Origin of the sequence: Trichocoleus desertorum AS-A10 (assembly GCF_039962155.1) — a bacterium.
In the GTDB taxonomy this organism is placed as follows: Bacteria; Cyanobacteriota; Cyanobacteriia; order FACHB-46; family FACHB-46; genus Trichocoleus.
On sequence record NZ_JAMPKN010000002.1, the window covers coordinates 1 to 57493 of the forward strand.

A 57493-nucleotide genomic window follows, 5' to 3' on the forward strand; every position below is an offset into this window, starting at 1 on the left:
GCACCGGAAAACCTTGTGCTACTCCAAATCAGTTGAGATGTTGAAGTGTTCACTTCGGTTGCTGCTGCATTATTTGAAGTATCGAACAATTCCTCTCTCAGCTTAAATCATTATCTATTCAGCAACGCCCCTAATCTTTATTCTTACAACTATTGTTTTTCATAAAATCTTCACGAAATCGCCCATTCGCAGGGTGCAAGCTTAGAGAATCATTCAGGAATATAGGGAAGTGGAAGTGAAGCTAAGTTTTTGCCCGCCGTTCCCTGGGTTCTCGTTTAATCAAATCATGTTGAATTTAAGCAGTGCCACTGATAACAGTTTGAGGACCGATAGCGTTGAATTTTTTGTTCGCAACGCGCTCTCCTCCGGAGTTCTCTCACCTGCTGCTGAAACTCAAATTCATCGTTTGGTGGAGCGAGGCGGCCTGAGCGATCGCGATCGGTCTTTGGTAGCTATTCTGCGCGATGCGATCGCCGACGGTTGCATTCATCGAGAAAACGCTAGTGGTTTAGCAGGACTCAGATTTTAGGCGCAGCCATTCGCTGCCGCTGTTCCAGGTTTTCCCTTTAAGTAATAGCTAAGCTCAAACGGAAGGATTAGGCTTCTGATCACTGTGCCACTTCCAGACACAGCCAGAAATCAAATTAGTCACAATATGAGCTGCTAGAGGCACAAGCAAATTGCCTGTAATGAGGGCACTAAGTCCTAATACCGCCCCAATGGCCATAGCCCAGAGCATGTAGGGCCAATTTTTAAGACTGCTGAGGTGCAGTGCCCCAAAACATAAGCTAGAAAGAGCCAAACCTGTCAGGTCAAATCCCAACGCGGGTAGCATCACACCACGAAACAGCAGTTCCTCGCTTAGTCCAGGCAAAAGGCCCAACCAAACCAAATCAGGCCAAGCCAAAGGCCTAATCACGAGGTCTAGATAAAGATTTGCACTTTGGCGATAAGCAGGCCAAAGGCGATAAATGATGGCGCTGGTTGCAGAAATTCCTAAGCCAAGTCCTATCCCCCAGAAGGGAGCATTTCCCATCCAATTCAGTGGTAGCAGAGAAACCCCACCCACTCGCTGCCAAATTTTGGCAACCATCAACAAAAATAAAGCTGTGACGCCCATCGCAATTAAAACTTGGACGCGGGTTAGAGTTTCGGTTTCGGGAGTTTGAGGGAGCTGATTTGCCACAAAACTAGGGAAAGGCTAAGTTACAACTCAACTACTACACCAACAGGGGCTAGAAATAGTCGGTCCGTTACAGCTTAACGAAAACCTAAATTCAGTTACACCTGTTTCAGACTAGATTTCAGACCAAGTGACGAATGGGTGCAACGTGAGGCTGAAGCACAGTCGGACTAATTCCAGTTCGATGCGCTACCAACACGCCAAGAGCCTCTAAGTAAGAGTTCACTTGAATGGCTTTGATGCCCAACCGAGATGGCGGCACCCGCATTTTAGTTTGATTCTCGCGCACCGTAATAATTTGAGCTTGAGAGTGGCTGAAACTTAACACAGCGCTACCGCCACAGGCTGTTTCAGGAATAACGACTGCGTCCACGCGATCGCACCAGATCTCACTTCCATCCTTGATGTGGGGAGAACGCTGAGTTGTAAATTGCGGCGCTCGGCTGAGTCCTGCCAACACACAGGGTAAAAAGGTGTAGCCCAACTCTTCCGCAGCAGAACGGGGAGAAATTTCTGAATCTAGCGGTAGCGGTGCCAAAGCAGGCGCATGAGCACAGGGAATTTGAAAGGTTCGGACTACCAAGTGACTAATCACCGCTTCTGCACCTGCCAAGGGATCAACGCCTTGCCCATGACGGTACTGTTGCAGCGCTTCGCTATCGACATCATCCGGAAACCGAGCCACGACTGCGATCGCCTCAGCTCGTGCCTGCGTAATCAGTCGTTCAACCGCTCGTAGCAAACTATCCGGGTTCTGAATTGTGCCCCAGGTAGCTCCCGAATCCGCAGTGCGTAACTCCACCCCTAAAGGAGCATCAGTCACGACATAATCAGTTAAGTTCAAACCTAAGGTAGCGCGAGTCGCATCGGCTGCCTGTAGCTGCCGCACTCGCAACTCTGGTTCAATGCCTTGATCAAGAACCAAACCGACTCGGTTTTGATGCACCGATCGCAAGCCCCATTGTCCTGCGGCAAACTGATCAAGTCCGTACCCCTCGACATACAGTGCATTGGGTAAAGGCCAATAAAGCTGAGCGCCATTGAGCACGTTGGGGTGGGTAATCAAGCAATCCGCAACTTGGGCGATCGCTCGGGCTACAGGTAGAGCATCGCCTGCATAACCCCCGATCGCCGCTCCAATCCCGGTCGGAACAATTAATAAAACAGTGTAGGGACGCTGAATCAAGCCGTGGTTACAGTCTCAGACGTAGCTGCATCAGAGGTTACGATCGCATCAATATAGGCTTTTTGTTGCTCTACATCTACATCGGTAACTGCCCAACGCAAGGGTTGACCTCGCTTTTGCAGTTCTACCTCAATCGCTTGATGCATCGCTACTGGGCACTCTTGCAGATCGATTTCAGCCGTAATAAAGTGGGTCGTCATAGTTGCTGATTCCAACGCTGTATTAGTTTATGCCACATTTCCGCTGAGTACGGTTAACTTTGGAGAAGTTAGCAACTGGCTACTTCTAACCTGAAGCAATCTTTATATCTCAGAATAAGGAATTATTTGCGCTCTTGGAATTGCCCAAATTGCAGATGATATACAACGTCTTCTTTCTCAGTTTCAATCTTGAGGTCAGAGCGAGGATAAGCTACGCATAAAAGTGCATAACCTTGTTGCTGTAACTCCTGACTAATTCCCATGCCATCACCCTGCTCAACGTTACCTTCTGTAATCTGTGCAGCACAGGTAGTGCAGACTCCGGCATTGCAAGAACTAGGCAGTTCCACGCCTGCTTCGGTAGCCACCTCCAGAACGGTGCGATCGGCTGGCACTTCTAAAACATGGCTGTTGCCCTGATGCTGAATTTGAACTTTGTAGATTTGGGACATAATAACCAGAATGAAGGGCGACAACCCCAAGACAACAGCTTTTTCTTTGCTCTTTTTTATTGTTTCACGAGATGCGTCACCCAGAAACACAAGCTCAAGCAACAAAAAATGCGCCTGAAATAGCTCAGACGCATGCTCAATCTTTAGCTCAAGTGAATTTTTTAGTGTTTAGCCAAGAGCTTCAGCTCCACCAACCACCTCTAGAATTTCTTGAGTGATCGCAGCCTGACGCGCTTTGTTGTAGGACAAAGTCAAACCACTAATCAACTCACTAGCGTTTTCACTAGCATTGTTCATGGCCGTCATTCGAGCTGCCAGTTCACTAGCCGCCGACTCTTGCAAAGCCCGTAGCAACTGATTGTTTAGATAGAGGGGCAAGAGAGCATCTAAGATTTGTACTGGATCTTGCTCGAAGATCATGTCGCGAGGCAGCGCTCTGGCTTCAGCGCTAACTCTGGAGCGTTCTACTTGGAACTGTCCACCGCGACTGGTCAATCGGAAGATCTCATCATCGGGTGTCTCTAAACCCTGAGGATCAAGAGGCAACAGCGTCTGAATCACAGGCCGAGAGCTAATCAAAGACACAAAGCGGGTGTAAACCAACTCAATGCGATCGACAGTCTCTGAGAGAAACAGCGACAGGATCTCGTCTGCAATTTCCGAAGCTTCTTGAGCTGTGGGTACTTGCTCTAAACCTGTGTAGCTAGCACTGATGGGTTGGTCCCGGCGCTGAAAGTACTGCGAGGATTTGCGGCCAACCATGATGAACTTGTAATCTAGGCCTTCTGCTTTCAGCTCTTTGGCCCGATTTTCAGCCCGACGGATCACGTTGGAGTTATAAGCTCCACAGAGACCGCGATCGCCCGAAATCACTAACAGACCCACAGTACGGACTTCGCGCTTTCTCAGCAGGGGTAGGTCTACATCTTCAAACCGTAGACGAGTTTGCAAACCGTACAGCACCTGTGCCAAGCGATCGGCAAAGGGACGGGTTGCGATTACCTGCTCTTGAGCTCGACGCACTTTAGCAGCAGCCACGAGGCGCATTGCTTCCGTGATTTTTTTGGTATTTTTGACCGACTGGATGCGATCGCGAATGACTTTGAGATTTGCCATAGTTATTTCCCTCCATTAGCGATCAGCGATTAGCCATGAGCTATTAGTGTTTGAAGACTAAGCCACCACTGGCTAACCGCTAATGGCTCATCTCCTACGCAGCTGCCATAAATGCTTGCTTCGATTCAGCGATCGCTTCCTTCAAGATTTGCTCCGCTTCAGCGTTCAGCGTCTTTTGGTTGCGAATGATTTCAGCATACTGAGGCTTGCTGGTTCTGAGATATTCCCGCAGGCTCTTCACGTAGCTGGTGACTTTATCAACAGGTACATCATCTAGATGACCGTTAATCCCTGCATAAATCAGAGCAACTTGCTCGTTCACAGGAATGGGGGAATTTTGCGGCTGCTTCAGCAGTTCACGCAAACGCTGTCCTCTGGACAACTGGTCTTGAGTTGCTTTATCCAAGTCAGATGCAAACTGAGCAAATGCTTCTAGGTCAGCAAACTGAGCTAGTTCCAGCTTCACCTTACCAGCCACTTGCTTCATGGCTTTGATTTGAGCCGCAGAACCCACACGAGATACCGAAATACCTGCGTTTACAGCGGGGCGTAAGCCTGCGTTGAACAAGTCAGAAGACAAGAAGATCTGACCATCGGTAATCGAGATTACGTTGGTAGGAATGTAAGCAGATACGTCACCTGCTTGGGTTTCGATGATGGGCAGCGCGGTCATGCTACCTTCACCTAACTCAGGGCTGAGCTTAGCTGCACGCTCTAGCAAGCGGGAGTGTAAGTAGAATACGTCTCCGGGGTAAGCTTCCCGTCCGGGTGGGCGACGCAGCAGCAAGGACATTTGGCGATACGCTTGAGCATGCTTGGACAAGTCATCGTAGACCACCAAGGTTGCTTTGCCTTTGTACATAAAGTACTCAGCCAAGGTCGCTCCGGTGTAGGGAGCCAGCCACTGGAGTGTAGCAGGGTCGTTCGCGTTTGCAGCAACCACGATGGTGTAGTCGAGAGCGCCACGCTCACGCAGCACGTTCACCACGTTGGCAACGGTAGAAGCTTTCTGACCGATCGCAACGTAGACGCAGATTACATCTTCGCCTTTCTGGTTCAAGATGGTGTCAAGGGCAACCGCAGTCTTACCTGTTTGGCGGTCACCAATGATCAACTCCCGCTGGCCCCGACCGATGGGAATCATCGCATCGATCGCGGTAATCCCAGTTTGCATCGGCTCATACACAGATTTCCGCTCAATGATGCCAGGTGCAGGAGACTCTAGCAAACGAGTTTCGCTGGTCTGGATATCACCTTTGCCATCAAGGGGGCGAGCCAGAGCATCGACGACGCGACCGATCATCGCATCACCCACTGGGATCTGAGCAATTTTCCCAGTAGAAGTAACAGAACTACCTTCTTGAATATCGCGGCCATCGCTCATCAGCACGGCACCGACGTTATCTTCTTCCAGGTTGAAGGCGATGCCGACACTCCCGTCTTGGAACTCTAGCAACTCGCTTGCCATTACCTGTTCTAGACCGTAGATCCGGGCAATGCCGTCTCCAACCTGCAATACTGTACCAACGTTGGAGACTTTAACTTCTTGGTCGTACTGCTCAATCTGCTGCCGAATAATATTGCTAATTTCGTCAGGTCTGATGCTTACCATGAGAATTGCTCTTTTACTAAGGATGAGGGATGAAGGATAGGTCGTTGTTTGAGCCTAGGCGGCACTACTCAAACGGAGAGAAATACGTCGTAGCTGACCCCGGATACTTGCATCAACCACTTGTGAACCCACCTTAATGATGACGCCACCGATTAGGTCTGGGTCAATCTTGGTTGCAAGCTCTACTTGGCGAGCATTGGTCATCGCTGTCACTTTCTCTCGCACAGAGCGCTGCTGCTCTTCATTGAGTTCTACAGTAGAAATCACTTCAGCCAGAACGGTTTGATTTTGCTTACGCAACAAAGCCTGGTACTGCTTACAAATGCCCTCAATGAAGAGAATGCGGCCTCGATCAACTAACAGGCTGAGGAAGTTGCGAGTGTAAGGATGCAATTGATCGCCAGTCACCTGCTGTAAAACTGACTTTTTCACGTCAGCCTTGGTCAAAGGATTCGCCAGAAAATTACGCAGGTCTTCCGAGCTGTTCAGCAGCTCTAGTAAAGCGCTAACGTCTTCACCCACGCGGTCAACAATGTTGTTGGATTGGGCAACTGACATTAGAGCCTGAGCATAGGGCTCGACGATTTGACCCACTACAATGCTGTCTCTCATGAGTTGCCTCCTAACAGCGCAATGCTGCGATCAATCAACTGTTGTTGGGCACCGTCGTTCAAGTAGTTACCAATCTGAGATTCAACCCGCTGCACGGCCAAAGCTGCTGCTCGTTGGCGCAGTTCGGCGATCGCCCGCTCTTGCTCAGTATTGGTTTCTTGAGCTGCGGTTGCCTTCATCCGCTCCACATCTTTTGCTGCTTGAGCCAGAATTTCTTCCTTGGCGGCTTGAGCATTTTGCTCCGCTGTCGCCCGGATGCGTTCTGCCTCAGCTTGCGCTTGAGCTAGCTTTTGCTGTTGTCCTGCCAGAGCGGACGCAGCTTCGCGCTGGCGTTTCTCTGCATCCTTAATCGCTGTCTCAATTGCTGAGCGACGCTCTGTTAGGATACCGCCCAAGAACTTCCGCCCGAAGTAGAACAGCACAAAAATAATGATGGCGAGGTTGATTAGGTTGGTTTCTAAAATATCAAAATTTAAGCCAAACCCACCTTCCTCGGCTGCTTCTGCCAACCCGGAGGCAGTTGCACTACCTGCCGTTGCTAGTAATAAAAAGGTCCCCATGATACTCATCCATAACTGCGCTGCTCATGCCAAAGTCTGGTTGCTAACCAGAGCTACAAACCACGACTAAAGCTGCCGCGATTCCCCGATTCCATCTCCCAACTCTTGAGCCAGCTCTACTTGACCAACTGAGGGCCGAGTAGTTTTTCTAAAATCTGGCGACTGAGAGCATCAACCTGTTGCTCTAACGATTGCATCGCTACTTGCTTTTGCTGATCAAGCTCTTGCTGAGCCTGTTCTCGTTGAGCTTGGGCTTCTTGTTGTGCTGCTGCAACCTTCTGAGCCGCAACTTTTTGAGCATCGGCTTGGGCCTCAGCAATAATCGATTGAGCCTTCCGACGGGCTTCCCCTAGCTCTTGCTCATACTGCTTGGCGAGGTGCTCAGCTTTGGCCAAGCGTTCTTTGGCCTCCGCTTGGTTGGTACGAATATACTCGTTCCGACCGTCAATCGCGTTACTCAGAGGCTTGTAAAAAATCGCGTTTAAGACGGTGGCTAGAGCCAGAAACTGCAACGCCATCAAGGGCAGCGTGGCATCGAGATCGAATAACCCACCCTGTTTAGCAGTTTCCGCAGCCAGTAAAATTGTCGAATGCATCATAATTACGTGTTTCCCGTTGCCAAGCAGGGTCAAGCTTGAATTGGGCTAGAACTAGAAAATAGTTAGGTGTAGAGATGCGATCGCTGACCACATCTCTACGGGGTCAGTAACCAAAAGCCTTAAGCGAAGGGGTTAGCGAATAATAGAACGAGAGCAACTACTAGACCGTAGATGGTGAGCGCTTCCATGAACGCCAAGCTGAGCAGGAGAGTACCGCGAATTTTACCTTCTGCTTCGGGCTGACGAGCAATACCTTCTACTGCCTGACCTGCAGCATTACCTTGACCGATACCAGGGCCAATTGCAGCTAGACCAACAGCTAGAGCAGCAGCCAAAACAGAAGCAGCAGAAACTAATGGATCCATGATGAGTGTCCTTATCTTGAATGCAGAAATAACAGGTGTACGTTAACTAGCAGATACGTGATTTTCACGCTGCCCTAAATCACCGATCGCAACTACTTAAACCAAGCAATTTCTGCGATAGTACCGGGCTATAGATAGGCGTAATAGGCTACGCCTCAACTGAGGGATTTAAGCGTGTCCCCCATGCTCTTCACCACCATGCCCATGCTCTTCCACAGCTTCACCAATGTAAGCGGCGGCTAGGGTTGCAAAAATCAACGCCTGAATCGCACTGGTAAACAGACCCAGCACCATCACTGGCAACGGCACGAACAGAGGAACTAAGAGTACGAGAACTCCTACTACTAGTTCATCAGCCAGAATGTTGCCAAAGAGACGGAAGCTTAGGGAGAGCGGCCTGGTGAAATCTTCCAAAATCTTGAAAGGCAACATGATGGGTACAGGCTCAACATAGTGAGCAAAGTAACCCAAGCCCTTCTTGCTAATCCCTGCGTAGAAATATGCCAAGGAGGTCAGCAAGGCAAATGCCACTGTGGTGTTGATGTCAGCAGTCGGTGCGCCCAACTCACCCTCTGATAGCTTAATCAGCTTCCAAGGAACAAGTGCACCCGACCAGTTTGACAGGAAGATAAAGAGAAATAATGTGCCAACAAACGGCACCCAGCGGCGATAGTCTTTCTCACCAATTTGAGTCTTAGCAATATCGCGAATGTATTCCAAAGCATATTCCATCAGGTTTTGCAGTCCTGACGGCACTCTTTGGACATTACGGGTTGCTGCTAAGGAAAACAGAACGAGAAGTCCAATCACAAACCAGGAGGTAATAAATACCTGCCCGTGCAACTTGAGGTTGCCGAGGTGCCAGTAAAGATGTCGTCCTACTTCCAACTCAGCTAGGCGGAAGGAGTTAAAGGCATCAAAATACAGCATGTCCATTCAGGAGGTTCCCCAGAGATTAGAGTGGAGAATTCTAAGAATCGCCCAACCTACTTGGGGTCAGGGATGAATGTAATTCGCAGCACGTAAACGAGGAGCGCCACTTTATAGGTCATAAATCCCAAAAAGATTGGGATAATTTGCAGTTGATTTAGCTGAGTTGCTATTACAATCAACCCAATAAAAAGAGCGAGCCGGGTGTTGCCCACACGCTTCTTGCTATTGCCAAGCTGCTCAACGTTTTTAGCCAACAGTCTTAAGTAAACCACACCTGTGCACGCCCCAATCAAATAGTTGAGGGCAATGTTCAGAGAATAAAAAAAACAGACAAAACCGAAGATCACTGCCGTTGCAACCAGTGTTATGACTAGCAGTTCTTGCTGTAGCCGATAGTACTCCTGCATGGAGGCGTTAGGTTCTGTCGCTGGAGAATCGCTAGGTTGCAAATCTCCGCTTACAGGTGTTGGTTCCAGCGTTGGGTCTGACAAGGTCACAAAACTCTGAAACGAGTCCAGATATTTAACTTGACTGGGATCAGCCAGGACAGATCATATCACGGGGTGGTAACAATACTTAATGCTGAAAATCGAGCACTAAGATGAGGAATTCTGAAATAATCTGTCCTGACTGGCGCTCATTCGAGCCGAAATGGCAAAATGCTTATGACTGCGCTATCGATTGACCTGGAGTGAGCAAAATTAACTGCTGCTCAACCAGCGATCGCACTTGGTCCACTTTTAAAGTTAGCTCGGCCAAAATCTCTTGAACGGTGCGCTGCTGGCTTGTGTTGGCATCGCAAGCTTGAATAAATTCAAACTCTGCTGCCGATAAATTCGTAATTTGATAGTCGTAGTTAAACAAGCATTGGCTGGGCCAGCCGTCCATACAGGGGCTACGTTCTGGAATGGCAGCTAGTAGAGCGGCATCCTGTGACCAATCGGCTTCCGGTAGGGGGGGGCGCGCCAAGAAAAATTCGTAGTGGGTGACTGATTCAGGATCGAGCAGTTCGATCAGGCGATATTTCTCGCGATCGCTCAGTCCCTTAGCTCGTTCAACCAAGTCTGGCGCTTTGCCGAGTAATCGCTCTAGCTGCCATTGCCGAGGATTGGAGAAGCCCAAAAACTCTAAGCCAGAAGCGTCAATCAGCTCAAACAAAGTTTCGATGTTGTAGTCCACCTCTTGCGGATGCACGTACATATCCGCAAAGCATTCATCCTTCTGGTTTTCTAAAGACCAGCGCTCTTGTTCTCGCTTCACCAGCCGATTGTTTTCAGGTAGTGCTGCAAAAATTTGTCGCCCCACCTGCACGCCATCTTTGTAATCACCTTGGCGATCGCCTTGCAGCAGCGCGATCGCTTTTTGCATTAGTTGAATTTCCCAACGTCCCAATTCAGCGTAGACGAATATATGCATCAAACCGCCGGGAGCGAGTTTAGGAGCCAATGCTTGAATGCCACGAATCGGGTCAGGCAAATGGTGCAGCACGCCCACACAGTTGATCAGGTCAAATTCTCCCGGAACTTGAGCCACGTCATAAATGCTGAGGTGATGAAATTCCACGCGATCGGCTCCAGATCGCTGACAGCGTTCTTTGGCAACGGCCAGCGTTCCAGCACTAAGATCAATCCCTACGACTTGAGCCTGCGGATTTAAGTGCACCAAATATTCAGTACCAACCCCAGACCCACACCCTGCGTCTAAAATTCGCACATTTTGCTTTTGAGGTTTTTGCCCAGTACAAAAGTTGTAGGCTGCCACCCAGTTCCAGCGCCAGTTGTAGCCCGGAGGTGGTTCATCCAGCAGTGGTTCTGGGGGAAATGGGTAAGTATCGTAGAGTTTGGCAACCGCAGCGCTAACCGTTTGAGAATCTGACATGATGAGCAAAATCGCAGCAAGATTGAGTTTAGCGAATGTCTTGGCGTTGTTACAGGGGTGAGGAGCTAGAGGTGAGTAGTCAGAAGTCAAGAGCCAGAATTTTAGAAGTTAGAAGTTGAGAGCCAAAAAAGCTAAAAAACAAAAACCAGTTTTTCTAACTCCTGACTCCTAACTCTCGCCTCCTATATATCTCTCTGTTGAGTAAAGAAACATTAAGTTTACCCTTCTAATTGCTGAGATAGCTGTTTTCAATTCAGTTGCGATCGCCTCCCATATTTCCAAAATCGCAAAAGGGTTGAATGCCTTATGGGGTCAGAGGAATTTGTCACGAGTGACTAAAACCAAAGTAACAAAACTTATCTTTTTTCTCAGGTGTCTTACCTAGATCTCGTATGATCGCACCGTAAACCTATCAACAGGACTCTACACACTTTTTAATAAAGCCCTGTGGAGCGTCCGAAACGTTTTAATCTAAAAACTGAGCTGGTTGACCCTAGGCAGTCGTTTTATTAACTTTTTCCAGAAGCCTTGTTCTTTTGTTGAATGAACCTCGTAGAGAATCGGCTTGTGGATGGTTGCCAAGTGGCACTCTGGTCAGGTTCAACGCATTAATGATCTGAAGGGAGCTTTTGAAATCCAATGAGTGTTAAGGCAAGTGGTGGAAGCTCGGTTGCGCGCCCGCAACTTTATCAAACCGTACCAGTTGCAACAATTTCGCAAGCTGAACAGCAAGACCGCTTTTTAGGCACGACCGAGTTGGGCGAGCTAACAAGCTATTTCAACTCTGGACTCAAACGCCTCGAAATTGCAGAAACGTTAACTCAAAATTCAGAAATTATCGTTTCTCGCGCCGCCAACCGCATTTTCGTCGGTGGTTCACCGATGGCTTACCTGGAGAAGCCTAGGGAAACCGCGATGGCGACTGCTGGCGGCATGGAAGTTGGTGATGTTCGAGAAGCTATGAAGCTGGGTACCGCGACTTATGTATCTAGCGGTGGTGGCTTCTTAGAGGGATTGCGATCGCTATTTAGCGCTTCTGGTGGTGGCCCAGCCCCAGCAAACTTTAGGCCCATTAACGTCGCCCGTTATGGCCCTAGCAACATGCAAAAATCTCTCAGAGACTTGAGCTGGTTCCTACGCTATGTGACCTACGCGATCGTCGCTGGCGACCCCAACATCATTGCAGTCAACACCCGTGGCTTGCGAGAAATCATCGAGAATGCTTGCTCTGGTGAAGCAACCATTGTGGCGTTGCAAGAAATGCGCCAAGCAGCCCTGGGTTACTTTCGCAAAGATGAGAACGGAACCAATGTTGTCAGTCAGTACTTCGATGTCTTAATCAACGAATTTAAGGCTCCTAGCCCCTCTGACAAAATCCGTCAACGCCAATCTGGTGATTTGCAAGGGCTACAACTGCCCCAGATCTACTTCAATGCTGCTGAGCGTAGACCCAAGTATGCAATGAAGCCGGGTCTTTCTGCTTCTGAGAAACAAGAAATTGTTAAAGCAGCATATCGGCAAGTTTTTGAGCGTGATATTACCCGCGCTTACTCGTTATCCATTTCTGACCTAGAGTCCAAGGTTAAGAATGGCGACATTTCTATGAAGGAATTTGTTCGCCGCTTGGGTAAATCACCTCTATATCGCAAAAACTTTTTTGAACCCTATATCAATAGCCGCGCTCTAGAACTAGCATTCCGTCACTTCCTCGGTCGGGGTCCTAGCAGTCGCGAAGAAGTACAGAATTACTTCTCTATCGTTTCCAAGGGTGGTTTGTCGGCTCTCGTCGATGCCTTAGTAGACTCTCAGGAGTACTCTGACTACTTTGGGGAAGAAACCGTACCCTACCTACGCGGTTTGGGTCAGGAAGCTCAAGAGTGTCGTAACTGGGGACCCCAGCAAGACCTGTTTAACTACAGCGCTCCCTTCCGCAAGGTACCTCAGTTCCTTACCACCTTTGCAGGGTACGATCGCCCACTACCTGACCAACACCCTTACGGCTCTGGTAACGATCCCCTCGAAATCCAATTTGGTGCCATCTTCCCGAAAGAGACTCGCAACCCCAGCGCGAGTCCCGCTCCTTTCGGCAAAGATACTCGCCGGATTCTGATTAACCGGGGTCCTGGCATCAATAACCAACTCAGCAACCCAGCCGCAAGAGGAATTGCCCCTGGAACTTTAGGGCCCAAGGTATTCAAGCTGGATCAACTGCCCAGCTTTAGTGGCAAGCGCTACGACAAAAACGCCAGCATCAAGTTTGCTGAAAGCTCCACTCAGAAAGTCATTCGCGCTGCTTACTTACAAGTCTTTGGTCGCGATGTGTACGAAGGCCAACGCATCAAAGTCTCGGAAATCAAGCTGGAAAATGGCGAGATTACAGTCCGGGAGTTCATCCGTCAGTTAGCGAAGTCTGATCTCTTCCGCAAACTGTACTGGACCTCTCTCTACGTCACCAAGGCGATCGAGTACATTCATCGCCGCTTGCTAGGTCGTCCTACTTACGGTCGTCAAGAAACCAACAAGTACTTCGATATCTGCGCCAAGAAAGGTTTCTATGCTCTGGTTGATGCCATTCTCGACAGCCCAGAGTACAGCGAAGCTTTTGGGGAAGATACCATTCCTTACGAGCGCTATGTTACCCCTGGTGGCTTAGCTCTTCGTTCTGTGCGGGTTGGCAGCATTGGTGAAACTGGCGCGCGAGTTCAGACTGATGAAGCGCCAAGATTTGTGGAACTGGGCGAAGTTAAGCAAGTCCGGACAGAACCCGATCTGCAATTCCGCATTAACCAAGGGGTCAACAAGCAACGCGAACAGACGAAAGTCTTTAAGCTCACCACCACCACGGATAAAACAGCTCTACCCGTTCTTATTCGTGCCGCTTATCGGCAAATCTTCGAGCGTGACATCGAGCCGTACATTCTACAGAACGAATTCACCGCTCTAGAAAGCAAACTTGGTAATGGCGAGATCAACCTTAAGGAATTTATTGAAGCCTTAGGTGGTTCCAGACTGTATATCAAAGAGTTCTACACTCCCTACCCCAACACCAAGGTAATCGAGTTAGGAACGAAGCACTTCTTAGGCCGCGCTCCTAAGGACCAAGCCGAAATTCGGAAGTATAACCAGCTCTTGGCATCTGAAGGAATTCGGGGCTTTGTTGGGGCAATGGTCAACAGCGCTGAGTATGGACAGCTCTTTGGTGAAGACACGGTGCCCTACCGCCGCTTCCCCACTTTGCCTGCTGCTAACTTCCCCAACACTGAAAAGCTCTACAACCAACTCACGAAGCAAAACGATGACTTGGTTGTACCCAGCTTTGAGCCAGTCAAGTCCCGCATGGACATCACCAAGATGCCGTTGATGTCTAAGAGCATGGCTGATTTGGCGGCCAAAGCTCGTCAGATGGACAAAACTCAGCCTCTATTCCTGGAGCTGGGTCGCTCCTTTACTAATGGATCGGGCCAATCTGTAGAAGTAGGCGTGGGTACGTCTCGCCGCAAACCCGCCCGGATTTACCGCATGAATCCTGGTATGGACCAAACGGAAACAGCCAACGTCATTAATGCCATCTACTGCCAAGTGTTGGATGTCTTTAGCGGCCAAGTTCCGGCAGAATTCCGTCGTTCTGAGTTAGAAAGCAAACTGCGGAACAGCGAAATTCCTGTGCGGGAGTTTGTTCGAGCTTTAGCTAGCTCTGACATCTACCGTCGTCGTTTCTACACGCCCTATCCCAATACGAAGGTGATTGAGTTCCTCTTCCGTCACATCCTGGGACGCGCCCCAGCGACTCAAGCGGAGATTCGTCAGTACAACAAGTTGTTGGCTGATCAAGGTCTCAAGGGTGCGGTAGAAGCAATGGTAGATAGCCCAGAATACGCACGTTACTTCGGCGAGGACGTAGTTCCCTACAAGCGCTTCCCGACTCTGCCCGCTGGTAACTACCTGGGTAGCATCAAGGCGGATGCTGATTTGGTGAAGCAATCCTGGTCTGATTTATCTCCTTCCTACCTAGGCGGGCGTTCTCGCAACGTTTAGTCGCTCTAGCGAGTCGGTAGGTACACTCCGGGGATTTTTCTAACCTACTCACATATAAATGGGTAGGTTAGAAGCTCTCATTTACTGAATAACGACTCATAAATCTACCTAGCGGGCATTGGCGATTTCTCGATCCCAATGGCTCGCTATTTCTGCTGTGTATCTGTGAGAGATGATTGATAGGCTGCGTAATATTCCTAAGGGGAAAGCTGAGGGTAATATTACAAACTATTACGAACAACCTTAGAATGTGAACCTGATGCCGCAAAATATTTGCGGAAGGCAGATTGTTGAGTTGCAAAAATTTGCTGATTGCCAAATCCTGCTAGGGCAACTTTGCAAGTAAGCACTCAGCCGTCTTGAATTACAAATGCCAGTTTAGACACGTCTGGTTACTTTTTCTTTTGGAGGAATCCATCAATGAGTATTGTCACGAAATCCATCGTGAATGCTGATGCTGAAGCTCGCTACCTCAGCCCTGGCGAACTAGATCGGATCAAGAGCTTTGTGACCTCTGGTGAGCGTCGTCTCCGCATCGCTCAAGTTTTGACCGATTCTCGTGAGCGCATTGTTAAGCAAGCTGGCGACCAACTGTTCCAAAAGCGCCCTGATGTTGTTTCTCCTGGTGGAAACGCTTACGGCGAAGAGCTGACCGCTACCTGCCTGCGTGACCTCGACTACTACCTCCGTCTAGTAACCTACGGAATCGTTTCTGGCGATGTGACCCCCATCGAAGAAATCGGTATCGTTGGTGTTCGTGAGATGTACAAGTCTCTGGGTACTCCCGTGGATGGCGTTGCTGAAGGTATCCGCGGCCTGAAGAACGTTGCTACTTCTCTGTTGTCTGGTGAAGACGCTGCTGAAGCTGGCTCCTACTTCGACTACGTGATCGGTGCAATGCAGTAAGGTTTTGACCTTGCCTACGCACAGTCAAATACTTTTCGAGATTACGTGATTTAAGGAAGCAAAACCATGCAAGACGCAATTACTGCTGTTATTAACTCTTCTGACGTTCAAGGTAAGTACCTAGACACCGCTTCTTTGGAAAAGCTCAAGGGCTACTTCCAATCTGGTGAACTGCGCGTTCGTGCAGCTACCACCATCAGCGCTAACGCAGCTGCAATCGTGAAGGAAGCTGTTGCTAAGTCCTTGTTGTACTCTGATATCACCCGTCCCGGTGGTAACATGTACACCACTCGTCGCTATGCTGCTTGCATCCGCGACCTCGACTACTACCTCCGCTATGCAACCTACGCAATGCTAGCTGGCGATCCTTCCATCCTTGATGAGCGCGTGCTCAATGGCTTGAAGGAAACCTACAACTCCTTGGGTGTACCCATCGCTGCTACTGTACAAGCTATCCAAGCAATCAAAGAAGTGACTGCTAGCTTGGTTGGTGCAGATGCTGGTAAGGAAATGGGTGTTTACCTCGACTACATCTCCTCTGGCTTGAGCTAATCGCTAGATTCTGAGTGCTGAGTGCTGAGTTAGCTTTAATTCAAACTCAAAGCTCAATCCCTTCTGTAAGGTCTGGGAAGTCTAGAGTGAGTGCTAGCTTGTTAAAGACTTGTCTAACTCATAAGTAGATTGGTTTTAGCGGTCTAGTATTGACTCTTGACTCCCAGCCTTCAGCATATTTAGAGGATTTTTGGGGTCTTGCGATCGCTCCTCTATATCGAGAAGCTTTGATTTTTATTCGCTATTACATTCGTGATTTAAGCGATCGCATCACGTTTTAGCTGCTATAGCGCCTCTAGCAACGTCGCAACTGACTCAGTAAGCATTCTTCGGACCTCAGCAGACTCTTAGATGCCACCTTCACAGCGACACTTTGGTTGCTCAGAAGTTGGTGCTACATCTCTAAGATTCTGAACTTGAAATTCTTTGATCTCCAAACTTTAACTCTGCACACTAGTCAGGAGAAATAACCCATGCGCATGTTTAAGGTTACGGCTTGTGTTCCTAGCCAAACCCGGATTCGCACCCAGCGGGAACTACAGAACACCTATTTCACGAAGCTAGTTCCCTACGAGAACTGGTTTCGTGAGCAGCAACGCATCATGAAAATGGGCGGCAAGATCGTTAAAGTTGAGTTGGCAACTGGCAGACCCGGAACCAACACTGGCCTCCTCTAAATCATTCAGCAACGCCTACCAAGGCTCTCACTCTTTATCGACTTGGAATACAAGCCTTGAGGCCGTGATGGCCTCTTTTTTATTGCCTATATTTCTTCTACTGCCTGCGCTACTCTTAACAGATACTCTTTGATTGCACACCACGGCTGCTGTGAATCTTCGCTATCTAATCCCATTTTTTGACACGTCTGCACAGAGTTGGAGCTTAGAGGCTCGTCTCCTGCGGTGGCTAACTTTCCTATGGTTGATGGTTGGGCTAGCAGCTTTATTTTCTGCTTCTTACCCGGTTGCAGATGCAGATTTTGGCGATGGGCTTTACTACTTTAAACGCCAGATTCTATGGATTTTAGTTGGCTTGGTAGGATTTAACCTACTAGTGCATTCTCCACTGCGCTATGCCCTGGGTATGGCACATTGGTTTGTTGTGTTGATATTGGGTCTCATTTTTGCGACTTTGGTGCCGGGTTTAGGCACAACTGTGAATGGTGCAACGCGTTGGCTGGCCTTGGGGCCTGTACCAATACAACCATCAGAGTTAATGAAGCCATTCTTGGTTCTGCAAAGTGCTCGGTTGTTTGGGCAATGGAACCGTTTTAGCCCAACTTACCGATGGAGCTGGCTAGCTGTTTTTGCTGCTATATTGGCGGGCATTTTGTTGCAACCTAATTTGAGCACGACAGCGCTGTGTGGCATTACCCTTTGGTTAATCGCGATGGCAGCGGGCATTCCCTACGCTTACCTGGGAGGGACTGCGTTAGGAGGACTGCTTTTAGCCACACTGAGTATCAGCATTAAAGAGTATCAACGGCGACGAGTCATTTCTTTCTTGAATCCTTGGGCAGACCCTGCTCAGGATGGTTATCAGTTGATTCAAAGTTTACTGGCCGTTGGTTCTGGGGGAGTTTGGGGAACAGGCTTTGGGCTGTCGCAGCAGAAACTCTTTTACTTGCCGATTCAGTACACAGATTTTATTTTTGCAGTGTTTGCTGAGGAATTTGGCTTTATGGGTAGCTTGCTGTTGTTGTTGCTTCTGGCAATCTACGGCACTTTAGGTCTGTTTGTTGCCCTGAAAGCCCGCAAGATTGTCCATCAACTGGTTGCGATCGGAGCGGTGATTTTAATGGTGGGGCAATCCCTCTTAAACATTGGGGTGGCAACGGGCGCTCTACCCACGACAGGATTACCGTTTCCGCTATTCAGCTATGGCGGTAGTTCTATGATCGCTAGCCTACTAGCGGCGGGGTTATTAATTCGAGTAGCGCGTGAAAGTAGTGAAGCCGAAGTTGTCTCGCTGCCAGAACAGCGACTTTCGGCTAGAAGCTAATTGAACAGTGCATTGAGCCATCACTCACATAATCTCTGGCCTTTAGCTCAAGGAAACCTCGATAATAAGATCATGAGGATAGCGTTTGAGCGAACTGAGCCAGCTTCAGCATGATTGAATTATTGCGGACCCAACTGTACCAACTAGAACAATTTGCCAACCGTCTCGTTTCGACGCAGTTGACCCATCTGACGGTGACGAGTGTTGTAGTCATTTTTCTGGCTGGGCTCTTGACTAGTTTGACTCCCTGCATGCTGTCAATGCTGCCGATTACCATTGGGTACATCGGAGGTTACGAAGCCAAAAGCCGTTGGCAGGCAGCTCTGCAATCGACTTGGTTTTCCCTAGGATTAGCTACCACGTTGGCAGGTTTGGGCATTGCCGCAACCGCTCTCGGTCAAGTTTATGGCCAAATTGGTCTTGGCTTACCTATTGTTGTCAGTGCGATCGCCATCATTATGGGGCTGAATCTCCTAGAAGCCCTGCCGCTCCAACTACCTTCATTTGATGGTTTTGAGCTAATTCCTTCCGATTTACCAGCCGGTGTCCGCGCCTATCTCTTGGGCTTAACTTTTGGTTTGGTGGCTTCTCCTTGTAGCACTCCAGTCCTCGCTACTTTACTAGGATGGGTCTCTACCACCCACAATCCTGTGATGGGGGGAGTGCTGCTTTTGGCTTATACAGTAGGTTACTCAGCTCCGCTAATTTTGGCAGGTACTTTCACGGCTTCAATCAAAAAGTTACTAGAACTTCGCCGCTGGTCTAGTTGGATTACGCCTGCTAGTGGAGCCTTGCTAGTTGGATTTGGAGTTTTTTCGCTGCTATTCCGTTTTCTGCCCACCGCAACCTTCTAGAAATGACTACAGACAACACATTTCTATCCAAAATTTTGAATTTAAGGACTGGTCCTCAACGCTTTTTTCAAAAAGAATTGCTGCCGCTGCTAGCAGATTTGCGATTGGCCATTGTGCTGCTTTTAGCGATCGCGGTGGCGAGTATCTCCGGTACTGTAATTGAGCAAGGTCAATCGATCGCTTTTTATCAAGCGAACTATCCCGAAGACCCAGCTTTGTTTGGCTTTCTCTCTTGGAAAGTGCTGTTAGCGGTAGGGTTGGATCATGTCTACCGGACTTGGTGGTTTTTGGCGATCCTTATTTTGTTTGGGGGCAGTCTGACCGCTTGTACGTTTACTCGCCAATTTCCGGCGCTAAAAGCGGCACGACAATGGAAATTTTATGAGCAGCCCCGCCAGTTTCAAAAGTTAGCGCTCAGCGCGGAGTTGGAAATAGGCTCCTTAGAAGCTTTAGTTCCTCTTTTAGAAAGGCAACGCTACAAAGTTTTTCAAGAGGGAGAAAAGCTGTATGCCCGCAAAGGCTTAGTGGGACGCGTCGGGCCGATTGTGGTGCATGCCAGCATGTTACTGATCTTGGGGGGGGCTATTTGGGGAGCTATGACTGGCTTTATGGCTCAAGAAATGATTCCCAGTGGAGCCACGTTTAAGATTCAAAACATTGTGGATGCGGGGCCTTGGGCGGGGGCACAGGTGCCGAAAGATTGGTCAGTTCGGGTGAATCGTTTTTGGATTGACTATACGCCTGAGGGCGCGATTGATCAGTTTTATTCAGACTTGTCGGTGCTGGATAGTCAAGGACAGGAAATTAAGCGTAAGACGATTCATGTGAACGAGCCATTGCGGCACAAAGGCGTGACTTTGTATCAGGCGGATTGGGCGATCGCGGCTGCTCAAGTCCGACTCAACAAAAGTCCTGTGTTTCGCTTACCTATGGGACAGCTAGAAACAGGCGGTGCAGGCCGAATCTGGGGAACCTGGGTGCCTACTAAACCAGATCTAAGCGCTGGCGTGTCCCTTGTAGCTAAAGATTTACAAGGCATGCTGCTGATCTACGACATTCAAGGCAAGCTTGTTGCCACTGTACGTTCAGGGATGGCGGTCGATGTGAATGGCGTCACGCTGTCTGTGGTGGATTTAATTGGCAGTACAGGTTTGCAAATCAAGGCTGACCCAGGGATACCGGCGGTCTACGCTGGGTTTGGGCTCTTAATGTTGAGCGTCATGATGAGCTATGTCTCTCACTCGCAAGTTTGGGCTTTGCAGAAAGAGGGACGCTTCTATGTCGGTGGCAGAACTAATCGGGCGCAAGTTGCCTTTGAGCGGGAGTTGCTAGAAATTCTCGATCGCCTGAGTCAACCTACCTCTTCACCTGCTAAGCCTGCGATCGCTGCTGAAGCTCTTACGCCATCGGCCCGCTAGAAATTCGGGCATTGGTTGATATGCGGTAGGGGCAACCCTTGTGGTTGCCCTCATTGTCTAACTTTAATGATCCTTTTGGTGATGCACTTCCACTACGGTGTGGACATTACCGCGGGGATTAAAGTCACCTTTAACTCTGATCTCTAGAGGGTCAGCAGCGGCGACGAAATCATCCAAAATTTGGTTGATCGATTCTTCGTGGGAAACATAGCGATCGCGATAGCTATTGATGTACAGCTTCAGCGCTTTTAGCTCTACCACGCGCTGATCAGGTACATAGGTAATGTGAATCGTAGCGAAATCAGGATATCCCGAAAACGGACACTTGCAGGTAAATTCTGGCAAGGTGATGCTGACATCATAACGTCGTCCCAGCCGAGGATTGGGAAAAGTGATCAGTTGTCCTTCAGCGATTTGCCGTTCTCCGTACTTCACCTGAGACACAGATTCAGCGATCGCATCAGGCTCAAATACCATATTTGGAGAGGCTGGAGAGTGATTCATAGTCATGCAAAGACAAACGTTGACGAATGGATGGATCTGAGTTTGCGGGCTGAATTTGCAGATTTGTAGCGAATTCCTTGACGAATCGCTGTTAGATTGCTCTAATTTCATCTATTCTGGGGCATAGATCAATCGACTAATTGACCGATGCTGCCCTGTAGGATTTCAGCTCAACCCTATGACATCCCATCTCAATACTAAGCCACCAATGCGCAACGTTACGGCCTCTAGTTACACTGGGCAAGCTACAGCTAATGGTTATGCTCCCTCGGTGCCTATTTCGGTATACCGCGAGTTGGCTGCCGAGCTGCAAGCCACCCGCGCCATGCTCGATTCCCTCAACAATCAGAATCAAAATTTAGCTAAGCAAAATCAACAACTACGGACAGAAGTTGACAAAGTTGTTCAGTCCGCTTTGCAGTTACAAAAGGTAGCGGGTTCCCAGCAACCTCTCAGCCGCAGTGTTGTGGCTGAAGTAGCGTATGCAAGACCCGATATTGTGGTTGAGCCGAGTTATTTCACCCCTGAACCTGCTCGATCCATGCCCCGGAGTTTTAATCCTCGGCCAGAGCCAGCCGAACCGACGGTGGTTTCAGAAAAGCTATTTACTGAGCAAGCAGAAACACGGCCTCGTCGCAGTCCCCAAGGAGAGCAATCACCTGAGTTAGGTGGTTTTTGGTTAGCAGCAGTCATCTTTCTGATTGTTGTCTCAGCATTTGGGGCAGGCTTCTTGATTGTGCGTCCTTTTTTACCTAGCCGTTAAATAGATGGTGGTAGGCAGCTATGTATTGCAGCCGATTCAATTCGCCTCAGTGATAAATAGGTCTGACTAATTCTCTAGTTAGACGATAAAATTTGTTGACCACGTCAAGTCTTATAAAGTACAGCCAAGTACTGCGATTGCCCGCTCAAAGAAATGTATTTTTTGCTACAAAAGTCTGGGTTTGAGCGGTGATAGAAAGTGTCATGCTGGTTAATTGGTAGAAAAACGGTCTGAGGAGTTAAGCACTTGAAAAAAGTTGAAGCTATTATTCGGCCCTTTAAGCTGGACGAAGTCAAAATTGCTTTAGTGAATGCTGGCATTGTTGGCATGACTGTCTCTGAAGTCCGAGGCTTTGGACGCCAGAAGGGGCAAACTGAGCGCTATCGCGGTTCCGAGTACACGGTTGAGTTTTTGCAAAAGCTCAAAGTGGAAATTGTGATTGAGGACGACCAGGTTGACATGGTGGTCGAGAAGATCATCACCGCTGCTCGGACGGGTGAAATTGGGGACGGCAAAATCTTTATTTCGCCAGTGGAACAAATCATCCGCATTCGGACTGGGGAAAAGAACCTCGAAGCAATCTGAGCAGGGCTGGCAATCGGCTTCCTCAGGGCATTAAAGTTTAAGGTTCACCTACTGAGGTGAGCCTTATTTTTGTCTCTTCCTCTTCTCTAACACTTGGAAACAGCCTATCGCTCTTGGCAACTCAGTCTGCTTTCAGCGATCGCAGTTGTGGAATTAAAGCTGCGATGGCTTGACCGCGATGGCTCAGCGATCGCTTCACCTCTGGGGTCATTTGCGCAAAGGTGAGGTGCTTTTCTGGCACGTAGAACACCGGATCATAGCCAAATCCACCCGTACCACGAGGGGCATGCAGAATTTCTCCCCGACAAAGTCCTTCTGATTGCAGGGCGATCGAACCATCTGGGCGGGCGACGACGACGACACAGACAAACTGAGCTTGGCGATTGAGTTCACTGCCGAGTTCAATCAGCAACCGCTCTATTCGCTCTGAGTCGGTTTTGCCATAGCGGGCGGAGTAAACGCCGGGTGCACCTTCTAGAGCTTCTACTTCTAAACCGGAGTCATCCGCGATCGCCCATTCTCCCGTAGCTTGAGCAATTTGCGCTGCTTTCAGAGAAGCGTTGGCGAGAAAGGTGTCCCCAGTTTCTTCCACGTCGAGTTCGGCTGGTTTAAGCTGCAAATCCCAATTGGAACCAGCCAGATATTCTTGCATTTCCCGCAGCTTGCCAGGATTGCCAGTAGCAACAATCAGGGGTCTCATGATAATAAGTCAGGCAGAAACAACAATTCTCCCCTTCCCTAATAGGGAAGGGGTTGGGGGTTAGGTCATTAAAAGGAGTTGGCCCAGTTCTTAGCCCAAGCAAGAGTTTCATGAACTTGGGTGAGGGTTGCGGCTTCGCAGTAGAGGCGGAGCACAGGTTCGGTGCCGCTAAAGCGAATCATGAGCCACCGCTGATCAGGTAAGCGAAATTTGTAGCCGTCGGCAGTATTGCAATCAATCACGGCTTGTCCGGCAATTTCAGTCAAGGGATGATTTTGTAGCTGCTCTAGCAACTGTGATCGCACAGCCATACTCGCCAAGGGCAGATCAATGCGATCGTAAGCAGAGATGAAGTTAGTTTTTTCCTGTAACTGGCGGTAAAAATCTGCCAAATCCAACCCAGACTGAGCGATCGCCTCTAGAACGTACAGAGCAGAGAGGAGGGCATCTCGTTCGGGGATGTGATGTCCATAGCCGATACCACCCGATTCTTCGCCGCCCAGCAACACTTGTGCTTCCATCATGCGGTCGGCAATGTATTTGTAGCCCACCGCTGTTTCAAATACAGGTAGGTTGTACAGAGCCGCTACTTTGGGGATGAGGTCGGAGCCGCTGACTGTTTTGACGATTTCACCTTTGAAGCCCCGACGAGCAGTCAGATGATCAATCAAAATCGGAATCAGCACTTGAGAGCTAAGGAAGTTGCCTTGGCCATCAACCGCAGCAATGCGATCGCTATCTCCATCAAAAACCAATCCAACCGCCAGATTGGAATTAGCAGCTCGGTGGGTTTTGATTTGTTGAAAAAGCTTGTCGAGGTAGCGAGGTAATGGTTCGGGTGCGCCGCCTTCAAAGAGTGGATCGCGATCGCTGTTGAGTTCGTGAATCGGCATGCCTAAAATCTGGGCCAAGCCACCCGCTGCGGCTCCATGCATCACGTCCGCAAAAACAGTTAGGTTGCCTTGGGCGATCGCATTTTGAATCAGAGCAATATCGACTTTTTGGCGAATCGCTTCGCAGTAGCTCGGCCAAGGATCAAAGCTTTGGATGGTGCCAGGCGAATTAGTAGTTACAGCGGGTGGCGTTGCTAGCAAGGCTTCAATTTGCTTAGTGACTTCTGGAGATACTGAGCCTCCAAACGCTCCTTTGACTTTTAGGCCAGAGTAGCTACCCGGATTGTGGCTGGCTGTTATCACTAAGGCTCCCAGAGCATTTTCTTGCTTGGCGGCCCAACTAAAGGCAGGCGTAGGTGCGTAGGTACTGGTTAGCAAGACATCGAAGCCTGCGGCTTGCACTGCTTCAGCAGTCGTACGGGCAAACTCTTCCGATAAGAAGCGGCGATCGTGCCCCACAATAATCGTGCGGCTACCTGTCGCCCCATACACTTGAGCCAGAACTTGAGCTGCAATCGGTGCCACCAATGCTAAACGCTCAAATGTAAAGTCTGCGGCAATTACACCTCGCCAACCATCTGTACCAAATTTAATTGAGTCGGTTGCTGGCACAGAGGAAGGGTGAACCATGCTCAAATTCGCCTCCAAAGACACTCTCGCGATCGCTGTTTCTTTAAACTGCTCAACTCTAGCATTTGCACTTACGGATGTCTAAAGTACGATGGCGCGATCGCGACCTTGACGCTTCGCCTCATACAAAGCTCGGTCAGCCCGTTGCACCGTATCCCAGGCATCTTGATCGCTAGCTGGATCTTGCTGAGCCACGCCAAAACTAGCACTAATTTCCAACGGTCCAATCGTGGTCTCGAAGGGGGTTGAGCGAATCGCCAGCCGCAACCGCTCAGCGACTTCAAATGCCCTGTCTAGCGTCACATCCATTAGCAGAATGACAAACTCTTCACCACCGTACCGATAAGCGGATGTGCCAAACCGTAGCTGTTTTTGCAGTCGTTGGGCCAAGCTGTACAGCACCTCATCCCCCACCAAGTGACCATAAGAGTCGTTGATCAGCTTGAAATAGTCAATATCACACACAATCACACTGAAGGGCGGCTGCAAGTTCCACTGGGCAGGAGCACTGAGTTGAGCCAGCTCCCGCTCTAGCGATCGCCGATTTAGCAATTGCGTCAACTCATCATGGATAACTTCCAGTTGTAAGGAATTATTTTGCAAGCGTAGAGTTTCCTGCTTAAACCAAAGGCTTTGATAGTGCTGGGCATTGGTCAAAGCTACCGCAGCCTGGTCTGCTACCTGTCGAATCGTCTGGAGTTCATCTAGCTCGTAAACTCGTTCCTTTTCGTAAGACAACAGCAGGACTGCGCCAAAAAACTCATCTTGGACAAACAACGGCACAATTAAAGCAGCAAAAGCTTGAATTTCACGCAACCAATTTAATAGCGGGTCAGACTCCTGTTGGCTTAGTTCTAACTCCAAATAGGAAGCTGCGCCTTGGAGAAACATCTCAACTGTGTCCTGCCAGAGATCACGAGCGATATGGCGATTCTCTAGCGGCTGAAAGCAGCGCTCTGGATGGTCCCAAGCAGCCAAGATATGGACTGGATCGCCTCGCAGATCTACTAAAATGCAGCGATCGCTGTTCAACCCTTGGCCCAACTCTGCCACAATGCATTCCACAATTTCATTGGGGTTGAGGCTGGAGTTCAGCAACCGCACAATTCGACCGACTAGGGCTGCCTGTTGCCGCGATTGTTCGAGACGTTCCCGCCAGTGCAGCGCATTCAGCGCCAATACTACCTGGCTACAAATCACTTCTAGCGTTTCAACTTCCTCGACCATCCAAGCTTGAGCGGCTGCAACTGTAGGCTGAGGCGTAGGTACTTTAGGGTTAAAGTAAGAGCGCAGAAATGGCTTACGCCTTGTCTCTAGATTGGGTAAATGTGTAGCAGCTTGCGGTAGGTGGCGCTGCAATTGCAGGACAAAGCGGAGGCGATTGCCATTCCAAGCAGGCACAATCAAGGTTTCCCCAAACAGTCTAGCGGCGTGTGAGAGGTGCTGTTGGTCTAACAACCATTGAGGTGACTTGGATAGATAGCAAATCTGAATTTTCGACTCCTGGGCTGGCGGAGCAGTTAAAATCAATCCGGGAGTCTCGGCTAGAGTGGGAATTAAGCTCAGCTCCTGTTTCAAGCTTTGCAAAGCTCGATCCGTGCCATAAACTTGAATGCCCTCAGCCACTTCAGGGTCAAACCCCGTCCAGAGTAGGCACTCAACTTGATGCTCAGCGGCGATCGCTTCTACAATCTGTTGTAATAGGGAGTTTGCTGAGGCGAGATTAATGACTGCTGCTTCTACCAAAGGGTAGATGGATTTCCAATTAGGCTGCCTGAATCTTGATTGAAGCATTTGAGGATCACTAACTTGTACCGTTGCAGCACCCATAAACTTCTATCTTAAGAACTGGAACCCGTTCTTAGGAACTAGCTTAAGGATTGGAATATCTAAAAAAAATTCTTGATTAAAGCCTAAAAAGTAATTACTTTTAGATCCTTATAAATTCCCAAAACTTAAGCAAAAGCGATAGAATTTTTTCCATAGGGCAGACTCTTTAGCTTTCCGGTTATCCTATTTAGCGATTGGTTTTAGATCTCGGGTGCGTCTAATTTGCCGATGAACTAGCTAGACTGGATAAAGGCAAGCTCTTTGTAAGAGTGAATCTGTTCTTTATGCATCTCCACCAGCATCTCCACTAGACATCGCTTCAATTTACTTAAGTAAAAATACAGAGATCTAGCACAAGCAGCGATTGCCTCTTGTGATTTTTAACACCACAGACCTCTTCTGTCCCAAGACAGATGTAGGACGAAAATTTATTTTGATTAGATTGATCTAATTTTAATAATTTGAGCAACCAATACGCTATTTCAGCGTCTATTGCTTTGTTTAGAAGAACTAGTAAAACATTTAATTCCTTAAAAGCCTGCTTTTAGTCAAATTTATTCATTCGTTATTTACAAGACCTAAAGCCGCAAAAGCAGTTGAGAATTTATGTCCTCTGAAGTCAATAGCTCTCCTCTTCATTCACATTGTCAAGCATTTTCTCTGGAGAATAATGGGACACATCCGGCTGAAGGTGAGCTATTGGAGCTAGAACTATATAAACGTCAGCGCCATCAAAACTTAACGCAACAACTACAGCAGCAAGTTCAACTCTCTAAGCTGATTAATCAAATTAGTAATGAAATTCGCAGCACTTTAGATTTAGAAGAAATCTTAAATTCTGCTTGTCGTTTACTAGGCCAAGCCCTGAAATGTAGCAGAGCTAGTATTTTAGTTGTGGAGCCAAATGAGGAAGATAGTCTGACAACGATGGGAGAGTATAACCAAGGCGACTATCCCTCTCAACTCGGCAGCAAAGTCCCCTTCAGAGATAATCCTCACTTACAGGCCTTGATTGCCCAGCCTAGAGCCTTAGCAGTCACTCGCTTTTTAGAGTTTCCGGGCTTAACCGAGCAAATTAGGGAAGTGGCTCAGGGCTTACAAATTCGCTCCATGATGGCTTTGGCAACTCGTTACCAAGGCAAGGTCAACGGCATTATTGGGCTGCATCAGTGCGATCGCGAACGGGAATGGACACCTTGGGAAATGGAACTGCTAGAGGGCGTTGGCAGTCAGTTGGCGATCGCCATCAATCAAGCGTGGCTATATAGTGAAACCCGGCGACAGGTTGAGCAGGAATCTCTCCTGCGCTTAGTCACGAATCAAATTCGCAGCACTTTGGACTTACAGACCATCTTGCAGACAGTAGTGCGAGAAGTGCGGCACTTACTCGACACCGATCGGGTGGTAATCTACCAGTTTTTGGATGCCAACTGGCAAGGCGAAGTCGTTGTAGAGGAAGTCATTAGCCCTTGGATATCGGCATTGGGCCAACTGAGCCAAGACAACTGCTTCTCAGCCAAGTATGCCCAGCAATATCAGGGAGGCCGCGTTCGTGCTATCCACAACATTTTTCAAGCTGGTTTAGACCCTTGCCATGTCAGATTTTTGGAGCGATTACAGGTCAAGGCCAATTTGATTGTTCCCATTGTTATTCGCTCAAAGTTATGGGGGCTCTTAATTGCGCAGGAATGTGGCGCACCTAGGGTTTGGCAAGCTTGGGAAACCGAATTATTACAGAAATTAGCCGACCAAGTCGCGATCGCGATTCAGCAAGCTCAACTGTATACTCAAGTACAAACAGCCGCAGCTCAGTCGCAAGCTCAGGCTGAGACGCTCAAAGCGACGTTAGAAGAACTGCAAACCACACAAATGCAGTTGCTTCAGAGTGAAAAGCTATCTAGCTTGGGACAAATGGTGGCGGGAGTTGCTCATGAAATTAACAACGCCATCACTTTTATTCATGCCAATCTGCCCTATGCCCAACGCTATACTACTGCCTTAAATCAAGCGATCGCCCTTTACGAAGACTGTTGCCCCAATCCTCCAGAAGCGATCGCAGAGTTAATTGCTGAGCAAGAGCTTGGCTATGTGCGGGAGGACTTCCCCAAGCTCATTAGTTCTATGGAGGAAGGTACCAAGCGCATTCGAGAGATTGTTTTAACTCTGCGTAATTTTTCCAGATTAGATGAAGCAGAGCGTAAGTCTGTTGACCTGCATGAAGGCATTGAAAGCACTCTGCTAATCTTGCAGCATCGGGTTAAAACAGGCGTCAAAATTGACAAGCTCTATGGCGAGCTTCCCTCGGTAGAGTGCCATGCAGGACAAATTAATCAGGTCTTTCTCAATCTCTTGGCCAATGCTTTAGATGCCGCTGGGGAAAAAGCAAATATCACCATTCAGACTTGGCATGAAGGCGATCGCGTGGTTGTCTCAATTCGAGATGACGGACCAGGAATTCCTCTAGAGTTACAGGAGCGCATCTTTGACCCCTTCTTCACGACTAAAGAAGTGGGTAAAGGAACAGGATTAGGACTATCAATTTGCTATCAAATTGTGGTTAAAGGGCACAAGGGCCGTCTGCAATGTTGCAGTCAACCTGGAGCGGGTGCCGAATTTCGAATAGTATTACCTGTTTCTGCTTGCCAGCCTACGGCTACTGACTAGCCTTAACTACCTTGGAGTTAAAGCTGGCTAAAGAAAAAATTGTCCAACGTGAAAGGGGCATCAGATTCAAACAGGATGCTCGCAATTCCTGAGGTTTTTAATTGCAGCGGCTGTTGGGGGAGGGGCGCTAGTTCCGCTTGGCCATCGGCCCACAAGTATCGGTAAGAGCCAATACTCACACGCTCCAAGACGACACCGTTACTATCTAGAGCCGTAAGGGTAACTGGGCGAGTGCCGCTGACCAAAGCTTGCATGATTGCGACAGGTCGGCAAAACTGAGCCTGAATGCCAGCTTGAAACGTGGAAGGCATCAAAACTAAGCAGCCTGAACTGGGTACAAAGATCGGATTAGAGGGCCGAATCGCGATCGCACCCCAAAACTGCACTCCTAAAGTAGAATACTGATTTTCTACCCGCTCAAACTCCACTAAATCTTCAAAATCAAGTTGCGTTGGTCCTAATCTTAAAGGGGTAACTTCAGCAGCGATAGCCCGAACTAAATGATGTCTGCTTGTAGGTGGTGCAAGGGGCTGAGACAACTCGGTGTGTGACTTCAGGAAGGAGAACATAAGTATTTTAAATTTTTGATGCACTACCTGGGCTCTACAGTTAACTTACGGAGAATTCCGTAAGCAGGCTAGGCAAGCTGTGTCAGTTCCTTGATTGGTCTGACAAAGACACGCTTTCCGTGACGGCTCAACGGTAGCAAGGTAGTTTTGGAATTAGTTAGATCGCTACTGGAATGGCTTGATTCAATAAATATTCAACTTAACCAAGTTAAATTCGTTACCCTAATACACCCTGAAAATAAGTATTATTTCTGATCAAAATTCAAGTAGCTATTTCTCTGACTTATTACTACCACATGCTTCTTACTAGCTTTTCTTTTTTCATAAACTTTGACAATCTTTCACAAGTGGTAAAGTAGCTACTTCGGTCTTACTTAGGACATAGCTTTTGGCAATCGTTAGCGGCACCGGATCTAAGCAAGACATTTTTGTGCTTACTTCTCTTACTATTCCCAGCCTGCTGCCTTTTCCAGTGTGACAATTGACAGATTGTCTAAATGGCTGCTTTAAAGCTCGTTTCTTCCCGATCCTCTTTTAGCACCTGTGCATTTACTGATCGTGAGATACTCAACTCAATTCCCAAACGATTCCGATAAAATGACTGGGATCACGCTCTTCAATCTGAGGAGTGAACGAGGCGCATGGATCTAAACCAATTGAACAGTGCTTTTACGCTGTTCTTAAGCTTGTTAGTCGAGGCGATTCCCTTCTTGATATTGGGAGTACTATTCTCTGGCTTGCTGTTGTTCTTTGTAGATGAGCGCAAACTGATCAAGGTTTTGCCTAAAAATCCTCTATTGGGAGCTTTTGCAGGCAGTTGTGTAGGTTTCTTGTTTCCAGTTTGCGAGTGCGGCAACGTCCCAGTCGCTCGGCGCTTACTCATGCAGGGCGCTCCTGCCCCCGTGGCGATCGGTTTTTTGCTCGCAGCTCCGACGATTAACCCCATCGTGTTTTGGTCAACTTGGATTGCTTTTCGCGACCAACCAGAGATTGTGTTTTTGCGAGTAGGTCTATCCTTGGCGATCGCGACCATCATTGGCTGGGTCTTTAGCGCTCAAGCCGATCTGCGACCTTTATTACAGCCTGCGGTAGCCAGGGCTATGCCAGTGCCGCGCGAGCCCAAAGAAAGCCAGGCGGAGAGTGGGGTTTCGCCTTTGTTACAATCCGGGACTTTTCTGTTGGGTCAAATTGGTCAACCGATTCGCATGGACACCACCGAATTGCAGGCATCAATGGTCGCAGCAGCCACCATGCGTAAGCCTCTACCAGATCGCTTGTATTTGTTGTTGGAAAATACGGTGCAAGAATTGCGGGAGTTAGGCGGAGTCTTAATTCTAGGCAGTGCGATCGCAGCTCTTATCCAAGTGTTTGTGCCGCGAGAGGTGGTCTTGGGATTAGGCCAAGGGCCAGTCACCTCAATTATTGCCATGATGCTGATGGCAGGTTTGGTCTCCATTTGCTCTACGGTGGATTCGTTCTTCGCTCTGTCCTTTGCTTCTGCATTTACTAGTGGCTCTTTGCTAGCCTTTCTGGTTTTTGGACCCATGATTGACCTGAAAGGTCTGGGTCTGATGCTATCTATTTTTCAGGCTAGAGCTGTCATTTACCTCTTTGCTTTGGCCGCGCAGTTAACCTTTTTGTTTACCCTCTTCATTAACTTGCATGTCAGTTGAGTCTACTTCTGGCCGCCGTCCCCGCAGTGGTGAGCAACGTCGCCGCTTGTTTTTACCCTGGCTCGACGTAGTAGCGATTAGTGCTTGGGGCATTTTGCTGCTCAAGTACTGGCTCACCGGAAAACTCAGTCTGCTAATTCATCCCAACTACACTTGGCTAGCGATCGCTGGTGGCATTGGTTTGCTGTTGATTGGCGGCGGCAAAGCCCTGACGCTCTTACCCCAATCATTTCAGCGGCGCAATGCAGCGATTCCAGTCCAAACCACTCAGCACCTGTCGCTCTTTCCACCGGGTTGGAGTAGTACCTTGTTGCTGTTCACCGCTATCCTGGGTTTTGTCGTCACACCCCGCGCTTTCGCCAGCCAGACCGCTATCCAACGCGGAGTTGGGGATGCAATTACTTTAACCAGGGCTCAACCTCAAGCTTTTCGAGCCTCTAGTAACTCCGAATCGCGATCGCTGATTGAGTGGGTGCGCACGCTCAACGTGTATCCGGAACCAGATGCTTACACAGGCCAAAAGGTGAAAGTCCAAGGCTTTGTCATCCATGCACCGGAACTGCCAGAGCAGTATTTTCTGCTGTCTCGCTTTGTCATCACCTGCTGTGCCGCCGATGCGTATCCAGTCAGTTTGCCAGTGAAGCTAAAAGAAAGCCGCAAAGATTACCCAGTGGACACCTGGCTAGAAATCGAAGGGCAGATGATCACAGAAGATCTCGCTGGAAAGCGTCAACTGACGATTCAGCCTAAATCGATTAAGAAAATCCCAGAACCTAAGAATCCGTACGACTACTAAACAAAAATCCGTACAAGCTGTATTCCAGCCTGAGTTAGTGGAATAGCCAAGTTGTGAAGGAATATTTTTCTCCTTGTGTGACTGGCAAAGACTGATGGGGATGCGTGTAGTAAGACGGGAATACCAAAACGTTGCCAGTTTCGGGCTTTACTTTTAAGTTTTGGCGATCGAAAAACGTTTCTCCCCCTTCAAAGTCCTCATTGAGATAGCCCACAATACTGATATCGCGAGTTGGCACGCCTTGAGCTACTTCCTCAAAGCGATCGCTCAGCAATAAGTTATCGACATGGCGCTTGTAGTACTGACCCGGTTGATAGCGCAAAATTGAGCAAGCTTCTGCGTGAGGGAAGGCAACATCATAATGTTGCAGTAATAGTTGTTGAACTACAGCGATTCGAGCCAGCAAAAGTTGATGAGTAGAGTGCAACAACGAATCAGGGCTATCTAGGGGCAGCAGATCATTACTGCGAATCTGGGCATTCACCGTTGCCACTTCGATTCCTGCCGCTTGAAACTGATGGCAGGTCACCACCTCTAAAATGTGTTTGCAGATGCTGGCATCCAGCAAGCCCCGGACCACAAAGATGTCGGCTCCTAAGGGTGTTAAAGTGTAATCCACGAATCTCTATCCCGCAATCGACGCGATCGCTACATTTTAGCAACGAGCTTTTATGCAGAAGGCGAACTCCACCGCACCTTTAAAGCCATTTCCCCAACCTTTCGACCGCGTGGCGATCGCGCTGATGCTCGTGCTGGCGGTCCTGATCGGCTTACTCCTGTGGAGTGGCGATCGCTCCGCTCCCAAAATTCGGGAGTTTAACTGGCAAAACAAGCAAATTGGGGCAGAGGATACAGCTTTTATTCTCACCTTCAGCCGCCCCATGGAGCAGGCCAGTGTAGAAAAGAACTTGAAACTAGAGCCACCGCTGCCTGGCAAAATTAGTTGGGCAGGTCGCCGCATGGCCTACACCTTAACCATGCCCGCCCCCTACGGCACCAAGTACCAAGTTCAGTTGCAGGATGCTCAAGACCGTTTTACCGCAGAAGGTACAAATCGAGCGTCAATTCAACCATTTTTAGGCCAGTTTCGGACTCGCGATCGCGCCTTTGCTTACATCGGCGTGGAAGGAGAAGAGGAAGGACGGTTGATTCTCTACAACCTATCGCAACAGCAAAAGCGAGTCCTGACCTCGAAAAATCTGGTAGTGATGGACTTCAAAGCTTATCCAGAAGGCGATCGGATTTTATTTGCAGCGACTGAGCGGCAGGCAAATCGTCAAGGAACCCTCGATCAAAAACTGTATACCGTCACGACGGGGATGCATTTCGCCTCTCCTGGTAAACCGATCCGAGAACCCGCCAAGGCAGGTCAGCTCCAGCTTGTTCTCGACAGCAAGGAGTACCAGAACCTTAAGTTTGACCTCTCCCCAGACGGCCAAACCATCGTGATTCAGCGAGTCAACCAACGTAATCCTGGTGACTTTGGGCTTTGGCTTCTCAAGGAAGGAGCAGCCCCTCAACCGCTCAAAACTCAGCCCGGCGGCGATTTCTTAATCACACCGGATAGTAGTGCTTTAGCTTTTGCGCAAGGACAAGGATTAGCAATTCTGCCGTTACAACCTCAAGCCGATCCTTTAGATTTTCTACCCAAATTCGGCATGGTCCTGAGCTTTACTCAGGACGGTTCGGCGGCGGCAATGGTGAAATTCAACACTAACTACACCAAATCACTCTTTTTAGTCACTAACCAAGGCATTCAAAAAGAGGTGCTAAAAACTGAAGGATCTATTTTGAGCGCTCAGTTTGATCCCACCAAGCAAGTCCTCTACAGCCTGATTACGGAACTAATCCCAGGTAACGAATACCGAGAACGGCCTTTTTTGGTGGCGATCAACCTAAAAACTGCTGAGGCAAAACCCTTGTTGCGATTGCCCGATGACCAACGAGACATCCAAATGAACTTATCTCCTGATGGCTTGGGCTTCCTATTCGACCAAACCATTGCAGCCGCTAAGGAAACCAACGCTGAAACCAATTCTCTCCGTACTGATGACGGCAAAGCGATCGCGACGAGTCGGCTCTGGCTACTGCCTGTCACCCCTCCTAGTCCAACTGAAGCTCCAGCGCAAATGCAACCGGAACAACTCCCCCTTGCTGGACTTCACCCCCGTTGGCTGCCATAACTAAACATGGCATTAGTTTGGCCTCGCTTCCTAATCTGTAATGATGGAGTGAAAGTCAGCGCAGGTACATGCAAGTACAGGAGCTCATCAGTCGATATCAACAAGGAGAGCGTGACTTCGCCCACGTTGACCTTAGTGGTGCCACGCTGAGTGGTATTAACCTCCAAGACGTAGATTTAACTGGAGCCAATCTTGCAGGCGCAAACCTGAGTTGGGCCTTGTTAAGCCGAGCAAATCTGACTGGAGCTTGTTTACGACGTGCAGACCTCAGGAGTGCTGGCCTAAGCAGCAGCACCTTAACTGAGGCAGTTTTGAGCGGAGCTAACCTAAGCAAGGTTGACTTACGGCTGGCCCAGCTTCAAGCCGCTGATCTGAATTGGGCAACCTTGCAAGAAGGTGATTTGAGCGGGGCTGATCTGAGTCGGGCCAAGCTCGATCAAATTAATCTTGAAAAAGCTAAATTAAATGGCACTCAGTTTGTGGCAGCCGAATTAATGGAAGCCAACCTGCGGCGAGCTAGCTTAATTAGTGCCAACCTCAGCCAAGCCAATCTCCGAGAAGCCCATTTAGAGGAAGCCAATCTGCGGGAGGCTAAACTAGTTGGCACCAACTTAATTGAAGCTAACCTGAGTGGTGCTTGTTTGCGGCAGGCAGATTTGAGTCAGGCAGATATGCACCGCGTTACCCTCGTTGGCGCTGACTTGAGCGAAGCGGTACTGAATAGTGCGGATCTCAGTCGGGCCAACCTCAGTGGTGCTTATCTCCTCAAAACCAGTTGCAAGAAAACCTATTTACTGCGAGCGAGCTTACAAGATGTCTATCTTTTACAAGCTGATTTAACCGAGGCAAACTTACGAGGTGCTGACCTGCGTCGTGCTGATCTCAGTGGAGCCTACTTAAATGAAGCGACTCTGAGTGAAGCAGACTTAAGCGATGCTTACCTACTAGAGAGCCATCTAATTCGGGCTAACTTAGACGGAGCTCAACTCACAGGATGCTGCATCTATAACTGGCACATTGCAGAGTCAGATCTAGCCAAGGCGGAATGCCGCTACATTTTCACTCAGTTTAACTACACCACCAAAAGCCCAACCGAGCGTTATCCTGCCAACCGCGACTTTGAACCCGGAGAGTTGGCTCGTCAGTATCAAGGTGGCGATGCCATTGTCGAAGTGGTTTGGCAGGAACTACCGCATTGGGAAGCCTTAGTTTTCACCCTGGCTCAGGTAGAACTAGAGTGCCTTGATTTGCGCTTAACGATTCAGTCCTACGACTTAACAGACAACGGCTATTTACTGAAGCTCACAACCGATCGCTCGGTAAACGGCAAAATTTTAGCTCAACGAATTTTGCAACTTTATCCTGAGCTTTTGCCACGTGTACTGTCTCGGCGCTCGGAAATTTTAGGGTTGTTAGGTATAACTGCTCGATCTAGCAATTTAGAGGCTGCCGTCATCACCCCTCAGCCTCAAGCACAGCCACCCACAGTTGCCGCAACGGACAAAGACAAACGATTACGGCTCTACCAAGAGGTGGTGCGCCAGATTCAGCATATTTTAGTTTCACAGGCTCCCAGTCAGTTCGTGGGCAGTGTCGAGCACCTGTTGGATTACCTCAGGCATCAAGGCATTTCTACAGAAGAAATTCAAAAGAAACTGATTAGTCAGGTCATTGTCAAGCGGGCTCAGCAAGATAAAGCTTTTCTAGAGCACTTAAAGCACTGGGAACAAACAGCTAACGAATCAGCCCGATTGTCATCCGTAGGAGAAGCGGTACGGTTGGCGATCGCCTTGCTTTGGACCTAACGCCATCCAATTATTGCTTGCACAAATAAAATTTGTCTTAAATTTGACTTAGTTTAAGCATCCTTTTTTGTCAAGATTGCCTGACTGTCAACATCATGACTGATAATTACTAAGAGATAGAAAAAGACTTAGGGTGCTAAAAGCAACAGAGGGTTGCAGATTGTTCAATCTATATCAACCCAAACTGAGCTTGTGCCGTTTTAGCTCAGTTTTTTCAAAGAAGTGTTTGCGGATTATCTCATCTCTGTTTAATGTTTGATTCTTTTTGCGAGATGGGAATGCTCCAAATGGTTAGTGATCAACTTCCTGAAAAACTGAGTCGTCACTGAGTGCAGCCTTTTGATTATTGGCTCTAGCGGCAAAAAATTTATGCAGAGGTGTGTCTAAGTCTCTACCGGCAATAACGATGAAGTATAGAGCTTGGTCACTTATGGTGTTCGAAGGAGTGAATAAAACAATGAAATCCCCAGTGGGCTTAGAAAAGAACGTCTCTTTAGCCCTGTTGTGTACAGTTTTAGGCTTATTTACAGCAAATGTCTCTCCAGCTGTAGCCGCCACTAACGATAGTACAGATGCGGCTGCCAATCGCTTATCGGCTCTTGAGGTCTTGGCTCCTGAGGCGTCTGTCAAGGAGAGTGAGCCTAGCGATCGCACCACTCAAATAACTGCTTTAGCAGCTGATGCAGCCACTACGACCTCCGCCACCCCAGCGATCGCAAACGCGACCCTGCAAGCTCAAGCTTTGAGCCCGTCTGACGACAGCCAAGGCATGATTGATGTTGCCACTCTAGACTTAGAAAACCCAGAAGCTGTCAGTGATGGCATGGCTCAAGTTACTTCGGTTTCCCAACTCTCTGATGTGCAACCAACAGATTGGGCCTTTCAATCGCTACAGTCTTTAGTAGAACGGTATGGCTGTATCGCGGGTTATCCAGATGGCACCTACCGAGGCAACAGAGCGTTAACTCGCTATGAATTCGCGGCTGGGGTTAATTCGTGCCTAGACCGAATCAATGAGTTGATTCAGGCGGGCACTGATGAGCTGGTGCAGAAAGAAGACTTAGCAACATTACAACGGTTGCAGGAAGAATTCTCTGCTGAACTCGCTACCATCAGAGGCCGAGTCGATTCGCTAGAAGCTCGCACGGCTGAACTGGAAGCGAATCAGTTTTCCACCACAACCAAGTTGTTTGGCCAAGCTATCTTTGGCATCCAAGGCCGTACTGACAATACTGCTGACTTTTTCCCAGTCGATGGCGTTAAAGATACAGAAGACCCAGCAACAAACATTAATTTCATCAACAACGTTCAGCTGAGCTTGTTCACACAACTGAGCAATCGCAGCATCTTGCTAACTGGGCTAGCCGCTGGCAATGGCAGCACAGCTCCCCGCCTCAGCAACGATACTAGGCTGGGCTATGAGCTAGACAGCGATAACCAATTCCTCATCAGTGACTTGAGTTTTCGGCATTTAATTGGCAATAACCTTGCTGTGGTTGCAGGTCCTGTTGGCGTTAACGCAGTCAACGTTTTCCGCGGAGCTAACCGAGTTGAAAGTTCTGGTCAAGGCCCAATTTCGGCTTTTGCCCAGCGGAACCCCATCATTAGTGTTGGTAATGGCACCGGTGGTGCTGGCTTCGACTGGCAAGTCAGCCCTCGCATCAGCTTGCAGGGTGTTTATTCGGCTAGTGACCCTGCTGACCCTAATGACGCTGGCTTATTTGGCAGCCGCCGCAGCGCCACTACTGCTGGAGCTCAATTGACGGTTTCTCCCACGGATACGATTGACCTAGCGCTCCATTACCTCAACTCGTATAACCCTTCTGGATCTAATTTCGCCGGCAGTCTAGGCTTAGGAATTGGTGATGACCAAGTCACCATTGGCTCTGGTCTAAAAACGGATGCCTTTGGTGCCACTGTAGCTTGGCGCGCTACCCCAGGGATTACGGTAGGCGGTTGGGGTGGCTTTACTAATTCGCGGATTCCTAATCGCGATGGCAATGTGGAGACCACCAACTGGATGGCGTTCCTCAACTTCCCCGACTTGTTCGGCGAAGGCAACTTGGGCGGAATTTATGTAGGCCAGCCACCTAAAATTACCGAAAGCGACTTACCAGCAGGTCAGAACATTCCTAACTTGCTAGCAGGCGGAGCAGGAACTGAAGGGGATCAACCCGGTACAACAACGCACTTAGAAGTGTTCTACCGTTATCGCGTCTCTGACAACATCACGATTACACCAGGTGTGATTGTGCTCTTCAACCCAGGTAATGCCCCTGAAAGCGACACAGTAGGAATTGGTGCCTTGCGAACCACATTCACCTTCTAGCCTCTAGCTTGTTCAAAAGCCTAGGCAAAAAGCGATCGCCCCAGCTAATCTTTCAAGCCAGGGCGATCGCTTTGGTATTGCACGTCAGAGCAGCTCTTCGTCGATCTTTATTTTTCAGCACTTGCTGTGGTTGAAACCAAGCGCTTCTTCAGAGACTCAGCTCGACGCTTAGCTGTTAAGCTTTGGGGGTCCAGCTTGAGGGCTTCTTCATAGGATTCGAGAGCTTGAGTCATAAGCTGCTTGCGCTCATAAGCGTGCCCAATATTATTGAGAGCTGTCACATAATTAGGGCTTAGTTTTAGAGCTTCTTTGTAATGACGAATGGACAAGTCATACTGCTCCTGAGCAAAGTAGGCATAACCGAGCGCGTTGTAGATTAGCGCTGTGTTTTCCTCTCCCTCTAAATCGGGTGATTTAAGGGCTTTTTGCAATTGTATGACTGCCTGAGAAAACAAATTTTTCTCTAAATAGATACTGCCAAGTTCATAGTATTCTTCGGCTGTACCTTTTTCTTTATTCAACTTATTCTGCAAGCGCGAAATCGAAGTTTCAATCTTGCGAGTTTTCAGCACTTGGCGAAGAATCGCCCAGCCTGCGCTTGCCAACAAAGTTAGCAAGATTGACAAATAGACGATGGGAAGCAAGCTATCCATATTTGTTATGCGTGAGCACCGCTAAGCAATCTGGTTTAAATAGAATTCACCTGATTAGGGACGCAACATCTCTGTAGGTTTCGTATCCCTATCCTTCAATAAGTTAGCCCACGGCAGACCCCAATAGACGGCTCGTTGTTGTAGCCAACCATCAGAATGCCAACGCGCGATCGCACTATTCACTTGACGTCGCAAGTCGTCGTACTGCACGCCTTTAGGCAGGACCACACACAAAGGCTCCGCAGATAACAAAGTCGGCAGCAGATGATATTGAGGATATTTCTGCACCCACCCGGTCAAAACACTGACATCCGCCGCAAAAGCAACGACTTTACCTGACTCTAGGAGGGAGTATGCCGCTGCGTAGGAGTCTACCCCTACCAATTTAGCGCCAGGAACCAGATAGCGCACTGTGGCGATCGTGCTAGAACCATTCAGCGCGGCCACTGGACGCTGGTTTAAATCAGCTAGTCGCTTGACTGTTGCCGCTTTAGTTACTAAAGCAGTGCCATCTAGATAATAGGGAAGACTAAAGCTCACTAAACGGGATCGGGGCTCAGTTGCAGTCACTCTCGCGATCGCGAAGTCTGCTCGACCTGCCAAAACAGATGGAAGGCGCTCTTGGTTAGCAACAGGCTGAAGTTGGATGGCATCTGCCTGACCTAGCAGTTCTTGAGCTAAGCGGCGAGCCACGTCAATTTCAAATCCTTGTAACTGCTGCGCTGAATTTTTGAACGCTAGCGGATATAGGTTTTCTTTAACAGCAACAATCAGGTAGCCCCGTTGTTGAATCGACTTCAACGTTTCAGCACTACCTGATTGACCTGCTAAACTCAGCCCAATTACCAAACAAAGACTAGATACTTTGCTGAAGAAATTCAGCGGCTCAAACACCTTTGATGCTGCCTTACCTAGTTTTTCACTTAGGCTGACTTTGCTTGACTCGCCAATTCTAGAACTCTACCGAAGCCCGCCGGATCTAGAACCGCCAGTTGTGCCAACATTTTACGGTTGAGTTGAATGTCAGCTTTTTTGAGGTTGCCAATTAACTGACTGTAGCTCATGCCATGCTGACGGGATGCTGCGTTAATGCGAGCAATCCACAGGCGACGAAAGTCTCTCTTCCGTTTACGGCGATCGCGGTAGGCGTTCCGCAATGCCTTCATCACTTGTTGGTTAGCGGTACGGAAGAGGCGAGAGTGAGACCCCCGAAAACCCTTCGCTAGCTTTAGAATCTTTTTGCGGCGCTTACGAGCGACATTGCCGCGTTTTACTCGTGTCATTGATTTATTGTCCTAGTAACTTTTATAGATAAGGAAGCATCAACCGCACGTTTTCTTCGTCTCTTTCATGCACAACCGCTACATGGGAGAGCTGGTTTCTGCGCTTAGCGCTTTTGTGCTCTAGCAAGTGGTTCTTGAAAGCTTTACGGCGCAGGATTTTACCGCTGCCGCTGGCTCTAAAACGCTTAGCAGCAGCCTTACGAGTCTTCAGTTTTGGCATGGACTGGCTTTAATTCGACACGGTCTCCAATTTTATCGCTAGTTGTGTCTTGATAGCAAGCGATGGTGAAGAATTGCTGCCTGTCATCAAGAAACAGATTGAGACTGCTGGGGCCACAAATAGATTGCACCCGAGACCCAAGTGAGGCCGACCGCAACCCAAAATGCTATCAGACTAGGCGTACTCCAGATAGCAGGCAAAGGTGCAATTAAAAGGGCGATCGCTAAAATTTGACTCACTGTTTTGAGCTTGCCCCAGATATTAGCTCCTGTAATGGTGCCGCCTGTCATGGATGGGTTTACCCGCCAGCCTGCGATCGCCAGCTCTCGTCCCAGAATCAAAAACACTCCCCAAGCAGGCACTTGACCTAGCTCAATTAAAGACAGCAACGGCGCTAGCACTAGCAGTTTATCGACTAGGGGATCAAGAAACTTGCCTAAATCTGTGACTTGATTGAGCTTACGGGCTAAATAACCATCTAACCAATCTGTTCCTGCGGCAATGAGGAAGATGGCTACACAAAACCAGCGAGCTTCTGGAGTAGGCTCGTGCAGACCGTAAAGCAGCAAAGGCACGCCTAGTAAACGAGATAGGGTAATCCAGGTAGGAACAGTCATAAAGTATAAAGTCGGTAATATGAGCCAAGCTATCTGCCATCGTACCGACTGATGTTCCTCGCTGGAGTGAATAAACGGGTTTAAGGTGAAGACGCCGCACAGCAGATCTTCACCTTATGTTATAGAAATGTTGAGGAATTAATCTAGCAAGCTCCGTCCTTATTAAGAACAACTCCAATCGTTTTAATGATCAGGTAGAGGTCGTAAGCAATAGACCAGCGGCGTTGGTAGCGGAGATCTAAGCTAATAATCTGTTCAAAATCTTTTACAGTGGACCGACCATGTACTTGCCACTCACCCGTCATACCAGGCTTCACATTGAGTCGTTGCCAGTGACGCTTGTTGTAGCGTTTGACTTCGTCTATGGTAGGCGGACGAGTTCCAACCAAGCTCATGTCTCCTATTAAGACATTCCAAAACTGGGGTAATTCATCTAAACTGGTTCGCCGCAGAAAGCGACCCACACGAGTCACGCGAGGATCGGCTTGGTTTTTGAAGATATGACCTTTAGCTTCATTGGTGACCAAATGCTTCAGTTGCTCCGCATTCGCCACCATGGAACGGAACTTCCAAATGCGAAAGGGATGACCTTGACAGCCGCAGCGCATCTGGCTGTAGAGAATAGGGCCTGGATTATCTAGCTGGATTGCGATCGCAACTGGAATAGCGATCACGGCAGTCATGACCAATCCTACTAATGCACCAAGAATATCTAGGAAGCGCTTGATTTTATGATTGACTGATGGGTGTACATCAGCAGCACAACCAAATTTGGTGAAACCACTGGTGGTGAAGTTAGTAGAAGAGAAATCAGAAGTTGTAATCACAGCTGATAGGTGAGTTGCTCTAAGGGTCCTCACTTGCAACTATACGAAGGCACCTTTACAAACCGAAAGGAAAACAAGGGAGGTTCGTCCAATCTTTGAACTTATGACTGGTTATATAAAATTCCGATGTGGTTGTTGCAGTAAAAAACTCAGTTAAAGTGCGACTCTGAAGAGTTCCAAGAACTTCACCTCGTGCTACCGCTGTGGTAATGCGGTGTACGAGTATGAAAGCCCCTGCTCCAGAGTAAGCGGCTTCAGCAAAAGCCCTGAAACAACATAGCTTGTATAGGAATACTGAAGGCCCTTATGCAAATCAACGGTTAAGCTCAACTGCACATAACAGCAAACACTGATAGCAAACAGGCCAGTATCAGCCTAAAGGAACCGGAAAGAGGCAGAGCATTTAGGCAGAGACCCTGTAGAAGCGATCGCCCGCCTATTCAACAGCCAAGCTCAAATTAACTGCAAATGGCTCTTCCAAAGTTTGTTTGGTATTGGCCATCACTTGAGACAGGTACTCTTGTAAACGCCGACATTGCTCTAGATTCGGGCGATAGACTTGATTACCCTCCTTCAAAAAGAGGGGAGCGGCAGTTAGAGCATGTCCGTCCAGATATTGTTTCGACGATTCTGTGAGGCAATTCCTATCTTGCTCCAAGGGCACTAGACCTGGTGGTAAATGCCCTTCCAGCAGCGCCAGAATATGTAGCTGACAAGAATGAGTGTTAATGCCTCGGCGCTCCAAAAGCTGCATAATTCCAGCGATCGAAACAGGCTGAGAGGGAAAAGCTCGTAATAACTCTAAAAGCAAGAAATAATCCCCATACTGCTGGCGAGGCAAGTCTAGCACTTGAGGATACAACGGCAGCGCTGCTAATCCGTAAGCAACACGGCTACAAGAAACCAAGCGATCGCCCAGAATAGCGGTTTTAGGTTCGGCGGCTCCAGAAGTTGTGACATCGTCAATGTCTTCTGAATAGGCAGTTTTATCGCCTATATTCAAGCTGCGATCGCCTTGGTAAGTATCTTGAATAATCGTGGCATTAGGCAACTTCTGGCGTAGCCAACGCGCGATCGCAGGCAAAGAAGCAGTGCCTCCAGTACAAATTGCCTGATTAATTGCTTGCATCGGCAGCCCTGTCTGGCTTAGCAAAACATTTAATTCTCGGTTCAGACGCTGGATAAAGGGGAGAAATACTTGGCTTTCTAATTGCCGTCGCATAATCATCCAACGCTGATCACCCAACTCAAACGTGAATTGCTCTTCGTGTTGCAAGATCAGCTTCAGATGCCTAGCGGCTTCCAACAACCCTTGGCCTAAGGGTGAGCTTTCTAAGCGTTGTTGTAGGCGATGACGAGTTTCCAGGTCGGGTTCGCCGGGAATTGGCAGTGGTATAGTATCTAACCCTAAGCTATCCCAAGATAGACCATCCAACGCTGAGGCTTCTGCCTGCCAGTGCCATTGAGTCTCTACGACATTGCTCCGGTTGGCTGTGCGAGATTGCCGAAACCACTGGGGATGCAGTAGTTGGCAAATAATATCTTGGTCAATCACATTGCCTGCATAGGGTAGGCTACGCAGACTGAAGTCACTATGGGTCAAGTCAGGGAGATGGTCGGGTAAATTCACCAGAACCATTTCACTGGTGGTTGCTCCTGCATTGATCACCAGGGTGCCACCTTTCCACTGAGAGCGGTTAGGATTACGCAGCTCCGACAAGACAGCGGCGATCGCATCTTCGACAAAGAAAATTTGCTCGGGGCGAGAGACTAATTTGGCTTCTAGAACTGCTTCTCGCAAATTAAAGTTATAGGTATCTGGCCAATTAGCTGGGTAGCCAAGAATTACCCCTTCTAACTGAGCCAAAGCGGACTTGAGAGCGGGGGCATCTAGACCATTGGCAGCACAGATGACATCGGAGTTGCTAGTAACTGGACTCAGGGTTTGCAACAATGATTGCAAGGCCTGCTGTAACCAACTGAGAGGAATTTGGCGGTAGTCAGACCATTGAATTACAGGTTCCCAGCTATCGGTGGCTGTAGCGTAATGGGGAATACCAACTTTCAGATACGGTTTAATGTTCTGGATGAATAACTCTGGTGTGAGCTCAGGCCCTCCTGGCAAGGCTAAGGTATCAACGGCTATGGCATCGCGATCGCGTAAAGCCAGCGCTATTGCTTGCGAACCCACCGCAACCCTAGTCTCCGACAATCCATGAGACGTCAATGGCTGAGCTGGCAAATAGACAGCGGTTGGCAGACGATAAGATTTAGTTTCGGCTTCAAGGCCTCCTCGCTCTCGCCAGTAAATCGGATGCAGCTTTTGACTAACGCGATCGAGCAAGACAGCCGAGAAACCAGTGGTACCGCAATCAATCCCCAAATACCAACTCTGCTTCACCCCTCCTACCGCTTCTGAGACTGAAGGCTGGGCTGGCAAAGTTTGATCGTCAGATCCGGTGGGCGGCTCAGCGACGGATGTCGTAGCAGATTGGACGGTTTCAGGGACAACTTCTGCTGCGGTATCAAAACCCGCAGGTTGAGATACTTGGTTCAACAGCTCATCTGAATAGTTGTGATCCTCCAGCACCCTATCAGATGCGGGTGTCTCTACTGGATCTTTTTTTTTTCGTCGGACTGGAGATTCGACGTTTCAGGAGGCGTTAGAGTGCGATCGCTACTTTCTGCTGTGGGAGAATTCGTAGCTTCCAGAAAATCCATAAACGCATCATCTATGGTTAAGTTCTGCGTATCCAGTTCTGTAGGTGGGTGGTCGATAGGCTGGGCAGAAGCCATTGGCTTAACTGAGACATCTGACGAGCTAGGAGGAGCGATCGCAGGAGAGTCTGCTAACAAATCAAACCCATCCAAGGTTAAATCAGTCGTTGGATCAGCAGGTAGTTCTAAATCTGCGTCCTCCCAAAGAGCTAAGAGGTCATTCGACAGAGCTTCCGTCTCTTCCGTCTCTACAGACGCTTCAGGCTCCACAGGAGGCAATGTTTCCGGTAGGGTTTCTGCAAAGTCTTCCAAGGTGAGACGATCCCAATCCTGAGGCTCAGGAAACTGAGCAGTATCCCACGCAGGCGACTGGTTTGGGTTCTTTGCTGGCAATGAGTCGCTGGATGGCAGGGGTTGATCACTCACGTTGCTAGTCTCTATCTCCATAGCCTCCGTCCCTGAATAGTCAGGAAAAAGGTTGGAATCCTCTAAGCTAAACAAGTCTTCATTCAACTGCTGAACCACATTTTCATCCAGCCACAAGCCATCAGCTGTTTCATCGCCTAAGTCATCATCAATTGCGATGAGCGATTCTTCCGGCGCTGCTGGTATGTAGGTATCATCCAGAGCATAAGCATCAGGTCCACTCAGCGATGGGACATCCTGTAGCGATCGCTCTGACAGCAGTAGCTCATCTTCAGCCTCAAATGTTACTGAGCTAGACGGAGCCATAGGCGTAGCAGAAACCATAGGAGGCGTAGAAGTCAGTTGCTCGTCCACGACCTCAGCCCCACCCAGCAACTCCGCCAATTCAGCTAACGGATCAGCGTCATCCAACTCGTCTGCAAAGCTAGAGCCAAATTCCTCTAAATTTAGTGCTTCCGAATCGAGTGCTCCAGAGCCTATAGCCGCTGAATTTGTAGCTGCTGAACTGGTCACTGAGCTTGCTACTGCACTGGGAGCGATCGCCTGCGTGGGCGGCAAATCAAAGCTGAGCAGGTCAGGATTCTCATCACTAGGAACTGGTTCAGCTGCATCTGCAAACAAGAAATCTTCTAGGGTAGTCACTGTTTCATCAGGCTCAGGGGCAGCAGAAAATAAGTCTGCTGGGAGATCCTCTGCGATCGCAGCCTGAGGAGTTGGACTTGGCCCTGATGCCACCTCTTCAAGCCCATCAAACAAATCGTTAGTTGCCGGGGAGGACAGAGAGCTGTCTGGTGACGTTCGCGCTTGCAATTCTGCCGTAGATTCAGCTAAGGCAAGGTTTGGATCAGCGGTCTCAGGAGTATCTGACAGAGCCGCCGCAGGTGTTGATGCAGCAGAAGTCAAGCCTGGTATTTCCGCCTGTGGTTCCAAGCCAGAAACTAAATCATCAGAACCAAACAAACTGTCATAAAGGTCATCATCTGCCAGGCTAGACTCGGCAGTTTCAAGGCTAAAGGCTTCTGCGTTAGAAGTTGCTCCAACTAAATCTTCTAACCCTGTGGTTGGCTCCAAGGCATCCGCTACATCCGCTTCAGCATCTTGGTCGTGCAAAGCAATATCAAGCTGCGCCAAAAACTCTAGCTCCGAAGCAGTAGGGACCACGTTTGCAGGACTCGCTGAAGGAGCCGCAGAACTTTGGAGAGTAGGCTGAGGAGTTGATGGCGTTAAGTTATCTGGTAAATCATTGGTTGGAGTAGCAGCTTGCTCCAGTCCTATGCTATCGAGGTCTACATCCAGCAGCTTGTCTAGATCGTCCTCCAACTCAATATCCGCTAGATTAAGGCTCTCTAGGTTTAAGTCTTCCAGAGAATCATCATCCTCCAGCTCTGGCAGCAATGGTGGCTCTAACGGCGGCTGGCTTTCGCGTCGTAGCTCAGCGCCGGCATAAGGCAGCTCTAGAGCGGCTGGATCAAGCTTAATTCCCTGCGGAACTTGAGTGCGTGACTCATTAGGGGATATAGCAGCGGGTGTAGCGCTAGACTCAGCAGCCGGGGAAATTGAGGTTAATGGGGCCGTCGTTTCAGGACTAGTGGCATCACCCGACTCCAACTCTGGGGTTGGCATAGTGTAAAGGAACGAAGATGCTTCTCGACCTAATTGTTGAGCTAAGTGACTGACCAAAGCGGTGAACATGACTTCCCCTTGTTGGCCTAGGTCATGCATGCGCTCTAACCCCGTGGAAAGCGACTCCTCATAGCTTTGGACATTCCTTTGTAAGGCTTCAAACACCACACTCAGAGTTGAATCCAGGTTCATCAACAACTGATCCGAGCGGGCTTGCAACACTTGCAGTTGTTCTACTCGTTGGCCTGGGTTTAGCAAAGGTTGATTAGCAGCCGTGCGGCCACCTAAAGCGATCGCCTCAGTAGACTGACCTTCATAAACTGATTGAGACTGTAAAGTCGATAAAGTTTGGGCAACCTGCTGAGTCAAGCTATCTTGCAGACGCCCCATCAGCACTTGTAGAAACTCGCCGATGATTTTCTGCTGATTTGCTTGCTGCTGCGCTAGAGAGTAGTGATGCCGTTGCGACTCTAACTGTCTAATTTCCTGAACTAAAGCCTCGCGCTGTTGCCGTAATGCCTCCAAATCTGCCTGTAGGGGCTGCGTTAGGCTGGAGCGCAGATGATCCATTTCTTGAGCTACAACCTGGAGAATCTGCCGTGCTGCTTCGTCTTGGCTGTTGCCAACTGGCGCGATCGGGGCTCTGACGTAGTCAGGATTCTGAGTGGGTTGATACTGGATATCGTAGGTCGATAAATTAGATTTGGTTCTAGTCTGAGAGAGTTCATCGGCAACCATCCGCTGTTGTACAGAGACAAGATAGCTGCGAACTCGCTCTAACACTCGGCGCTGCTGAGTCGTCTCTCCAGACATGACCCAAGGTAAGCGGGTACTAGGTTTCTGGAGAACTTTATCGATTTCAGCAATCAGTGTTTGGATTTGGTCCTTCTGAGAAGTCACGATGGAACCCCTGACTAGAACTTGACAGGTATAAAGCGATCACGGCTCTGGATGCTTCAAAGATTAGTTTGCCCAGCCAGAGGGCTAATTTTCCTCTAGTCTAAAGTGAGCTTTTCGATCATTTGCCCCCTTCATCTAGAACTTGGGCTAAAAGTGAGGGTTAAGCAATTTCCAGAGGTGGGTTAAGGCTACAGTGTAGAAGCTAGTTTGAAGCTAATCAAAAATCAACGAAGCTCTGGTTATTAATCTTCATATTAGTCATCGTTTTGCGATTGCCAGAATTAATTTAACTCCAAGCACTATCAAGCACTGCTAGATTTTTGCCAACTGAAATAATTTTGAAGATTTCAGTTGACCAGCAGGCCAACAGTTGGACAAAGTTTACGCCAGAACAGGCTAAAACTTCTACGACTTGGCGAAATTTATCTCGCTTTAGAGGACTTGCTGAGCTGCCTACCAGTCAAATTGGGTTATATCTCACCATTGGGAGTCACATTTAGTGTCAATAAAAGATTGTTCTCCTCTCGTCCCTGAATCCAAGCGGCAGGTCAGGCCAGTCTAACTAATCTGGTAGCTCGGCAAACACTTCTGTCTAAAAGTGGGAAAACTTTAAGCTATTATTGCTGTGGATTTCCTTGCTACTAGGGCGGATTGGTAGCAATGATATTTCTCATATCAGCTTAAGTATCTTAGACTTTCAAATGTGTCCTATTTTTAGATGCTTCGTCTGAGTTGAGTCAGATGGGTCAAGTCGGTGGGCTAGGGAGTTGCGGGGCTAGCTTCAAGATTGAGAGTCAACTTCAGCCATAGGAGTAATGCCACTTTGCCTGGCTGACTACCCTTAGGGTAAGCATTATCGACATTAATAGGCCCTAGATTGCTAGGCCACTTAGTCTGACTGACTTTATAGAAATTACAATGCAATGGCCCCATGGAAGATCGGTATAGCCCTCGTGAACCTCAGTCTAGCCCTGCACTAATTCGCTCTGCTCCTTTCTTTGAAGGCTTACCAGAGGCTACGGTCGAAAAGGCTACGGCCCATGTTGTCATGCGTAGCCATCCTTCTGGCCAAGTAATTTTATTAGAAAATGACTGGGGTAGTTCTGTCTACTTTATTTTGGACGGTTGGGTCAAGATTCGGACTTATAACTTAGATGGCAAAGAGGTCACCCTCAACATTCTTGGTAAGGGTGAATTATTTGGAGAAATGGCTCCGCTAGATGAAGTACCTAGATCTACAGATGTCATTACCTTGGCGCCTACTGTGATTGGCAATATGCCAGCCCAAGATTTTGTCCAGTTAATTCATACAGAGCCAACGGCAGGCATTCGTCTAGCTCAGCTGATGGCACGACGGCTACGCCAAGTGAATCGACGGTTGCGGTTGCGAGAGTCTGACAGTACCTCTCGCGTGGCGGATATTTTGTTGTTTCTAGCTGAGGGGCAGGGAAAACGGAGCCAAAAGGGAGTTGAAATTCCTAACTTGCCGCACCGGGAACTGAGCAGCTTGAGTGGTTTAGCGCGTGAAACTGTGACGCGGGTCTTGAATAAGCTGGAAAAAAAGGAATTGATTGTTCGCGATCGCGACATTCTCTGCATTCCGGATATGCACGCTCTGGAGCGCCTGTTGGTTTAAGTGAGGCAGGGGCGATCGCGGCAATTTAGCTCCTGCCGAGACTGACCCGAACTAGCGGATGGGGTCTAGAGTTTAGGTATAGAGTAGATCTGCTAGCTTACCTAACTGTGCATGAGTGATTCTTCCGAAGACCGCCACTCAGAGAGACCGCCTGATTCTCAGCCGGGTCCTACTCAATCTTCATCTCCTGAATCAAGCTCCACTAGGCCCACTGACCTTCATACTTCAACGGCTCTAGCTGAACCACAGGTCACGAGTGCAGCTCCTCTAGCTATGGTGGAGACTGCTTTCTTAGCCAGTACAGCGAGCCTGATTTGGCTGGTCAACTATTACTTCCCGATGGGGCCTTTATTACGGATTTTTTTCCCGGTCCCCATTGCCCTGACCTACTTGCGCTGGGGACACCGCGCTGCTTGGATGTCAGCCCTAGTGTCTGGGTTGCTGCTATCAGTCCTCATGGGGCCAACCCGTAGCATTCTGTTTTTAATGCCTTTTGGGCTGTTGGGAGTTCAATTAGGAGCGCTTTGGCGGCGGCGAGCAAACTGGTTTGTTTCCATCAGTATCGGCACCATTATTGGCACTTTTGGCTTCTTTTTCCGGATTTGGCTAGTTTCGATTTTGCTGGGTGACGATCTGTGGGCTTATATCACCACTCAAATTACAGAATTGGTGGAATGGGGTTTTGTGAAGCTAGGGCTGTTGATCCAGCCTGAACTAGCGTTGGTTCAAGCGATCGCGGCGATCATGATTGTAATCAACAATATTGTTTATCTTTTTGTTGTCCATCTAGCAGCTTGGTTGCTTTTAGAGCGTTTAGGCAACCCGATCCCAGCGCCTCCTAAGTGGGTACAGGTGATTCTGGATTACGAGGCTGATTAATGTCTCTAGCCGAGATGATTCGGGTTTATACGCAAGCGCAGTTAGGACAGCATTGGCTCCAGCGCTACCAACGGCGTCGCCCTTTATTCGCCTGTGTACTTGGGTTTACAGCCACGGGTCTAATTCCAGGCATTTCTGCGGCGGGTGCTACCCCACAAGATCGGCGCTATACCGCGATCGCTGATGCCGAATTCCTCTACCAGGGACCTCAAGCTGCTTCTCAATATGCTTTGCCGCCCCTCCAGGCTGGTGCATCCCCGGTTTTAATTTCACGGGCTGTCGTGGAGGCCCAAGCAATTCCACTTTACTTATTTAATGCTGGTTTACCCGTTCCCCCCCCAGTTCCTTGCGTTGATTTGGGGGGGACTGCTGCGGCATGTTTAAGCCAAGGCCAAGCCTTAAGCCGACCAGTCGTTCAACATCTGCTGGAGCAAGGATTGGCTTGGGGCCAGCAGCTCGCGGCTCAAGTTCCCCAAGGCTACTTAATTTTGGGAGAATGCGTTGTGGGTGGCACAACCACAGCTCTAGCCATTTTGACAGGTCTCGGTCTTGCAGCGGCTGGCAAAGTCAACAGCAGTCACCCTACCTGCAACCATAGCCAAAAGTGGGCAGTTGTCCAGGCAGGTTTGCGGCAAGCGGGTTTGGTTAACTCCGAGGTTGATCCGCTTCAGTTGGTAGCCGCAGTAGGCGATCCGATGCAAATTGTAGTTGCGGGCATGGCGATCGCGGCTAGTCGAAGTTGTGGCGTCATGCTAGCCGGAGGCACCCAGATGTTGGCGGTCTATGCTTTGTTACGAGCGATCGCGACTACTTACACTTTGTCATGGCAACCAGAGCAGATTGTCGTCGGCACAACTCGCTGGGTTGCTGAAGATGCGACAGGAGACACGGTAGGCTTAGCCAATCTAATTGGCACGGTCCCGCTTTTAGCTACCCAGCTGCAATTTACAGCAGCTCGCTACTCACAGCTCCAAGCTTATGAGCAAGGATATGTGAAAGAAGGCGTAGGGGCTGGCGGTTGTGCGATCGCAGCTTCTCTTTATCAAAACTGGAGTCAAGCGCAATTGCTGCAAGCGATCGAGGCGTTGGCAGAACGCTACTGTCAAGCTGACTCAAGGCAAAATTTGCTTCTCAATCACTCTTAAGCTAGTTATGAACTCAATTGCACTCGAATTGCAGGATTGCGTTCGCTAGTGAACTCTTTGAGATAGCAATTGCTCTTCTAGAGCCGCAATGCGATTGTAAGCCGCAGTCAACTGAACTGTTAGCCGACGAATTTGAATCTCGGGCGCTAGATCGCGCTCGCTACTTTGATCTTCCATGCTGGGGTAGCTGGTATCAGTCAACACATCTTTATGATCCATCCCCATCTCACGGCTGCTATGAGTTGAATAGGGATATCGTCTGCCGTGAGCTTCTAGCTGAGTCGATGGTGCTCCCTGCATTACCAATAGCTTCATTTCAGCTACAGCTTCTGAAAGTCGATGGTTGAAATGCTCAATCATCTGCTTCTGAAGTCCATCAACTTTTGTATTTAAGGCAATGACTTGTTCTTGAATTGGATCCATGGGGTGCCCTAGTAGCCTAATGAATTCTCTTTATCCTAAGAAAGGATTCCCAAATATGACGACTAGTGCTGAATAATTTAACCTTTCGACAAAGTAGCAATTCATCAGCTTTTTAATAAATTTGAGCCAACAATTAAACGATTTAATCTCTCCAAAAATTAATCAAACTCAATGCAAAATCTCATTATTGAATTTATCTAAATCCTGCCCAATTCTAGACTGTACTCCTAGAACAGCAAGAGTTTTGGTAGTTACCATCACAATCATTCAAACTGTAACAACCTCGATTCTTAAGCTTAGGTTTAGGAAGGTATCTCAGCTTCAAAAAAACAGCTGCTAGCCAGCTCCCTGGTAGTCTCAGCTTCTAGAACGGTTGCAGCAGGCCTAATCTGAGCAGCTTTTTCAAGTTTTCAGGCGATCGCGCGTAGCCAAACTAGTTGTAGCTCTGTGCCCTGCTTAATCTCTCTACTCGGCTCAGGATGTATACTCATGCTGCTATCTATATGAAATAAGCGCTAGTCCTAACAACTAATTAAACTTTTGTACTACTTATTGCTAATTAAAGCTAACTGTCCAATTGGCTAAAGAGTTACTCAAAAGAAATCCAACCGTCATTGTCGAAAGAAATGCTGAGCTTTAAGGATTTTTTCATTACCTGTGCTGGGACAGGGACAACTGAGAGAACTTACCATTTTGTTACTGAAAGTAGGCTCGAGCGTTCTTACACGGAATACCAAGTTCAACCCCTGACTGCGGCAGATAAAAAGCAGATTTTGCTTCTCTCTGAGACCGCAACATTACAATTACAAGTGGCGGAAAATGACTTTTCAGCTTTGATCGAGGATCAAGACAACTTGCCAGGATTTGCGATCACTTTTAATACTCGCTCCGAGACTGGAGAAACCGTGGCAATGAGCCTGCAAGCCTTATTTGTTGCGGATAGCTTAGTTGTAGCTTCCAATACCACTGGCAACGCGCCGCTGTTGCCGATCGCAGCCCAGATCTCGACCTAAACAGCAGGAGAAATTATTCAGGGGTTTTACCTACGTAATGCAGCTTATTCAGAAGCGGGTGCGATCGCGGGTCGCTTTACCTATCAGCGCACTCGTCAAACGTTGGAAATGACAACGTTCTACAATCGTTCTGTAGCGGTTGATCAAATGCGTTTAATTGCACCAAACGTACGCCTCCGCACCATCGTGACGTATCAGCGGCCTCGACCCCACGAAATTCCGAGCGTAATTGATCTAATTGGCTTTGGGGTTGAGCACAAACAGTCGGCGTAGGAGTCGCAGCAGTTCAATGGATCGACGGTCTTTTCTTCAAGGAGTTGGCGTTTTAGGGCTGAGCCAAGCGCTAGCAGGGTGTAACGGTTCAGCCCGCGAAGCTTTGAGGGTTCGGTTACTCAAAAGTTCGATTCCACCACAGATTTTGGACAAATTTCGTCGGAGTCTCCAGCAGCCCGCTCGGCTTGACTTTGCCCCAGAGCCTCAACTCGGTCAGTTGTTTCAGCTTCTACAGAATTGGAAGCGTCCAGCAGCCTCCACGCAGCCCCAACCCCAGACCTCCTGGCCATTCGTTTCTCGGAATCGGCAAGGTGCTGCTACAGGAGTACCCGATTTGGTAACTCTGGGAGATTATTGGTTGGCTCAGGCAATTCAACAAAACTTGATTCAACCCCTCAACCCTCAACAGGTGGCCGCTTGGGCCCAAGTACCCTCTGCTTGGCAAAAGCTCGTGACTCGCGATCGCCAAGGACAAGTGGCGGAGCAGGGTCAAGTTTGGGGCATGCCGTATCGTTGGGGTACGACTGTGATTGCTTACCGTGCTGACAAATTTGCTGAGCAAGGCTGGGCTGTGCCTACCGATTGGAGCGACCTGTGGCGACCTGAACTGCGCGATCGCATCTCGCTATTAGATCAACCCAGGGAAGTCATTGGCCTAACGCTGAAGAAATTAAATCATTCTTACAACACAGAAGATTTGACCAAGGTAGCTGCTCTCAAGTCAGAATTGCAGGCGCTACACCAACAAGTTAAGTTCTATAGCTCCACCAATTATCTGCAACCCTTGATTTTAGGGGACACTTGGCTGGCGGTAGGTTGGTCCACTGATGTTCTAAGCTTGATGAAAAATAATCGCCAAATTGCTGCTGTTGTTCCACGCTCAGGCACAAAGCTTTGGTCAGAGCTTTGGGTACGTCCTACGGTAGCCCCCCCAACCACAGCCAGCAATAGCGGCCAACCAAGTTTGTCAGAACAGTGGCTAGATTTCTGTTTACAACCCCAAACCGCGATTCAGCTTTCAATTTTGAGCCAAGCTGCTTCGCCCGCAGTAGTAGGACGCGATCGCGCCACCTTGCCCGAGGCTTTACAGAAGCAACCCGTCTTACTACCTGAGCCATCAGTGATTGAGAAGAGTGAGTTTCTCTACCCCCTATCGGCAAAGGCGAGCGAGCAATATCAATCTTTATGGCTTGCAGTGCGCCCAACTTCCTCAAGGGGATGACTGAATCGGTCTACCCAAGCCGTTTTTCCCTAAAGCATCAACAAAGAGGCGGCAGGTCGGTGTTGCCTGAGCAGATGGGCTAGCAGGTGAAAAAGCGCAGGTATAAGCTGCTAACAAGCGGCCCTGACTATTAAAAACTCTGGTGCTAAAGCCGTAATCTCTAGCGGTTGTGCCAAACCAGTCCGTAAATTTGTAGCGCTCCAAGTAATCGAGCAAGCTCCAGACTTGTTGATTCACCACTAAATCTACCCGCCGAGACCTGCCACTAGCCTCTGGGTAAGCTAACCAAGTGTTGACAAGCTTGCCATTCAGTTGCCGATATTGCTCCTCTAGCCACCACAAACTCGGAATTGTAATATTGCTCTGGCAAATGGTATTGGAAGTGATCACCGCATCACCTACGGTACAAGCACCAGGAGTCAGCATTGGCGCACTTTCTTGCTGTTGCTCAACCAACTCAGTGTCTAAAGGGTCAGGAATAGGCTCTAAAGGCACTTGAGCGAGGAGCGGTTGGCTCAAACCTACTACGAGCGCCCCCGCAAAACCCAGCAGTTCCAGCGATCGCGCTATTCTCGCCCTGCCAGATGGTAATTTTGCTCCTCGCTGCCCTTTGATCTGCACAATTCTTGCTTGCACAGTTTTAGCTTGTACAATTCTTGCTTGCACAGATCTAGCCTCCCAGCCCAGCACTTCACGAAATTAATGACGAACTCGGATAGAGTTAGTATCCCACTCACCGCAAACTCTGGAATTGGATTAGCTCCAAAGCCGCCGACCCGCTGGGCCATTCAAGCGCTCATGAGCATCTTGGAGCAAAGCGGGGATATTCAGTTGTTCTGGACATTTTGGTAAGCAGTCGCCACAGTCCGTACAGCGATTCGCTTTTATACCCGGAAACCAGTGACCTGCATTTTCAAACATACGGTAGCGATATTGGCCGAAATTGGTCATATCGTAGGCGATCGCTAAGTTCCGTAGCCGTAATACTTCTGGAATCTGAATCGCTTCTGGACAAGGCAGGCAAGCATAACACTGGCTGCACTGATCTGGCCCTAGTACGGAGGCTTGATGAGCTTGCAGACGTTGCAGAATCTCTGTTTCTGTAGGGTTCAAGGTGCCATCAGAGTCCGCTATGCTCAAAGGCCAGTCTAGCTCAGTTGGGTTGGCTGCTCCGACACTCAGCGTGGTGATGCGGGAGTCACTAAGCAGAAACCGATAGTTGAAATGTAAAGGGGATAAGGGCGCACATAACTCTTGCAGCTTCGGCGGCGGGGTATAAAGCTGCCCTCCCTTATCAGCAGGCGAGATAATAAACACACCCATGTCTTTTGCCGCTGCTAATGCCACTGCAGGCGCATTGCGCTGAAAAAAGTAGTAGTAGTGCAGACTCACGAACTGAAATAAATCAGTCGCGATCGCGGCCAGAATCAGCTCCAGCGGCCCGTGGGTGGAGAAACCTACATGCCGGACTCTGCCATCCACAACAGCCTGTTGCACCGCCTGCATACAGCCGTTTTTCGCCTCAATCCAACTTAGGTGCTCCTCGGTGTTGAGGCCATGTACTGCTAAGCAATCCACATAATCTGTGCCTAGGCGAGCCAAAGACTCATCAATCTGCCGAGACATAGAGGCAGAATCAGGCGTGGGAGAAATTTTAGTGGTGATGTAAAGCTGAGAGCGAGGGATCGCCAATTGCGCCAGAGCATAGCCCAAGTACTGCTCGCTCTTACCGTAACCTTTAGCCGTTTCTAGATGGTTAATGCCTAAAGCGATCGCTCGGCTGACTGTTTGGGCTGCCGTTTCCTCAGAAGCCAAATAGCGCATCGTTCCGAGAGAAAAGACAGACAGCAACAGGTTAGTTTTACCAAACCGACGATAGCGCATGCTTAAAGTTAGATTTTTAGGAGTCGTTGCCGAATTCCCGTCGCTGGGTAAAGTCTTCTGGGCGGAGATTTTCTAAGAAGCTCCGGAAGGCTTGTCGCTCAGCTTCATCCGCGTCTCGGTCAACTGGGATCGAAGCATCTGCTACCACTTCCTCCATCACCCAAATTGAGCAATTCGTCCGCAGAGCCAGGGCGATCGCATCACTGGGGCGAGCGTCAATCTCTTTTTTGACCTCCCCTTGCCGAACCGTTAAGATCGCGTAAAAAGTGTTGTCCTGCAAGGAGTGAATAATGATTCGCTCCAAAACCATATCCCACTCTTCCAGGATGTTAATCATCAAGTCGTGGGTAAGGGGCCGAGGTGGCGCTTGGTTTTCGAGTGCATTGATAATTGCCCTGGCCTGGTCCTGACCAATATAGATTGGCAAAGCCCGACGCTCAGAAGCATCCCTCAAGAGTACGATTGGGTGGCGGGTTGCTGCATCCAGCGCAATTCCAGCAACTTTCATCTCAATCATTGGTTTGGCCTCAATCCTTGGCAAAGAGAGTTGTGAGTCGAGAATACACTTGGACTGGTTGGACCTGGAAGCAAACTCGCATTACCTCTATATACACCTAGTTCTCTATACACTCTTAGTTAACGAAATTCAGACGTGTGAAAGTATGACCGGGATAAATAAAACTACAGTAATCCAACCAGGCTATCTCTACCATAGAAGGTGGAGCACAAAATCACAGTTCCGCTTGGTTGTCATTAAGCTTAATTGATTGGTTGACCTTCAGTATGCCCTGATCCCTGACCTGAATCCATGAGTATATTTCTAAAGTCTAGCGAAGCAGTGAGTCACTCAGGCACAGAGCCAGCCAAAGTCAGAGCTTCCTTTGATCAGAGTTTAGTTCAGCAGTTTTGAGTGATTTAAAAACCGTGTTTACAGGACTTGTGCAAGCACTCGGAACCATCAGACGCTTGGGAGAAGATGAACTCCAAGTCACCTGTACCTCTGGTACCTACCATTTTATTTTGCAAGATTTAGCGCTGGGTGACAGTGTGGCGGTGGATGGAGTCTGTCTCACAGTTACACAAATCTTGCCTCAAGGGTTTCTAGCCGCCGTTTCCCCCGAAACCATCCGTCGCACCACGCTAGAAAAACAACTAGAAGCAGGTTACGTCAACCTGGAGGCATCGCTGCGGGTGGGCAGTAAGCTCGGAGGTCACTTTGTGACAGGTCACGTAGATGGGATCGGATGCCTTCAGTCGGCAGAGGAAACGGGTAATTCTTGGGAAATGAGTTTTACGGTGGCTGATCCAGCGATCGCTCGCTATATCGTGCCGAAAGGCAGCATTGCTGTCAACGGTGTCAGCTTG

General features: G+C 48.8%; 56 protein-coding genes and 1 pseudogene (1 of these 57 cut by a window edge). 26 read left to right on the forward strand and 31 right to left on the reverse strand.

Annotated features, from left to right (window positions below; genetic code table 11):
- A pseudogene (locus NDA01_RS03805) lies at positions 1-106 on the forward strand (IS1 family transposase); the annotation flags it as partial.
- Positions 107-286: 180 nt separating this feature from the next.
- On the forward strand, positions 287-529 hold the full coding sequence (locus tag NDA01_RS03810) for a hypothetical protein (protein ID WP_190550550.1): 243 nt from the start codon (positions 287-289) through the stop codon (positions 527-529).
- A gap of 54 nt (positions 530-583) precedes the next feature.
- Here NDA01_RS03810 and NDA01_RS03815 read toward each other — a convergent pair whose 3' ends face one another.
- The 13 genes from NDA01_RS03815 to NDA01_RS03875 all read right to left on the reverse strand — a co-directional run bounded on the left by NDA01_RS03815 (position 584) and on the right by NDA01_RS03875 (position 10696).
- A complete protein-coding gene (locus NDA01_RS03815) occupies positions 584-1186 on the reverse strand; it encodes a CPBP family intramembrane glutamic endopeptidase (protein WP_348226954.1) in 603 nt (200 codons plus the stop codon).
- Between the two features lie 118 nt (positions 1187-1304).
- A complete protein-coding gene (locus tag NDA01_RS03820; protein WP_348226955.1) occupies positions 1305-2369 on the reverse strand; it encodes a DUF3326 domain-containing protein in 1065 nt (354 codons plus the stop codon).
- Positions 2366-2569 (reverse strand): DUF8621 family protein, encoded by a 204-nt coding sequence (locus NDA01_RS03825; RefSeq protein WP_190555980.1) that lies wholly within the window; start codon positions 2567-2569, stop codon positions 2366-2368. The genes NDA01_RS03820 and NDA01_RS03825 overlap by 4 nt, the downstream gene beginning before the upstream one ends.
- Before the next feature lie 122 nt (positions 2570-2691).
- Entirely contained in the window at positions 2692-3021 is a 330-nt protein-coding gene (locus NDA01_RS03830) for a 2Fe-2S iron-sulfur cluster-binding protein (protein ID WP_348226956.1), read from the reverse strand.
- Between the two features lie 168 nt (positions 3022-3189).
- Complete coding sequence (locus tag NDA01_RS03835) at positions 3190-4137, reverse strand: F0F1 ATP synthase subunit gamma (RefSeq protein WP_190431718.1); 948 nt, start codon at positions 4135-4137, stop codon at positions 3190-3192.
- A gap of 94 nt (positions 4138-4231) precedes the next feature.
- Positions 4232-5749: a F0F1 ATP synthase subunit alpha gene (gene atpA, locus NDA01_RS03840; protein WP_190431716.1), complete on the reverse strand. Its 1518-nt coding sequence runs from the start codon at positions 5747-5749 to the stop codon at positions 4232-4234.
- Positions 5750-5803: 54 nt separating this feature from the next.
- Entirely contained in the window at positions 5804-6361 is a 558-nt protein-coding gene (atpH, locus tag NDA01_RS03845) for an ATP synthase F1 subunit delta (RefSeq protein WP_348226957.1), read from the reverse strand.
- The gene (locus NDA01_RS03850) at positions 6358-6921 is read right to left on the reverse strand and encodes a F0F1 ATP synthase subunit B (RefSeq protein ID WP_190555990.1); all 564 of its coding nucleotides are present in this window, start codon (positions 6919-6921) and stop codon (positions 6358-6360) included. Before NDA01_RS03850 ends, atpH begins: the two co-directional genes overlap by 4 nt.
- Positions 6922-7037: 116 nt before the next feature.
- Positions 7038-7520 (reverse strand): F0F1 ATP synthase subunit B', encoded by a 483-nt coding sequence (locus NDA01_RS03855; RefSeq protein ID WP_190555992.1) that lies wholly within the window; start codon positions 7518-7520, stop codon positions 7038-7040.
- A gap of 119 nt (positions 7521-7639) precedes the next feature.
- A complete protein-coding gene (atpE, locus tag NDA01_RS03860) occupies positions 7640-7885 on the reverse strand; it encodes an ATP synthase F0 subunit C (RefSeq protein ID WP_010994186.1) in 246 nt (81 codons plus the stop codon).
- A 168-nt stretch (positions 7886-8053) separates the two neighbouring features.
- A complete protein-coding gene (atpB, locus tag NDA01_RS03865; RefSeq protein ID WP_242016737.1) occupies positions 8054-8821 on the reverse strand; it encodes a F0F1 ATP synthase subunit A in 768 nt (255 codons plus the stop codon).
- Between the two features lie 50 nt (positions 8822-8871).
- Positions 8872-9315 (reverse strand): ATP synthase subunit I, encoded by a 444-nt coding sequence (locus NDA01_RS03870; RefSeq protein WP_348226958.1) that lies wholly within the window; start codon positions 9313-9315, stop codon positions 8872-8874.
- Positions 9316-9481: 166 nt separating this feature from the next.
- On the reverse strand, positions 9482-10696 hold the full coding sequence (locus NDA01_RS03875) for a class I SAM-dependent methyltransferase (RefSeq protein ID WP_348226959.1): 1215 nt from the start codon (positions 10694-10696) through the stop codon (positions 9482-9484).
- A gap of 639 nt (positions 10697-11335) precedes the next feature.
- Here NDA01_RS03875 and NDA01_RS03880 point away from each other — a divergent pair.
- From NDA01_RS03880 to NDA01_RS03915, 8 genes are all read left to right on the forward strand, one after another.
- On the forward strand, positions 11336-14731 hold the full coding sequence (locus tag NDA01_RS03880; RefSeq protein ID WP_348226960.1) for a phycobilisome rod-core linker polypeptide: 3396 nt from the start codon (positions 11336-11338) through the stop codon (positions 14729-14731).
- Between the two features lie 420 nt (positions 14732-15151).
- The gene (apcA, locus tag NDA01_RS03885) at positions 15152-15637 is read left to right on the forward strand and encodes an allophycocyanin subunit alpha (protein ID WP_190431701.1); all 486 of its coding nucleotides are present in this window, start codon (positions 15152-15154) and stop codon (positions 15635-15637) included.
- 66 nt (positions 15638-15703) lie between these two features.
- The gene (apcB, locus tag NDA01_RS03890; protein WP_190431699.1) at positions 15704-16189 is read left to right on the forward strand and encodes an allophycocyanin subunit beta; all 486 of its coding nucleotides are present in this window, start codon (positions 15704-15706) and stop codon (positions 16187-16189) included.
- A gap of 149 nt (positions 16190-16338) precedes the next feature.
- Positions 16339-16470: a hypothetical protein gene (locus NDA01_RS03895; RefSeq protein ID WP_255524960.1), complete on the forward strand. Its 132-nt coding sequence runs from the start codon at positions 16339-16341 to the stop codon at positions 16468-16470.
- 192 nt (positions 16471-16662) lie between these two features.
- Positions 16663-16866: a phycobilisome linker polypeptide gene (locus tag NDA01_RS03900; protein WP_190431698.1), complete on the forward strand. Its 204-nt coding sequence runs from the start codon at positions 16663-16665 to the stop codon at positions 16864-16866.
- Positions 16867-17017: 151 nt separating this feature from the next.
- Positions 17018-18190, forward strand: a complete 1173-nt coding sequence (locus tag NDA01_RS03905; protein ID WP_348226961.1) for an FtsW/RodA/SpoVE family cell cycle protein — start codon at positions 17018-17020, stop codon at positions 18188-18190.
- Positions 18191-18300: 110 nt separating this feature from the next.
- Positions 18301-19044 (forward strand): cytochrome c biogenesis protein CcdA, encoded by a 744-nt coding sequence (locus NDA01_RS03910; RefSeq protein ID WP_348226962.1) that lies wholly within the window; start codon positions 18301-18303, stop codon positions 19042-19044.
- Between the two features lie 2 nt (positions 19045-19046).
- Positions 19047-20462: a cytochrome c biogenesis protein gene (locus tag NDA01_RS03915; protein ID WP_348226963.1), complete on the forward strand. Its 1416-nt coding sequence runs from the start codon at positions 19047-19049 to the stop codon at positions 20460-20462.
- Between the two features lie 63 nt (positions 20463-20525).
- Here the strand turns inward: NDA01_RS03915 and queF are convergent, their stop codons facing one another.
- Complete coding sequence (gene queF / locus NDA01_RS03920; RefSeq protein ID WP_431193309.1) at positions 20526-20966, reverse strand: preQ(1) synthase; 441 nt, start codon at positions 20964-20966, stop codon at positions 20526-20528.
- Between the two features lie 178 nt (positions 20967-21144).
- On the opposite strand from queF, the gene NDA01_RS03925 reads away from it, so the two are divergent.
- Both NDA01_RS03925 and NDA01_RS03930 read left to right on the forward strand, forming a co-directional pair.
- A complete protein-coding gene (locus tag NDA01_RS03925) occupies positions 21145-21729 on the forward strand; it encodes a hypothetical protein (RefSeq protein ID WP_190556006.1) in 585 nt (194 codons plus the stop codon).
- 246 nt (positions 21730-21975) lie between these two features.
- Positions 21976-22314, forward strand: a complete 339-nt coding sequence (locus NDA01_RS03930) for a P-II family nitrogen regulator (protein ID WP_190431690.1) — start codon at positions 21976-21978, stop codon at positions 22312-22314.
- 121 nt (positions 22315-22435) lie between these two features.
- Here the strand turns inward: NDA01_RS03930 and rdgB are convergent, their stop codons facing one another.
- The 3 genes from rdgB to NDA01_RS03945 all read right to left on the reverse strand — a co-directional run bounded on the left by rdgB (position 22436) and on the right by NDA01_RS03945 (position 26367).
- Positions 22436-23014, reverse strand: a complete 579-nt coding sequence (rdgB, locus tag NDA01_RS03935) for an RdgB/HAM1 family non-canonical purine NTP pyrophosphatase (RefSeq protein WP_348226964.1) — start codon at positions 23012-23014, stop codon at positions 22436-22438.
- A gap of 68 nt (positions 23015-23082) precedes the next feature.
- A complete protein-coding gene (locus tag NDA01_RS03940) occupies positions 23083-24537 on the reverse strand; it encodes a phosphoglucomutase/phosphomannomutase family protein (protein WP_348226965.1) in 1455 nt (484 codons plus the stop codon).
- An 81-nt stretch (positions 24538-24618) separates the two neighbouring features.
- Positions 24619-26367 carry a GGDEF domain-containing protein gene (locus tag NDA01_RS03945; protein ID WP_348226966.1) on the reverse strand — a complete coding sequence of 583 codons (1749 nt, stop codon included), beginning with the start codon at positions 26365-26367 and terminating at the stop codon, positions 24619-24621.
- Between the two features lie 606 nt (positions 26368-26973).
- Here NDA01_RS03945 and NDA01_RS03950 point away from each other — a divergent pair.
- Positions 26974-29031, forward strand: coding sequence for a GAF domain-containing sensor histidine kinase (locus NDA01_RS03950; RefSeq protein ID WP_348226967.1), 2058 nt, complete (start codon positions 26974-26976; stop codon positions 29029-29031).
- A gap of 17 nt (positions 29032-29048) precedes the next feature.
- On the opposite strand, the gene NDA01_RS03955 is transcribed toward NDA01_RS03950, so the two are convergent.
- Positions 29049-29600: a hypothetical protein gene (locus NDA01_RS03955; RefSeq protein WP_348226968.1), complete on the reverse strand. Its 552-nt coding sequence runs from the start codon at positions 29598-29600 to the stop codon at positions 29049-29051.
- A 641-nt stretch (positions 29601-30241) separates the two neighbouring features.
- Between NDA01_RS03955 and NDA01_RS03960 the strand changes: the two genes are divergently transcribed.
- Positions 30242-31273, forward strand: coding sequence for a permease (locus NDA01_RS03960; RefSeq protein WP_190556017.1), 1032 nt, complete (start codon positions 30242-30244; stop codon positions 31271-31273).
- Complete coding sequence (locus NDA01_RS03965; RefSeq protein ID WP_348226969.1) at positions 31263-32069, forward strand: TIGR03943 family putative permease subunit; 807 nt, start codon at positions 31263-31265, stop codon at positions 32067-32069. Before NDA01_RS03960 ends, NDA01_RS03965 begins: the two co-directional genes overlap by 11 nt.
- A gap of 34 nt (positions 32070-32103) precedes the next feature.
- Here NDA01_RS03965 and NDA01_RS03970 read toward each other — a convergent pair whose 3' ends face one another.
- The gene (locus tag NDA01_RS03970; RefSeq protein ID WP_348226970.1) at positions 32104-32688 is read right to left on the reverse strand and encodes a prolyl hydroxylase family protein; all 585 of its coding nucleotides are present in this window, start codon (positions 32686-32688) and stop codon (positions 32104-32106) included.
- A 52-nt stretch (positions 32689-32740) separates the two neighbouring features.
- On the opposite strand from NDA01_RS03970, the gene NDA01_RS03975 reads away from it, so the two are divergent.
- From NDA01_RS03975 to NDA01_RS03985, 3 genes are all read left to right on the forward strand, one after another.
- Positions 32741-34252, forward strand: coding sequence for an Ig-like domain-containing protein (locus tag NDA01_RS03975; protein ID WP_348226971.1), 1512 nt, complete (start codon positions 32741-32743; stop codon positions 34250-34252).
- A 68-nt stretch (positions 34253-34320) separates the two neighbouring features.
- The gene (locus tag NDA01_RS03980; RefSeq protein ID WP_348226972.1) at positions 34321-36057 is read left to right on the forward strand and encodes a pentapeptide repeat-containing protein; all 1737 of its coding nucleotides are present in this window, start codon (positions 34321-34323) and stop codon (positions 36055-36057) included.
- 457 nt (positions 36058-36514) lie between these two features.
- Complete coding sequence (locus NDA01_RS03985; protein ID WP_348226973.1) at positions 36515-38386, forward strand: iron uptake porin; 1872 nt, start codon at positions 36515-36517, stop codon at positions 38384-38386.
- A gap of 107 nt (positions 38387-38493) precedes the next feature.
- Here the strand turns inward: NDA01_RS03985 and NDA01_RS03990 are convergent, their stop codons facing one another.
- The 8 genes from NDA01_RS03990 to NDA01_RS04025 form a co-directional block, all read right to left on the reverse strand.
- Positions 38494-39039, reverse strand: a complete 546-nt coding sequence (locus tag NDA01_RS03990) for a tetratricopeptide repeat protein (RefSeq protein WP_348226974.1) — start codon at positions 39037-39039, stop codon at positions 38494-38496.
- Between the two features lie 54 nt (positions 39040-39093).
- On the reverse strand, positions 39094-39933 hold the full coding sequence (locus NDA01_RS03995) for a transporter substrate-binding domain-containing protein (protein WP_431193311.1): 840 nt from the start codon (positions 39931-39933) through the stop codon (positions 39094-39096).
- Positions 39934-39962: 29 nt separating this feature from the next.
- A complete protein-coding gene (gene rplT, locus NDA01_RS04000) occupies positions 39963-40322 on the reverse strand; it encodes a 50S ribosomal protein L20 (RefSeq protein ID WP_190431669.1) in 360 nt (119 codons plus the stop codon).
- 22 nt (positions 40323-40344) lie between these two features.
- On the reverse strand, positions 40345-40542 hold the full coding sequence (gene rpmI / locus NDA01_RS04005) for a 50S ribosomal protein L35 (RefSeq protein ID WP_190431667.1): 198 nt from the start codon (positions 40540-40542) through the stop codon (positions 40345-40347).
- Positions 40543-40628: 86 nt separating this feature from the next.
- Entirely contained in the window at positions 40629-41159 is a 531-nt protein-coding gene (pgsA, locus tag NDA01_RS04010) for a CDP-diacylglycerol--glycerol-3-phosphate 3-phosphatidyltransferase (RefSeq protein WP_190556031.1), read from the reverse strand.
- A 143-nt stretch (positions 41160-41302) separates the two neighbouring features.
- Positions 41303-41986: a sugar transferase gene (locus NDA01_RS04015; RefSeq protein WP_190556033.1), complete on the reverse strand. Its 684-nt coding sequence runs from the start codon at positions 41984-41986 to the stop codon at positions 41303-41305.
- A gap of 436 nt (positions 41987-42422) precedes the next feature.
- Positions 42423-44543 (reverse strand): hypothetical protein, encoded by a 2121-nt coding sequence (locus NDA01_RS04020; RefSeq protein ID WP_348226975.1) that lies wholly within the window; start codon positions 44541-44543, stop codon positions 42423-42425.
- A gap of 53 nt (positions 44544-44596) precedes the next feature.
- A complete protein-coding gene (locus tag NDA01_RS04025) occupies positions 44597-47653 on the reverse strand; it encodes a hypothetical protein (RefSeq protein WP_348226976.1) in 3057 nt (1018 codons plus the stop codon).
- A 338-nt stretch (positions 47654-47991) separates the two neighbouring features.
- On the opposite strand from NDA01_RS04025, the gene NDA01_RS04030 reads away from it, so the two are divergent.
- The 4 genes from NDA01_RS04030 to cobT all read left to right on the forward strand — a co-directional run bounded on the left by NDA01_RS04030 (position 47992) and on the right by cobT (position 51313).
- Positions 47992-48153 (forward strand): hypothetical protein, encoded by a 162-nt coding sequence (locus NDA01_RS04030; protein WP_348226977.1) that lies wholly within the window; start codon positions 47992-47994, stop codon positions 48151-48153.
- Positions 48154-48584: 431 nt separating this feature from the next.
- Positions 48585-49289, forward strand: a complete 705-nt coding sequence (locus NDA01_RS04035; protein WP_190431657.1) for a Crp/Fnr family transcriptional regulator — start codon at positions 48585-48587, stop codon at positions 49287-49289.
- Positions 49290-49400: 111 nt separating this feature from the next.
- A complete protein-coding gene (locus tag NDA01_RS04040) occupies positions 49401-50168 on the forward strand; it encodes a DUF2232 domain-containing protein (protein WP_348226978.1) in 768 nt (255 codons plus the stop codon).
- Positions 50168-51313 carry a nicotinate mononucleotide-dependent phosphoribosyltransferase CobT gene (gene cobT, locus NDA01_RS04045; protein ID WP_431193312.1) on the forward strand — a complete coding sequence of 382 codons (1146 nt, stop codon included), beginning with the start codon at positions 50168-50170 and terminating at the stop codon, positions 51311-51313. The genes NDA01_RS04040 and cobT overlap by 1 nt, the downstream gene beginning before the upstream one ends.
- A gap of 45 nt (positions 51314-51358) precedes the next feature.
- Here cobT and NDA01_RS04050 read toward each other — a convergent pair whose 3' ends face one another.
- The gene (locus tag NDA01_RS04050; RefSeq protein ID WP_190550611.1) at positions 51359-51736 is read right to left on the reverse strand and encodes a hypothetical protein; all 378 of its coding nucleotides are present in this window, start codon (positions 51734-51736) and stop codon (positions 51359-51361) included.
- A 626-nt stretch (positions 51737-52362) separates the two neighbouring features.
- Here NDA01_RS04050 and NDA01_RS04055 point away from each other — a divergent pair.
- The 3 genes from NDA01_RS04055 to NDA01_RS04065 are packed head-to-tail and all read left to right on the forward strand — an operon-like array spanning position 52363 to position 54244.
- Entirely contained in the window at positions 52363-52749 is a 387-nt protein-coding gene (locus NDA01_RS04055; protein ID WP_348226979.1) for a phycobiliprotein lyase, read from the forward strand.
- A 15-nt stretch (positions 52750-52764) separates the two neighbouring features.
- Positions 52765-53022, forward strand: coding sequence for a phycobiliprotein lyase (locus tag NDA01_RS04060; protein ID WP_348227328.1), 258 nt, complete (start codon positions 52765-52767; stop codon positions 53020-53022).
- 16 nt (positions 53023-53038) lie between these two features.
- Positions 53039-54244 (forward strand): extracellular solute-binding protein, encoded by a 1206-nt coding sequence (locus NDA01_RS04065; protein WP_348226980.1) that lies wholly within the window; start codon positions 53039-53041, stop codon positions 54242-54244.
- Here the strand turns inward: NDA01_RS04065 and NDA01_RS04070 are convergent.
- From NDA01_RS04070 to NDA01_RS04080, 3 genes are all read right to left on the reverse strand, one after another.
- Complete coding sequence (locus NDA01_RS04070) at positions 54233-54910, reverse strand: hypothetical protein (protein ID WP_348226981.1); 678 nt, start codon at positions 54908-54910, stop codon at positions 54233-54235. The two genes, NDA01_RS04065 and NDA01_RS04070, sit on opposite strands and share 12 nt — an antisense overlap.
- Positions 54911-55000: 90 nt before the next feature.
- Complete coding sequence (locus NDA01_RS04075; protein ID WP_348226982.1) at positions 55001-56128, reverse strand: aldo/keto reductase; 1128 nt, start codon at positions 56126-56128, stop codon at positions 55001-55003.
- A gap of 16 nt (positions 56129-56144) precedes the next feature.
- Entirely contained in the window at positions 56145-56645 is a 501-nt protein-coding gene (locus NDA01_RS04080) for a bifunctional nuclease family protein (RefSeq protein WP_190431645.1), read from the reverse strand.
- Positions 56646-57034: 389 nt separating this feature from the next.
- Here NDA01_RS04080 and ribE point away from each other — a divergent pair, with 389 nt between their 5' ends.
- On the forward strand, positions 57035-57493 hold the 5' portion of the coding sequence (gene ribE, locus NDA01_RS04085; protein ID WP_431193313.1) for a riboflavin synthase. It continues 288 nt past the right edge of the window; the window shows 459 of its 747 coding nt (coding positions 1-459); it begins with the start codon at positions 57035-57037; its stop codon lies beyond the right edge, outside the window.

Excerpts from the sequence above, each read along its gene's own strand:
- NDA01_RS03850 (WP_190555990.1), bottom strand. The coding sequence starts at position 6,921 with ATGGGGACCTTTTTATTACTAGCAACGGCAGGTAGTGCAACTGCCTCC.
- NDA01_RS03825 (WP_190555980.1), bottom strand. The coding sequence starts at position 2,569 with ATGACGACCCACTTTATTACGGCTGAAATCGATCTGCAAGAGTGCCCA.
- NDA01_RS03855 (WP_190555992.1), bottom strand. The coding sequence starts at position 7,520 with ATGATGCATTCGACAATTTTACTGGCTGCGGAAACTGCTAAACAGGGT.
- NDA01_RS04055 (WP_348226979.1), top strand. The coding sequence starts at position 52,363 with ATGCTGAGCTTTAAGGATTTTTTCATTACCTGTGCTGGGACAGGGACA.
- NDA01_RS03875 (WP_348226959.1), bottom strand. The coding sequence starts at position 10,696 with ATGTCAGATTCTCAAACGGTTAGCGCTGCGGTTGCCAAACTCTACGAT.
- NDA01_RS03915 (WP_348226963.1), top strand. The coding sequence starts at position 19,047 with ATGACTACAGACAACACATTTCTATCCAAAATTTTGAATTTAAGGACT.
- NDA01_RS03990 (WP_348226974.1), bottom strand. The coding sequence starts at position 39,039 with ATGGATAGCTTGCTTCCCATCGTCTATTTGTCAATCTTGCTAACTTTG.
- apcB (WP_190431699.1), top strand. The coding sequence starts at position 15,704 with ATGCAAGACGCAATTACTGCTGTTATTAACTCTTCTGACGTTCAAGGT.
- NDA01_RS03945 (WP_348226966.1), bottom strand. The coding sequence starts at position 26,367 with ATGGGTGCTGCAACGGTACAAGTTAGTGATCCTCAAATGCTTCAATCA.
- apcA (WP_190431701.1), top strand. The coding sequence starts at position 15,152 with ATGAGTATTGTCACGAAATCCATCGTGAATGCTGATGCTGAAGCTCGC.
- rplT (WP_190431669.1), bottom strand. The coding sequence starts at position 40,322 with ATGACACGAGTAAAACGCGGCAATGTCGCTCGTAAGCGCCGCAAAAAG.
- atpH (WP_348226957.1), bottom strand. The coding sequence starts at position 6,361 with ATGAGAGACAGCATTGTAGTGGGTCAAATCGTCGAGCCCTATGCTCAG.
- NDA01_RS03830 (WP_348226956.1), bottom strand. The coding sequence starts at position 3,021 with ATGTCCCAAATCTACAAAGTTCAAATTCAGCATCAGGGCAACAGCCAT.
- atpB (WP_242016737.1), bottom strand. The coding sequence starts at position 8,821 with ATGGACATGCTGTATTTTGATGCCTTTAACTCCTTCCGCCTAGCTGAG.
- NDA01_RS04035 (WP_190431657.1), top strand. The coding sequence starts at position 48,585 with ATGGAAGATCGGTATAGCCCTCGTGAACCTCAGTCTAGCCCTGCACTA.
- atpE (WP_010994186.1), bottom strand. The coding sequence starts at position 7,885 with ATGGATCCATTAGTTTCTGCTGCTTCTGTTTTGGCTGCTGCTCTAGCT.
- NDA01_RS03960 (WP_190556017.1), top strand. The coding sequence starts at position 30,242 with ATGGATCTAAACCAATTGAACAGTGCTTTTACGCTGTTCTTAAGCTTG.
- NDA01_RS04040 (WP_348226978.1), top strand. The coding sequence starts at position 49,401 with ATGAGTGATTCTTCCGAAGACCGCCACTCAGAGAGACCGCCTGATTCT.
- rdgB (WP_348226964.1), bottom strand. The coding sequence starts at position 23,014 with ATGAGACCCCTGATTGTTGCTACTGGCAATCCTGGCAAGCTGCGGGAA.
- NDA01_RS03965 (WP_348226969.1), top strand. The coding sequence starts at position 31,263 with ATGTCAGTTGAGTCTACTTCTGGCCGCCGTCCCCGCAGTGGTGAGCAA.
- NDA01_RS03880 (WP_348226960.1), top strand. The coding sequence starts at position 11,336 with ATGAGTGTTAAGGCAAGTGGTGGAAGCTCGGTTGCGCGCCCGCAACTT.
- NDA01_RS04050 (WP_190550611.1), bottom strand. The coding sequence starts at position 51,736 with ATGGATCCAATTCAAGAACAAGTCATTGCCTTAAATACAAAAGTTGAT.
- NDA01_RS03925 (WP_190556006.1), top strand. The coding sequence starts at position 21,145 with ATGACATCCCATCTCAATACTAAGCCACCAATGCGCAACGTTACGGCC.
- NDA01_RS03985 (WP_348226973.1), top strand. The coding sequence starts at position 36,515 with ATGAAATCCCCAGTGGGCTTAGAAAAGAACGTCTCTTTAGCCCTGTTG.
- NDA01_RS03940 (WP_348226965.1), bottom strand. The coding sequence starts at position 24,537 with ATGGTTCACCCTTCCTCTGTGCCAGCAACCGACTCAATTAAATTTGGT.
- pgsA (WP_190556031.1), bottom strand. The coding sequence starts at position 41,159 with ATGACTGTTCCTACCTGGATTACCCTATCTCGTTTACTAGGCGTGCCT.
- NDA01_RS03980 (WP_348226972.1), top strand. The coding sequence starts at position 34,321 with ATGCAAGTACAGGAGCTCATCAGTCGATATCAACAAGGAGAGCGTGAC.
- NDA01_RS03910 (WP_348226962.1), top strand. The coding sequence starts at position 18,301 with ATGATTGAATTATTGCGGACCCAACTGTACCAACTAGAACAATTTGCC.
- NDA01_RS03950 (WP_348226967.1), top strand. The coding sequence starts at position 26,974 with ATGTCCTCTGAAGTCAATAGCTCTCCTCTTCATTCACATTGTCAAGCA.
- NDA01_RS04080 (WP_190431645.1), bottom strand. The coding sequence starts at position 56,645 with ATGATTGAGATGAAAGTTGCTGGAATTGCGCTGGATGCAGCAACCCGC.
- NDA01_RS03900 (WP_190431698.1), top strand. The coding sequence starts at position 16,663 with ATGCGCATGTTTAAGGTTACGGCTTGTGTTCCTAGCCAAACCCGGATT.
- NDA01_RS03810 (WP_190550550.1), top strand. The coding sequence starts at position 287 with ATGTTGAATTTAAGCAGTGCCACTGATAACAGTTTGAGGACCGATAGC.
- NDA01_RS04065 (WP_348226980.1), top strand. The coding sequence starts at position 53,039 with ATGGATCGACGGTCTTTTCTTCAAGGAGTTGGCGTTTTAGGGCTGAGC.
- cobT (WP_431193312.1), top strand. The coding sequence starts at position 50,168 with ATGTCTCTAGCCGAGATGATTCGGGTTTATACGCAAGCGCAGTTAGGA.
- queF (WP_431193309.1), bottom strand. The coding sequence starts at position 20,966 with ATGAATCACTCTCCAGCCTCTCCAAATATGGTATTTGAGCCTGATGCG.
- NDA01_RS03955 (WP_348226968.1), bottom strand. The coding sequence starts at position 29,600 with ATGTTCTCCTTCCTGAAGTCACACACCGAGTTGTCTCAGCCCCTTGCA.
- atpA (WP_190431716.1), bottom strand. The coding sequence starts at position 5,749 with ATGGTAAGCATCAGACCTGACGAAATTAGCAATATTATTCGGCAGCAG.
- NDA01_RS03975 (WP_348226971.1), top strand. The coding sequence starts at position 32,741 with ATGCAGAAGGCGAACTCCACCGCACCTTTAAAGCCATTTCCCCAACCT.
- NDA01_RS03835 (WP_190431718.1), bottom strand. The coding sequence starts at position 4,137 with ATGGCAAATCTCAAAGTCATTCGCGATCGCATCCAGTCGGTCAAAAAT.
- rpmI (WP_190431667.1), bottom strand. The coding sequence starts at position 40,542 with ATGCCAAAACTGAAGACTCGTAAGGCTGCTGCTAAGCGTTTTAGAGCC.
- NDA01_RS04075 (WP_348226982.1), bottom strand. The coding sequence starts at position 56,128 with ATGCGCTATCGTCGGTTTGGTAAAACTAACCTGTTGCTGTCTGTCTTT.